Annotated in this window: 59 protein-coding genes and 1 pseudogene (1 of these 60 only partly in view); 32 read left to right on the top strand and 28 right to left on the bottom strand. The window is 63.4% G+C overall.

The window, feature by feature from the left end:
- Positions 1-19: 19 nt before the first annotated feature.
- From BN1188_RS10490 to BN1188_RS10475, 4 genes are all read right to left on the bottom strand, one after another.
- Positions 20-1,462, bottom strand: a complete 1,443-nt coding sequence (locus BN1188_RS10490; protein ID WP_040261333.1) for a cryptochrome/photolyase family protein — start codon at positions 1,460-1,462, stop codon at positions 20-22.
- A 7-nt stretch (positions 1,463-1,469) separates the two neighbouring features.
- Complete coding sequence (locus BN1188_RS10485) at positions 1,470-2,417, bottom strand: MerR family transcriptional regulator (RefSeq protein WP_040261332.1); 948 nt, start codon at positions 2,415-2,417, stop codon at positions 1,470-1,472.
- Between the two features lie 3 nt (positions 2,418-2,420).
- Positions 2,421-3,410 (bottom strand): YbgA family protein, encoded by a 990-nt coding sequence (locus BN1188_RS10480; protein ID WP_052469231.1) that lies wholly within the window; start codon positions 3,408-3,410, stop codon positions 2,421-2,423.
- Positions 3,411-3,526: 116 nt separating this feature from the next.
- Positions 3,527-4,513, bottom strand: coding sequence for an NAD(P)/FAD-dependent oxidoreductase (locus BN1188_RS10475; protein WP_040261331.1), 987 nt, complete (start codon positions 4,511-4,513; stop codon positions 3,527-3,529).
- Positions 4,514-4,713: 200 nt separating this feature from the next.
- Here BN1188_RS10475 and BN1188_RS10470 point away from each other — a divergent pair, with 200 nt between their 5' ends.
- Entirely contained in the window at positions 4,714-5,616 is a 903-nt protein-coding gene (locus tag BN1188_RS10470; RefSeq protein ID WP_040261330.1) for a TIGR01777 family oxidoreductase, read from the top strand.
- Positions 5,617-5,629: 13 nt separating this feature from the next.
- On the top strand, positions 5,630-6,652 hold the full coding sequence (hemH, locus tag BN1188_RS10465) for a ferrochelatase (protein ID WP_040261329.1): 1,023 nt from the start codon (positions 5,630-5,632) through the stop codon (positions 6,650-6,652).
- 77 nt (positions 6,653-6,729) lie between these two features.
- Here the strand turns inward: hemH and BN1188_RS10460 are convergent, their stop codons facing one another.
- Positions 6,730-7,977, bottom strand: coding sequence for a uracil-xanthine permease family protein (locus tag BN1188_RS10460; RefSeq protein WP_040261328.1), 1,248 nt, complete (start codon positions 7,975-7,977; stop codon positions 6,730-6,732).
- 2 nt (positions 7,978-7,979) lie between these two features.
- Entirely contained in the window at positions 7,980-8,618 is a 639-nt protein-coding gene (gene upp / locus BN1188_RS10455; RefSeq protein WP_040261327.1) for a uracil phosphoribosyltransferase, read from the bottom strand.
- Positions 8,619-8,769: 151 nt separating this feature from the next.
- On the opposite strand from upp, the gene BN1188_RS10450 reads away from it, so the two are divergent.
- The 3 genes from BN1188_RS10450 to BN1188_RS10440 all read left to right on the top strand — a co-directional run bounded on the left by BN1188_RS10450 (position 8,770) and on the right by BN1188_RS10440 (position 10,224).
- On the top strand, positions 8,770-9,327 hold the full coding sequence (locus BN1188_RS10450; RefSeq protein WP_040261326.1) for a hypoxanthine-guanine phosphoribosyltransferase: 558 nt from the start codon (positions 8,770-8,772) through the stop codon (positions 9,325-9,327).
- 69 nt (positions 9,328-9,396) lie between these two features.
- Positions 9,397-9,870: a hypothetical protein gene (locus BN1188_RS10445; RefSeq protein WP_040261325.1), complete on the top strand. Its 474-nt coding sequence runs from the start codon at positions 9,397-9,399 to the stop codon at positions 9,868-9,870.
- A gap of 60 nt (positions 9,871-9,930) precedes the next feature.
- The gene (locus tag BN1188_RS10440; protein ID WP_040261324.1) at positions 9,931-10,224 is read left to right on the top strand and encodes a PA4642 family protein; all 294 of its coding nucleotides are present in this window, start codon (positions 9,931-9,933) and stop codon (positions 10,222-10,224) included.
- 47 nt (positions 10,225-10,271) lie between these two features.
- Here BN1188_RS10440 and mqo read toward each other — a convergent pair whose 3' ends face one another.
- Positions 10,272-11,783, bottom strand: coding sequence for a malate dehydrogenase (quinone) (mqo, locus tag BN1188_RS10435; protein ID WP_040261323.1), 1,512 nt, complete (start codon positions 11,781-11,783; stop codon positions 10,272-10,274).
- 723 nt (positions 11,784-12,506) lie between these two features.
- On the opposite strand from mqo, the gene BN1188_RS10430 reads away from it, so the two are divergent.
- On the top strand, positions 12,507-13,091 hold the full coding sequence (locus BN1188_RS10430) for a YajG family lipoprotein (protein ID WP_040261322.1): 585 nt from the start codon (positions 12,507-12,509) through the stop codon (positions 13,089-13,091).
- A 137-nt stretch (positions 13,092-13,228) separates the two neighbouring features.
- Here the strand turns inward: BN1188_RS10430 and BN1188_RS10425 are convergent, their stop codons facing one another.
- Together BN1188_RS10425 and BN1188_RS10420 are read right to left on the bottom strand one after the other, a co-directional pair.
- Positions 13,229-13,435, bottom strand: coding sequence for a hypothetical protein (locus tag BN1188_RS10425; protein ID WP_040261321.1), 207 nt, complete (start codon positions 13,433-13,435; stop codon positions 13,229-13,231).
- 81 nt (positions 13,436-13,516) lie between these two features.
- Positions 13,517-14,686, bottom strand: coding sequence for a 1-acyl-sn-glycerol-3-phosphate acyltransferase (locus BN1188_RS10420; RefSeq protein ID WP_040261320.1), 1,170 nt, complete (start codon positions 14,684-14,686; stop codon positions 13,517-13,519).
- Positions 14,687-14,760: 74 nt separating this feature from the next.
- On the opposite strand from BN1188_RS10420, the gene BN1188_RS10415 reads away from it, so the two are divergent.
- The 4 genes from BN1188_RS10415 (at position 14,761) to BN1188_RS10400 (ending at position 16,735) form a co-directional block, all read left to right on the top strand.
- A complete protein-coding gene (locus tag BN1188_RS10415; protein WP_040261318.1) occupies positions 14,761-14,943 on the top strand; it encodes a CPXCG motif-containing cysteine-rich protein in 183 nt (60 codons plus the stop codon).
- Positions 14,943-15,203, top strand: coding sequence for a putative signal transducing protein (locus tag BN1188_RS10410; protein ID WP_040261474.1), 261 nt, complete (start codon positions 14,943-14,945; stop codon positions 15,201-15,203). Before BN1188_RS10415 ends, BN1188_RS10410 begins: the two co-directional genes overlap by 1 nt.
- A 16-nt stretch (positions 15,204-15,219) precedes the next feature.
- Complete coding sequence (locus BN1188_RS10405; protein WP_040261317.1) at positions 15,220-15,843, top strand: SOS response-associated peptidase; 624 nt, start codon at positions 15,220-15,222, stop codon at positions 15,841-15,843.
- A gap of 70 nt (positions 15,844-15,913) precedes the next feature.
- Positions 15,914-16,735, top strand: coding sequence for a M48 family metallopeptidase (locus BN1188_RS10400; RefSeq protein WP_040261316.1), 822 nt, complete (start codon positions 15,914-15,916; stop codon positions 16,733-16,735).
- Here the strand turns inward: BN1188_RS10400 and BN1188_RS10395 are convergent.
- The 3 genes from BN1188_RS10395 to BN1188_RS10385 all read right to left on the bottom strand — a co-directional run bounded on the left by BN1188_RS10395 (position 16,732) and on the right by BN1188_RS10385 (position 19,609).
- Positions 16,732-17,316, bottom strand: a complete 585-nt coding sequence (locus tag BN1188_RS10395; RefSeq protein WP_040261315.1) for a TMEM165/GDT1 family protein — start codon at positions 17,314-17,316, stop codon at positions 16,732-16,734. The two genes, BN1188_RS10400 and BN1188_RS10395, sit on opposite strands and share 4 nt — an antisense overlap.
- A gap of 285 nt (positions 17,317-17,601) precedes the next feature.
- The gene (locus tag BN1188_RS10390) at positions 17,602-18,600 is read right to left on the bottom strand and encodes a class I SAM-dependent methyltransferase (RefSeq protein ID WP_040261314.1); all 999 of its coding nucleotides are present in this window, start codon (positions 18,598-18,600) and stop codon (positions 17,602-17,604) included.
- A 43-nt stretch (positions 18,601-18,643) separates the two neighbouring features.
- Positions 18,644-19,609, bottom strand: a complete 966-nt coding sequence (locus tag BN1188_RS10385; protein ID WP_040261313.1) for a 2-hydroxyacid dehydrogenase — start codon at positions 19,607-19,609, stop codon at positions 18,644-18,646.
- A gap of 94 nt (positions 19,610-19,703) precedes the next feature.
- On the opposite strand from BN1188_RS10385, the gene BN1188_RS10380 reads away from it, so the two are divergent.
- The 7 genes from BN1188_RS10380 (at position 19,704) to pstB (ending at position 27,885) form a co-directional block, all read left to right on the top strand.
- Positions 19,704-20,333, top strand: a complete 630-nt coding sequence (locus tag BN1188_RS10380) for a LysE family translocator (RefSeq protein WP_040261312.1) — start codon at positions 19,704-19,706, stop codon at positions 20,331-20,333.
- A 362-nt stretch (positions 20,334-20,695) separates the two neighbouring features.
- Positions 20,696-22,627 (top strand): DUF1302 domain-containing protein, encoded by a 1,932-nt coding sequence (locus tag BN1188_RS10375; RefSeq protein ID WP_040261311.1) that lies wholly within the window; start codon positions 20,696-20,698, stop codon positions 22,625-22,627.
- A gap of 15 nt (positions 22,628-22,642) precedes the next feature.
- Positions 22,643-24,007, top strand: a complete 1,365-nt coding sequence (locus BN1188_RS10370) for a DUF1329 domain-containing protein (RefSeq protein ID WP_040261310.1) — start codon at positions 22,643-22,645, stop codon at positions 24,005-24,007.
- A gap of 154 nt (positions 24,008-24,161) precedes the next feature.
- Positions 24,162-25,175, top strand: coding sequence for a phosphate ABC transporter substrate-binding protein PstS (gene pstS, locus BN1188_RS10365; protein WP_040261309.1), 1,014 nt, complete (start codon positions 24,162-24,164; stop codon positions 25,173-25,175).
- 69 nt (positions 25,176-25,244) lie between these two features.
- On the top strand, positions 25,245-26,240 hold the full coding sequence (gene pstC / locus BN1188_RS10360; protein ID WP_052469230.1) for a phosphate ABC transporter permease subunit PstC: 996 nt from the start codon (positions 25,245-25,247) through the stop codon (positions 26,238-26,240).
- Positions 26,237-27,112 (top strand): phosphate ABC transporter permease PstA, encoded by an 876-nt coding sequence (gene pstA, locus BN1188_RS10355; RefSeq protein WP_040261308.1) that lies wholly within the window; start codon positions 26,237-26,239, stop codon positions 27,110-27,112. The genes pstC and pstA overlap by 4 nt, the downstream gene beginning before the upstream one ends.
- Complete coding sequence (gene pstB / locus BN1188_RS10350; protein ID WP_040261307.1) at positions 27,112-27,885, top strand: phosphate ABC transporter ATP-binding protein PstB; 774 nt, start codon at positions 27,112-27,114, stop codon at positions 27,883-27,885. The genes pstA and pstB overlap by 1 nt, the downstream gene beginning before the upstream one ends.
- A gap of 311 nt (positions 27,886-28,196) precedes the next feature.
- Here pstB and BN1188_RS10345 read toward each other — a convergent pair whose 3' ends face one another.
- The gene (locus BN1188_RS10345) at positions 28,197-28,853 is read right to left on the bottom strand and encodes a polysaccharide lyase family 7 protein (protein ID WP_040261305.1); all 657 of its coding nucleotides are present in this window, start codon (positions 28,851-28,853) and stop codon (positions 28,197-28,199) included.
- Between the two features lie 302 nt (positions 28,854-29,155).
- Between BN1188_RS10345 and BN1188_RS10340 the strand changes: the two genes are divergently transcribed.
- A complete protein-coding gene (locus BN1188_RS10340; protein ID WP_040261304.1) occupies positions 29,156-29,863 on the top strand; it encodes a YiaD family glycine zipper/OmpA-like lipoprotein in 708 nt (235 codons plus the stop codon).
- Positions 29,864-29,881: 18 nt separating this feature from the next.
- Here the strand turns inward: BN1188_RS10340 and pta are convergent, their stop codons facing one another.
- Entirely contained in the window at positions 29,882-31,975 is a 2,094-nt protein-coding gene (gene pta, locus BN1188_RS10335) for a phosphate acetyltransferase (protein ID WP_040261302.1), read from the bottom strand.
- A gap of 63 nt (positions 31,976-32,038) precedes the next feature.
- Positions 32,039-32,326: a DUF3565 domain-containing protein gene (locus BN1188_RS10330; RefSeq protein ID WP_084596197.1), complete on the bottom strand. Its 288-nt coding sequence runs from the start codon at positions 32,324-32,326 to the stop codon at positions 32,039-32,041.
- A gap of 12 nt (positions 32,327-32,338) precedes the next feature.
- Between BN1188_RS10330 and BN1188_RS10325 the strand changes: the two genes are divergently transcribed.
- The 3 genes from BN1188_RS10325 to BN1188_RS10315 all read left to right on the top strand — a co-directional run bounded on the left by BN1188_RS10325 (position 32,339) and on the right by BN1188_RS10315 (position 34,614).
- Positions 32,339-32,824: an FKBP-type peptidyl-prolyl cis-trans isomerase gene (locus tag BN1188_RS10325; protein WP_040261301.1), complete on the top strand. Its 486-nt coding sequence runs from the start codon at positions 32,339-32,341 to the stop codon at positions 32,822-32,824.
- A 51-nt stretch (positions 32,825-32,875) separates the two neighbouring features.
- Entirely contained in the window at positions 32,876-33,370 is a 495-nt protein-coding gene (locus BN1188_RS10320) for a glutathione peroxidase (protein WP_040261300.1), read from the top strand.
- A 125-nt stretch (positions 33,371-33,495) separates the two neighbouring features.
- A complete protein-coding gene (locus BN1188_RS10315) occupies positions 33,496-34,614 on the top strand; it encodes an NADH:flavin oxidoreductase (protein ID WP_040261299.1) in 1,119 nt (372 codons plus the stop codon).
- Positions 34,615-34,728: 114 nt separating this feature from the next.
- Here BN1188_RS10315 and cysZ read toward each other — a convergent pair whose 3' ends face one another.
- Positions 34,729-35,478, bottom strand: coding sequence for a sulfate transporter CysZ (gene cysZ, locus BN1188_RS10310; protein ID WP_040261298.1), 750 nt, complete (start codon positions 35,476-35,478; stop codon positions 34,729-34,731).
- A gap of 402 nt (positions 35,479-35,880) precedes the next feature.
- Between cysZ and trxB the strand changes: the two genes are divergently transcribed.
- Entirely contained in the window at positions 35,881-36,846 is a 966-nt protein-coding gene (gene trxB, locus BN1188_RS10305; protein WP_040261297.1) for a thioredoxin-disulfide reductase, read from the top strand.
- A gap of 184 nt (positions 36,847-37,030) precedes the next feature.
- On the opposite strand, the gene BN1188_RS10300 is transcribed toward trxB, so the two are convergent.
- The 5 genes from BN1188_RS10300 to BN1188_RS10280 form a co-directional block, all read right to left on the bottom strand.
- A complete protein-coding gene (locus tag BN1188_RS10300) occupies positions 37,031-37,381 on the bottom strand; it encodes a HopJ type III effector protein (protein ID WP_040261296.1) in 351 nt (116 codons plus the stop codon).
- The gene (locus BN1188_RS10295) at positions 37,374-37,670 is read right to left on the bottom strand and encodes a DUF1244 domain-containing protein (RefSeq protein ID WP_040261295.1); all 297 of its coding nucleotides are present in this window, start codon (positions 37,668-37,670) and stop codon (positions 37,374-37,376) included. Before BN1188_RS10295 ends, BN1188_RS10300 begins: the two co-directional genes overlap by 8 nt.
- Before the next feature lie 67 nt (positions 37,671-37,737).
- Entirely contained in the window at positions 37,738-38,109 is a 372-nt protein-coding gene (gene folX / locus BN1188_RS10290; RefSeq protein ID WP_040261294.1) for a dihydroneopterin triphosphate 2'-epimerase, read from the bottom strand.
- A 17-nt stretch (positions 38,110-38,126) separates the two neighbouring features.
- Positions 38,127-38,834, bottom strand: a complete 708-nt coding sequence (gene folM / locus BN1188_RS10285) for a dihydromonapterin reductase (protein ID WP_040261293.1) — start codon at positions 38,832-38,834, stop codon at positions 38,127-38,129.
- A gap of 87 nt (positions 38,835-38,921) precedes the next feature.
- Positions 38,922-39,503, bottom strand: a complete 582-nt coding sequence (locus tag BN1188_RS10280) for a putative antibiotic biosynthesis monooxygenase (RefSeq protein ID WP_040261292.1) — start codon at positions 39,501-39,503, stop codon at positions 38,922-38,924.
- Between the two features lie 240 nt (positions 39,504-39,743).
- Here BN1188_RS10280 and BN1188_RS10275 point away from each other — a divergent pair, with 240 nt between their 5' ends.
- Positions 39,744-40,694, top strand: a complete 951-nt coding sequence (locus BN1188_RS10275) for a MerR family transcriptional regulator (RefSeq protein WP_040261291.1) — start codon at positions 39,744-39,746, stop codon at positions 40,692-40,694.
- Here the strand turns inward: BN1188_RS10275 and BN1188_RS10270 are convergent, their stop codons facing one another.
- Both BN1188_RS10270 and BN1188_RS10265 read right to left on the bottom strand, forming a co-directional pair.
- On the bottom strand, positions 40,695-41,300 hold the full coding sequence (locus BN1188_RS10270) for a hypothetical protein (protein ID WP_040261290.1): 606 nt from the start codon (positions 41,298-41,300) through the stop codon (positions 40,695-40,697).
- Positions 41,301-41,340: 40 nt separating this feature from the next.
- Positions 41,341-41,808 (bottom strand): PAS domain-containing protein, encoded by a 468-nt coding sequence (locus BN1188_RS10265; RefSeq protein ID WP_040261289.1) that lies wholly within the window; start codon positions 41,806-41,808, stop codon positions 41,341-41,343.
- 96 nt (positions 41,809-41,904) lie between these two features.
- Here BN1188_RS10265 and BN1188_RS10260 point away from each other — a divergent pair, with 96 nt between their 5' ends.
- The gene (locus tag BN1188_RS10260; protein WP_040261288.1) at positions 41,905-42,372 is read left to right on the top strand and encodes a flavodoxin; all 468 of its coding nucleotides are present in this window, start codon (positions 41,905-41,907) and stop codon (positions 42,370-42,372) included.
- A 216-nt stretch (positions 42,373-42,588) separates the two neighbouring features.
- Here the strand turns inward: BN1188_RS10260 and BN1188_RS10255 are convergent, their stop codons facing one another.
- A complete protein-coding gene (locus tag BN1188_RS10255) occupies positions 42,589-43,374 on the bottom strand; it encodes an IclR family transcriptional regulator (protein WP_040261287.1) in 786 nt (261 codons plus the stop codon).
- Between the two features lie 130 nt (positions 43,375-43,504).
- On the opposite strand from BN1188_RS10255, the gene hmgA reads away from it, so the two are divergent.
- Genes hmgA through maiA form a run of 3 tightly spaced genes read left to right on the top strand, consistent with a single transcriptional unit; the run spans position 43,505 to position 46,724 of the window.
- Complete coding sequence (gene hmgA, locus BN1188_RS10250) at positions 43,505-44,797, top strand: homogentisate 1,2-dioxygenase (RefSeq protein ID WP_040261286.1); 1,293 nt, start codon at positions 43,505-43,507, stop codon at positions 44,795-44,797.
- Entirely contained in the window at positions 44,794-46,092 is a 1,299-nt protein-coding gene (gene fahA / locus BN1188_RS10245; protein WP_040261285.1) for a fumarylacetoacetase, read from the top strand. Before hmgA ends, fahA begins: the two co-directional genes overlap by 4 nt.
- A 2-nt stretch (positions 46,093-46,094) precedes the next feature.
- The gene (gene maiA, locus BN1188_RS10240) at positions 46,095-46,724 is read left to right on the top strand and encodes a maleylacetoacetate isomerase (RefSeq protein ID WP_040261284.1); all 630 of its coding nucleotides are present in this window, start codon (positions 46,095-46,097) and stop codon (positions 46,722-46,724) included.
- Positions 46,725-46,735: 11 nt separating this feature from the next.
- On the opposite strand, the gene BN1188_RS10235 is transcribed toward maiA, so the two are convergent.
- On the bottom strand, positions 46,736-47,542 hold the full coding sequence (locus tag BN1188_RS10235) for a SirB1 family protein (protein WP_040261283.1): 807 nt from the start codon (positions 47,540-47,542) through the stop codon (positions 46,736-46,738).
- A 164-nt stretch (positions 47,543-47,706) separates the two neighbouring features.
- Between BN1188_RS10235 and BN1188_RS10230 the strand changes: the two genes are divergently transcribed.
- Positions 47,707-48,726, top strand: coding sequence for a Glu/Leu/Phe/Val dehydrogenase family protein (locus tag BN1188_RS10230; protein WP_040261282.1), 1,020 nt, complete (start codon positions 47,707-47,709; stop codon positions 48,724-48,726).
- Here BN1188_RS10230 and BN1188_RS10225 read toward each other — a convergent pair.
- Positions 48,676-50,102 (bottom strand): annotated as a pseudogene (locus BN1188_RS10225) (aminotransferase-like domain-containing protein). The gene BN1188_RS10230 and the pseudogene BN1188_RS10225 sit on opposite strands and share 51 nt — an antisense overlap.
- Before the next feature lie 116 nt (positions 50,103-50,218).
- Here BN1188_RS10225 and BN1188_RS10220 point away from each other — a divergent pair.
- On the top strand, positions 50,219-51,394 hold the full coding sequence (locus BN1188_RS10220) for an MFS transporter (RefSeq protein WP_084596196.1): 1,176 nt from the start codon (positions 50,219-50,221) through the stop codon (positions 51,392-51,394).
- On the opposite strand, the gene BN1188_RS10215 is transcribed toward BN1188_RS10220, so the two are convergent.
- A complete protein-coding gene (locus BN1188_RS10215) occupies positions 51,387-51,632 on the bottom strand; it encodes a YebG family protein (RefSeq protein WP_040261281.1) in 246 nt (81 codons plus the stop codon). The genes BN1188_RS10220 and BN1188_RS10215 overlap by 8 nt on opposite strands.
- Before the next feature lie 152 nt (positions 51,633-51,784).
- Between BN1188_RS10215 and BN1188_RS10210 the strand changes: the two genes are divergently transcribed.
- Both BN1188_RS10210 and BN1188_RS10205 read left to right on the top strand, forming a co-directional pair.
- A complete protein-coding gene (locus BN1188_RS10210) occupies positions 51,785-52,282 on the top strand; it encodes a phosphate-starvation-inducible protein PsiE (protein WP_040261280.1) in 498 nt (165 codons plus the stop codon).
- A 75-nt stretch (positions 52,283-52,357) separates the two neighbouring features.
- Entirely contained in the window at positions 52,358-53,179 is an 822-nt protein-coding gene (locus tag BN1188_RS10205) for a DUF1206 domain-containing protein (protein ID WP_040261279.1), read from the top strand.
- A 62-nt stretch (positions 53,180-53,241) separates the two neighbouring features.
- Here the strand turns inward: BN1188_RS10205 and BN1188_RS10200 are convergent, their stop codons facing one another.
- Entirely contained in the window at positions 53,242-53,577 is a 336-nt protein-coding gene (locus tag BN1188_RS10200; protein ID WP_084596195.1) for a DUF3509 domain-containing protein, read from the bottom strand.
- 319 nt (positions 53,578-53,896) lie between these two features.
- Here BN1188_RS10200 and BN1188_RS10190 point away from each other — a divergent pair, with 319 nt between their 5' ends.
- Positions 53,897-53,915, top strand: partial view of a DUF3649 domain-containing protein gene (locus tag BN1188_RS10190; protein ID WP_040261276.1) — the 5' portion only. Its footprint extends 284 nt past the window's final position; the window shows 19 of its 303 coding nt (coding positions 1-19); it begins with the start codon at positions 53,897-53,899; its stop codon lies off the right edge, out of view.

Raw genomic sequence — 53,915 nt, 5'->3', positions numbered from 1 at the left:
TTTTTCGTTTTCAGGTCAGCTATCGAACGCGAGGCAGGTTCTTGAAAGCTGTCAGCGCGCGCGCCCGGCTCTCGCCCAGGTCTACCCGTGGCAACGGATAATCCCAGCCCGATGCAAGGCTTTGCCCGCGCGGAGGGAGATGAACCTCCTTCGGTGCCAGCGACTGCAATTCGGGCACCCAGTGCTTGATGAACACGCCCTGCGGGTCGAAGCGTGCCGACTGGCTGACGGGGTTGAACACGCGGAAATAGGGCACCGAATCGGTTCCAGTCGAAGCGCTCCACTGCCAACCACCGTTATTGGCTGCCAGTTCCCCATCGATCAGATGCCGCATGAAGTGGCGTTCCCCCAAGCGCCAGTCGATCAACAGGTTCTTGCTGAGAAACATTGCCGCAAGCATGCGCAATCGGTTGTGCATCCAGCCAATGGTCGCCATTTGCCGCATGGCGGCGTCGATGATGGGAATGCCGGTCCGGCCTTCGGCCCAGGCGGCGAAGTCCTCGGGTGCGTCTCGCCATGGCAGGGCTTCGGTATGGGGCTTGAAGGCTCGATGACGCGAGACCCGTGGGTATCCCACCAGGATATGTTTGTAAAATTCTCGCCAGATCAACTCGCCTACCCAGGTGGTCACCCCGACGCTGCCGCTATCCAGTTCTCCCTGATTGGCCCTCAGGGCCGCATGCAGGCATTGACGTACCGAGAGTACGCCCGCGTTCAGGTAGGCGGACAATTCGCTGGTGCCGGGGCGCGCGGGCAGGTCCCGAGCAACCTGGTAGTCGTCGATGATGCCGTCGACGAAGGCATCCAGGCGGCGCGAAGCTTCCTTGGCGCCCGCGGGCCAATGTTCGCGGATGACCTTCGATGCTGGAGCGAAGCCTTCGATCCACTCGGGTAACGGATCGCTGGGCAGATCGAGGGGCGCCTGTGCCCGGGGCTTGCCACCTATGCTGGGCAGCCCGTGGTAGAGCTGCTCCATGCAGGCACGGCGGAACTGTCCGAACACTTGGTAATAGCCGCCTGTGCGGGTGAGCACTGTACCGGGCCGAAACAGACTCTGGTCCAGGTGGCTGGAAAAACCGATACCCTGGGCTGTGAGCGCGGTTTGTACAGCCTGATCGCGGGCGCGCTCGTTGATCCCGTATTCTTCGTTGCAATGCACGGCAACTGCCCCGATTTTCTGGCAGAGGGTCGAGAGCAGGGCAGGGGCCTCTTTCCAGTAGTCAAGGGTCCGTACCAGCAAGGGAATGTTCAGCTTCGCCAACTGGGGCTGCAATGCGCGCAGGTTGCGCAGCCAGAAGTCGACCTTGCAGTCGGCGTCGTCGTGGGCCCGCCACTGGCCCGGGCTTATCACGAACAGGGCCACGGTGGGGCCCGTCTGGCAGGCGGCAAGCAAGGCGGGGTTATCTTCCAGTCGCAGGTCGGTACGCAGCCAAACCAGCTGGCGCGGGGAGGGATGGCTCATGAAATTCCTAGAACAGACTATGTTGCCGTAGCGTCAGATGCGCGGCCAAGGGGTCGCTGGCCTGGAGTAGCCCGCGCAGGTCAGCGCGTTCCTTGAGCGCCTGGCCATGAATGATCACGGCCGGCCCCGCCAGCATGACCGGGCAGGGGCAACCGGCCAAGACGCGAGCCAGGTTATCCAACTGCAGCGGGCGTGCTGAGTGAAGCACCAAGGCGCGGGCAGCCAGGCGGTCGATGGCCAGGGCTACTTCGCTTGCCGGCAAGGGCCAGTCGAGCACTTCGACCGGGCAATCGGCGCTACTGGCCAACCAGGCGGTCAGCCACAGCTCAGGGTCGAACGGGACCTCACTGTGCCTGATCAGCAGCAGTGGTGGCCCGCTCAGTTGACGGTTGTTGTGATAAAGCCGCGTACCTAGCTTACTGCGCAGCCAGCCGTGGAAAAACGCCTGCTCGAGCTGGGCGCCGTACTGGTGCTGCCAGCGCAGGTGCAAGTCGCTGAGCAGCGGCAGCATCAGGCGCTCGCACAAAGTAGCAGGTGGATAAAGGGCCATGGCCTGGTTGAACAGCTCGTCCAGCCGGCGTTCGGCGAGCTCGCCGATGGCACGTACGAGGTTTTCGCGCAGTGGCACCCAATCGCTGGGCGTGGGAGCCGCCAGGCGTTGTTCCGGGGTATCGAGCAAGGCCTTGATCTGGCTTACTGACACCCCTCGGTTCAACCACGTAAGCACCCTGTGAATGCGTTCAAGATGCCCTGGTGAATACAGCCGGTGCCCTTTGGGGGTACGATGCGGCACCACCAGCCCGTAGCGACGCTCCCAGGCGCGTAGCGTCACAGGGTTTACGCCGGTGCGCCTGGCTACTTCGCGTATCGGTAGCCAGCCCAGGGCCACGGCGTTGTCAGGCAGCGCAGTGTCAGCGCCAAGCGTATCGAAGTCGGGTTCCGGTAGTGCAGTCATAGGTCAGATCGCATTGCGCAGGCTCAAGGCCTCAGGGTGGGGTTGCAAGTACACCTGGTCGCGGATGTAGGGATGCGGATGCAAGCGGAACAGGTGCTTGAGCAAGGTCAGGGGCACTACCAGGGGTACCATGCCTTGCCGGTATTGACTGATCAGCTGCGCGACTTCCTGGCGGCCTGGGCTGTCCAGTGAGCTTCGCAGGTAACCTGCAATATGTTGAAGGACGTTGGCGTGTGTTCCCCGAGTGGCACAGCGACGCAAGGCAGCCATCAGCTGGCTGAAGTACCTGGGGGCGATCTCGTCGACCTCGGCCCGGCCCATCGAACCTAGCAGGCGGCCGAGCGCCTTGTACTGCTGAGGATGATTGGCCATGAGCTGGTATTTATAGCGAGCATGGAAAGCCAGCAGACGCCCCTTGGTCAAACCGGTAGCCAACAGTAGCTGCCATTGGGCGTAGGCATACACCCGTACCAGGAAATTCTCGCGCAGTACGGGGTCACACAGGCGACCGTCTTCTTCCACCGGCAGGTCAGGCCGCGCTGCGCAGAACGCCTGGGCGTACAGGCCGCGCCCGGTACCTGGCAGGGTGACGCCGTCTTCCCGGTAGACTTTCACCCGCTCAAGGCCACAGGAGGGTGATTTGTGCATGAAGATGTAGCCGCAGATATCTTCGAGCGAGCTGGCCATTTTCTCGCCATAACGGATCAGCGGCGCGGTGACATCCAGGCTCGCATGCACGCTGCCGCGGGCCTGGGGACGTTCAGGGTCGCCTACCAGGCGAATCGGCTCGCGTGGCACCCCCAGTCCCACTGCCACTTCGGGACAGACCGGCACGAAATCCATGTGTTCGCCCAGCACGCCCGTGCAAAACCTGGACACCTTGTGACCACCGTTGTAGCGCACTTCTTCGCCGACCAGGCAAGCGCTGATGGCCAACTTGGGGCGAAAACCCTCGGGCAAGGACGGCAGGTCCGCACTGGGACAATCACGCATGGCAACCTCGTGACAAGTTATACAAACTAATCTATTTGTACAGCAGCGCGATCATAGGTTCCATGCAATCCTTGTCAAGGCTCCGTTGGCAAGCCTCGGGCGATCCTGCCGGCTCGCTACTGCAGATGCTCGAGCAGGCGCCGGGCGGCCTCCTGGCCACTGAGCCAGGCGCCCTCCACCCGGCCGGACAAACACCAGTCGCCACAGGCATAGATGCCTAGGTCCGCATCCCCCAGCGCACCCCATTCATGATTGCCCGCAGGCCGCGCGTACAGCCAGCGATGAGCGAGGGCGAAGGAGGGCATCGGCACGGCGCAGCCGACCAGCTCGGCAAAAGCCCCATGCAGGTGCTCGATGACCGCTTCTCGGCTCAGGTCGATGTGTTCGCGGCTCCACTCGCTGGTGGCATGCAGTACCCAGGTATCGCCGGCACTGACGCGGCCCGGCTTGCTGCGATCGCGGGCCAGCCAGTCCAACGGACTGTCCTGCACGAAGCAGCCCTGCATGCGGGTGTCCAGCGGGGTGTCGAATCCCAGCGCCACCGCCCAGGTTGGGTCCATTTTCACGCCCGCCACCACTGCGGCCAGCTTGGGCGCGGCGGCCAGCAAAGGCGTAGCCTGCGGGGCGGGCACCGCGCATACGACCTGGCTGAAAGGCCCATGGCTGGCCCCCTCGCCATCGAGCAGGTGCCAGTAGTCCTTGCCTCGAAACACTTCCGTCACGCGACAGCCGTAGACGGCCGGAAAGTCACTGATCATGGCGCGAGTCAATGCGCCCATGCGCGGGGTGCCCACCCAGCGCGTCTGTTCGTCCGGCGAGGGACTGAGCTGTCCAGCCTTGGCGTTGAACAGCATCGGTGCCCATTCAGCGACGTGCCCTTCGGCTTGCCAGCTTTGCAGCTGGCTCACGAAGCGGCGGTCACGCGCGGTGAAGTATTGGGCGCCCAGGTCAAGCGAGCCGGCCTCGCTGCGCTTGCTTGACATGCGGCCGCCAGGGCCTCTGCTTTTATCAAAGATGTGTACGCGTTGGCCTGCCTTCACCAGTGCGCCGGCAGCGGACAACCCAGCGATGCCGGCGCCGATGATTGCGATTGGTACGGTCATAGTGCCCTCTTTACGAGTTCTCGAATGCCAGGCTTTTGCAATAAAACCTGTACAATCGGAAAAACTAGTATAAGCCTGGTTTCATTGTCTTCTGTCTGTCGGCCTATGGTTAATCTGAGATCGACCTTGGTAATTAGTGCCTCGCTCAAGCAAAAATAGACCAGCACCCATTGGTTTCAGGCGCAAGGAGAAAGACTGCTATGCACATCCTGCTGACCGGTGGCACCGGCTTGATCGGCACGCAGCTATGTCGGTACTGGGCAGGCTTGGGCCATCGCCTGACCCTGTGGAGCCGCCACCCGGAGCGAGTGGCCCAGCGCTGTGGCCACCAGGTACGCGCGGTAGGAGGGCTCGAAGAACTCCACAGCGAACCGGTGGATGCGGTGATCAACCTTGCCGGCGCGCCCATTGCCCAGCGCCCGTGGACACGGCACCGGCGCAATCTGCTATGGGCGAGCCGGGTGGCCCTTACCGAGCAATTGCTGGCGTGGCTCGATGTTCAGCCGCAGCGGCCACGACTACTGATTTCCGGCTCCGCCGTCGGCTGGTATGGGGATGGTGGTGAGCGGCAACTCGACGAGGACTCGCCGCCGGTCAGCGAAGACTTCGCCAGCCAGCTGTGCATCGCATGGGAAGAAACCGCCCAGCGTGCCCAAGCCCTCGGCATCCGGGTCGTGCTGCTGCGCACCGGGCTGGTGCTCAGCGCTGAAGGTGGAATGCTGCGCCAGCTGTTGCCCCCCTTCCGGCTCGGGCTCGGCGGGCCTTTGGGCAATGGTCGCCAGTGGATGCCCTGGGTGCACATCGCCGATCAAATCGCGTTGATTGATTTTTTGTTGAACGCCCCTGATGCCAGCGGTCCTTATAATGCCTGCGCGCCGCGACCGGTTCGTAACCGGGAGTTCGCCCGCCGCCTGGGCAAGGCGCTGCATCGGCCAGCGGTGATACCGATACCCGGCCTGGTGCTCAAGACGGGCTTGGGCGAGCTGTCCGGCTTGCTGCTCGGTGGGCAGCGGGTACGGCCCCGGCGTCTGGAAGAAGCCGGTTTCGAATTTGGATTTCCCGACCTGCAGCCAGCATTGGAAGACCTTTTGCACCGCTCATGAATTAGGACCCCGCATGACCACTCACGCTCTGTTGCTCGTCAACCTGGGCTCACCCGACGCCCCCGAGGTGGAGGCCGTACGGCGTTACCTCAATCAGTTCCTGATGGACCCTTACGTCATCGACCTGCCCTGGCCCCTGCGGCGCCTGCTGGTGTCCCTGATCCTCATACGGCGGCCGGAGCAATCGGCCCACGCCTACCACTCCATCTGGTGGGACCAGGGCTCGCCCCTGGTCGAGTTGACCCGTCGGTTGCAGGTCCAGATGCAGTCCCGCTGGGCCCATGGGCCGGTGGAGATCGCCATGCGCTACGGTGAACCCTCCATCGAGCGGGTGCTGGGCGAGCTGGCCAGCCGCGGCATCCAGACGGTGACCTTCGCGCCCCTTTATCCTCAGTTCGCTGACAGCACCGTGACCACCGCCGTGGAGCTTGCACGCCAGGTCATTCGGGAGCAGGGTTTGCCGCTCGTCCTGAAAATATTGCCGCCGTTCCATGATCAGCCAGCGTATCTCGACGCTCTTGCCGCCAGCGCGCAGCCCTGGCTGGAGCACGACTTCGACCATTTGCTGCTCAGTTTCCATGGCTTGCCGGAAAGCCATATCAAGAAGCTGCTTCCCAAGGGCAGCCGTCACTGTCTGACCGATGCGGACTGTTGCCGTGACGCGAACGCCGCAGAACGGGCCGTGTGCTATCGCGGCCAGTGTATCCAGACCGCCCGGGCATTCGCCGAACGCGTCGGCCTGCCGGAAGGCAAATGGTCCGTATCGTTCCAGTCGCGGCTGGGCAAGAACAAGTGGATCGAGCCTTATACCGAGGCCAGGCTGGATGCGCTGGCAGCCAAGGGTGTGAAGCGTCTGTTGGTGATGTGCCCAGCGTTCGTTGCCGACTGCATCGAAACCCTGGAGGAAATCGGCATCCGTGGCGCGGAGCAATTCAAGGAGGCCGGTGGCGAGGAACTGGTACTGGTGCCCTGCCTGAACGACAACAGCCAATGGGCCGATGCGCTGGCGTCCCTATGCGAGACCTTGCCTCGTTAGGCTGGTGAGGTCCCGGGCGCTATGAAAGCTGGCGAACGTGCATGGGCTATGCACGAATTCGCCAGCTCCCATTTCTGTCAGGCCGCGGGGCGGCGGTTCGGCAGCAGCAGGTTGAGGGCAATGGCCACCAGGGCGCACAGGGCGATGCCCTTGAGGCCAAAGTCGCTTGGGCCCGGACCGGTGCCGATCAGGACGCCGCCGATTCCAAAGACCAGGGTTACGGAAACGATCACCAGGTTGCGCGCTTCGCTCAGGTCAACCTGATGGCGAATCAGTGTGTTCATGCCTACCGCGGCAATGGAGCCGAACAGCAGGCAGAGAATCCCGCCCATTACCGGTACCGGGATGCTTTCGAGCAAGGCCCCGAATTTGCCGATGAACGCCAGGCTGATGGCGAAGATGGCCGCCCAGGTCATGATCTTCGGGTTGTAGTTCTTGGTCAGCATCACCGCGCCCGTGACCTCGGCGTAGGTGGTGTTGGGCGGGCCGCCGAACAGGCCGGCGGCGGTGGTGGCCAGTCCGTCTCCCAGAAGCGTGCGGTGCAGGCCTGGGGTGCGCAGGTAATCCTTGCCCGTCACGCTACCTACCGCGATCACGCCCCCGATGTGCTCGATGGCCGGCGCCAAGGCCACCGGGACAATGAACAGGATCGCCTGGAGATTGAACTCCGGGGCGGTGAAATGGGGCAGGCCGAACCAGGGCGCGGCGGCGATGCGCGCGGTATCGACCACGCCGAACCAGAACGCCAGGGCAAAGCCGACGATCACTCCGGCGAGAATGGGCACCAGGCGGAACAGGCCACGGCCGAACACGGCCACGATCAAGGTGGTCAGCAGGGCGGGCATCGAGATGAGCATGGCGGTTCGGTAGGGGATCAGCTCGCTGCCGTCGCCTGCCTTGCCCATGGCCATGTTGGCGGCGATCGGCGCCATGGCCAGGCCGATGGCGATGATCACCGGGCCGATTACCACCGGCGGCAATAGGCGATCGATGAAGCCTGTGCCCTTGATCTTCACGGCCAGGCCGAGGAAGGTGTACACAAAGCCGGCCGCCATTACGCCGCCCATGGTCGCGGCCAGGCCGAACTGCCCCTTGGCGAGGATGATAGGGGTGATGAAGGCAAAGCTGGAGGCCAGGAACACTGGCACCTGGCGGCCGGTGACCAGCTGGAACAGCAAGGTGCCGAGCCCGGCCGTGAAGAGCGCGACGTTCGGGTCCAGGCCGGTGATCAGCGGCATCAGCACCAGAGCGCCGAAGGCCACGAAAAGCATCTGGGCGCCGGAGATCACCTGTCGCCAGAGCGGATCTTTATACTCGTCCGACATGCTCAGGCGTCCTTCTGCTTGGTGCCGAAGATCTTGTCGCCCGCATCACCCAGGCCGGGGATGATATAGCCGTGTTCGTTGAGCTTCTGATCGATGGATGCCGTGTAGATCTGCACGTCCGGGTGAGCTTTTTCCACGGCCTCGATGCCTTCGGGCGCGGCCACCAGCACCATGGCGCGAATGTCCTTGCAGCCGGCTTTCTTGAGCAGGTCGATGGTGGCGACCATGGAGCCGCCGGTGGCCAGCATGGGATCGATGATCATCGCCAGGCGGGCCTCGATGCCGGTGGCCAGTTTTTCCAGGTAGGTGTGAGCCTGCAGGGTTTCTTCATTGCGGGCCACGCCGACGGCGCTTACCCGCGCGCCCGGGATCAGGCTGAGCACACCGTCGAGCATACCGATGCCGGCGCGCAGGATCGGCACCACGGTGATTTTCTTGCCGGCGATCTTCTCCGCCTGGACCGGGCCACACCAGCCGTCGATCTCATAGGTTTCCAGAGGCAGGTCCTTGGTGGCCTCGTACGTCAACAGAGCACCCACTTCCTGTGCAAGCTCGCGAAAATTCTTGGTGCTGATATCGGCACGGCGCATCAATCCCAGTTTATGACGGATCAGCGGGTGGCGGATTTCGCGAATGGGCATGGGAAAACATCTCCGAGGGGGGGCTGAAAAATGCGCGGTAGATTAATCTATCCACAGTCCAATGTCTGGACGTTAGTCCAGAAACCCTTGATTCGTTCGGCCCGGATGCGTACCTTTGCCGCCTTTTACCCGGACCCCCCTGGAGAGCGCCATGCCCGCAGATCTCGAGCACATTCGTCAAGTCATGCGCGAGGCTGACTGCCTGTACACCGAAGCCGAGGTGGAAGCGGCCATTTCCCGCGTGGGCCAGGAAATCTGCGCGCGCCTGGCTGACCGTAACCCGGTGGTGTTCTGCGTGATGAATGGCGGGCTGATCTTCGCCGGCAAACTGCTGACCCACCTGGACTTCCCTCTCGAGGCCAGCTACCTGCACGCCACTCGCTACCGCAACGAAACCCGTGGCGGCGACCTGTTCTGGAAAGCCAAGCCGGAAATCTCCTTCATCGATCGTGATGTGCTGATCATCGATGACATTCTGGATGAGGGGCATACCCTCAGCGCCATCATCGATTTCTGCCGTCACGCCGGGGCCAGCGCCGTGCATACAGCAGTGCTGATCGACAAGGCGCATGACCGCAAGGCCAGCCCGGACCTGAAGGCGGACTTCGTTGGCCTGCCGTGCGTAGACCGCTTCGTCTTCGGCTATGGCATGGACTACAAAGGCTACTGGCGCAACGCCGCCGGGATCTACGCGGTCCAGGGCCTGTAGGGCCGGCGCAGCCTATCCTTCGGCAGCGGTGATGGTGTTACAGTGGCAGGCCTCGCTTCGGAGCCTGCCATGCGCCTCGTTCTTCCCGCCTTGCTGATGCTTGCCTGTTCGATGCCCCTGGCGGCCGCGCCGCTGCATGAACAGTACCTGCCGCCGGACGACCAGGGGCTTCGCCAAGGCGAGCCGGAGCAGCAACAGTTGCTTCAGGTCACAGAGTTCAGCCTGGTGGCCGGCAACCAGCGCCTTTCCAACCAGCAGCCGATACCGGTCACTGCCCCCGTGGCCTTGCGACTCAAAGGCAAGCCGCTGAGCAAGGGCACTACCCTCAACCTGGTGATTGTCACCTTCGACGCCGAGAGCAAAAGCCTGAAGCGGCCGACGTTCGACGAACAAACCCGTGTACTGAGCCTGAGCTATCCACTGAACCAGTACCGCGTGCTCATGGACATGCTACGCAACGACCAGGTGTATGTGCAGTTTCTCACTTACCCCAACGGCCATGTCTGGGCCGACCTGCATACAGGGGCCGTCAAGGTCCGTTGAGCCTGGGGAGGGCCGGCGGTACACTGCCGCCCCTCGGGTTATCCACAAGGTGAACAGGCAATGCGTAAAGACAAGAAGCAACTCATCGGAGACGAGATCGGCGATGAGCAGATCAAGCTGTTCCTGGGCGTGGAACCCGCCGACGATACGCCGCCTTCGCTGCACAAGCTGGTGAAAGCTTATCGTGGGCTGCGGGTGGACGACTTCGAGCGCTTCGTGGGCTTTTTCGTTGAGGCCGGCTATGACCTCAACGCCAAGGATGCGCGGGGGCAGGACTTCATCGCGCAGATCCAGGACCAGCGCAATGCCGAGGAATACATCGAGATCGTTCGCAAGGCGGCGACTTCGGCATAAACCCGCCTGGCGCCGCTTCAGCCTGGACCGAAGCGGCGCGCCTGGGGTCAGGCGTAGCGCTCGCCGTCCGCCTGGCCGGCGGAGGCCAGGTCCAGCTTGGCGTTGTTGCGGTCGAACACCTCCCGGTATAGGGCGGCATCGGTCGCCAGCGCCTTCTCCCGCGCAGGGAAGATTTCCTTGAGCTTGTCGGTCCAGGCCTGGGAGCGGTACTGCTCGGGGAAGCAGCGCTCGATCAGCTCCAGCATGATCGACACCGTCACGGAGGCGCCAGGAGAGGCGCCGAGCAAGGCGGCCAGCGAGCCATCCCTGGCCGAGACCAGCTCGGTGCCGAACTGCAGCACACCGCCTTTCTTCGGATCCTTCTTGATGATCTGCACCCGCTGCCCGGCCACTTCCAGGCGCCAGTCCTCGGCCCTGGCTTCTGGATAGAAGCGCCGCAGGGACTCCAGGCGCTGTTCCATGGACTGCATCACTTCGCTCACCAGGTACTTGGTCAGGTCCATGTTGTCCCGCGCCACGGCCAGCATGGGGCCGATATTGCCCATGCGTACCGACAATGGCAGGTCCATCAGCGAGCCGTGCTTGAGGAACTTGGTAGTGAAACCGGCATAGGGCCCGAACAACAGCGACTTCTTGCCATCCACGACTCGGGTATCCAGGTGCGGTACCGACATGGGAGGCGAGCCTACCGCCGCCTGGCTGTAGACCTTGGCCTGGTGCCGGTTGACGATTTCCGGGTTATCGCAGCGAAGCCACTGGCCGCTGACGGGGAAGCCACCGAAGCCTTTGCTTTCCTCGATGCCCGACATCTGCAGCAACGGCAGCGCGGCGCCACCGGCGCCAAGGAAAACGAAGCGGGCATCGAGCTGGCGGGTGTTGCCGCTGTGCACGTCCTTGACGTCCAGGGTCCAGCCACCGTTGCGGCGGTGCAGGCCGACGACCTTCTTGGAATACTTGACCTGAGCGTCGCTGGTGCTTGCCAGATGGGCCAGCAGCAGGTTGGTCAAGGCACCGAAGTTGACGTCAGTACCCTTGGCCACACGGGTCGCCGCCAGTCGCTCGGTCGTGGGGCGGCCGTCCATCATCAGCGGCATCCATTCCACCAACCTGGCGTGGTCCTCGGTGTACTCCATCTCGGCGAACGCGTGGTGAGGCTTGAGGCTCTCGTAGCGCTTCTTGAGGTAGGCAATACCGCTTTCGGCCACGTAGCTCAGGTGCGGAACCGGGTTGATGAACGCCTTGGGCGAAGGGATGGCACCCTTGCCGGTGAGGTAGGCCCAGAACTGCTTGGAGACTTCGAACTGGGTATTGATCTGCACCGCTTTCTTGATATCGATGGAGCCGTCCGCGGCCTGCGGCGTGTAGTTCAGTTCGCAGAGGCCTGCATGCCCGGTACCGGCGTTGTTCCAGGGGTTGGAACTTTCCGCCGCGCCGGAATCCATTGCTTCGACCACTTCCAGCCGCAGCGTGGGGTCGAGCTCCTTGAGCAGCACCGCGAGGGTGGCGCTCATGATACCGGCCCCGACCAGGACCACGTCGACTGCTTCGTTCTGCGCCATTAACGCATCTCCAAAATCTTCTGCATCAAATAGACAGCCAAGGATCACGGTTGCTCCGCAGGCCCGCATCGAGGCGGGGAGGCAGGGAGGCTCCGGCGGCCATGGCCGATTCTTCTGCGCTCACGCTGCCCTGCGCCTCAGACCCCGGCAATGCGCCCATGTACGCATGGGCGAAGGCCGGGGGCAATAGACCAATGGTCCAAGGCGAGGGCGGCGGGAGTGGATCACCGGGAAGGCATACCCCGGCGTGATGACTGAAACGGGAACGTTAAGGCTTTGCTTGCTGACGCAATGTTGTTCATTTTTTGCTCGCCACACTCTCGTGAAGTTGTGAAAACCGTGTGTTTTCCACGCTCTTTTGGAGTCTTGAACCTCAAAGGGAGCACGGCCGCGAGGGCCAGGCTCCGAGGTCGTGTGGCGGATGCAGGCACACCGCGCCACCGACCCGTGGAGGCCTCTCTGTCGATGGCGCTGGAAAGCGACGATGAGTGTCGGCAAGGCAGCGGGGCCCGATCAGGAGACATCCTTATAATCGGGGCCAGATTATAGCGATCTACGGGGGAAAATAGCTGCTGGAACCGGTAAAAGTTCACCACTGTCTGAACAACAATCATCGAGCATCGGTCGGTGCCCTGGTTTTATCTGGCGCGCCGGCCTTTTGATGAGCAGTGACTGGCGTTTCGTTATACTGGCGCCTCGTGCCTATTTCTGGAGATCCTGCGCATGTTGCCACGTCTGTTGTTCGGTTTGATCGCTGCCTCCGCCCTGGCCCTGGCGGGCTGCGCCAATAGCCCTCAGCAACTCAACCCGCAGCCGCGAATCAGCGAGCAGCTCGCGCCCGTGGGTCACGGCCAACCGGTAGTGGTTCGGGTGGTCGATGGCCGACCTTCGCCGACTCTGGGCACTCGTGGCGGGCTGTATCCGGATACCAGCGCGGTCTCGGTCAATGGCGCCGATCTGCTGCCCAAGTTGCAGGCGCAGGCCGAAGCCGCAGTGCGCCTGCTGGGCTTCACGCCCAATGCCAGCGCCTATAACGCACCGCAGCTGACCATCACCCTGGCCGACCTGAAGTACCAATCGCCCAAGGACAAGATGTACGTGACCGAAGCCACCATTGGCGCCACCTTCCGCGCTGACGTGCAGAACGCCAGTGGTCGTTACACCGGGCGCTATTCGGCGTCGCTGGATCAACGCTTCGGCATGGCCCCGAACCAGGAAACCAACAACAAGCTGGTAGGTGATGTTCTGAGCGACGCACTGACTCGCCTGTTCAAGGATCCGACCATCGGCCAGAAACTGTCGCAGTAAGCGGGAGGGGGAACGGGCAGCTCAAGCAGCAGAGGCGGCGGCCTTCTCGATCTTCAATGCCTGTTCCTTGTGGCAGCTAGCGGCAGCTGGCGACTGGCAGTGAGCTGAACATTCGCCGGCTCCGCTGGCGCTCCTGGTCATGCCGCCTCGATGCGCCAGTCCAGCAAACTGATTCCGGTCTCGGCATCCACCTCAGGCCAGTGCCGATGCGCCCGGCCCCCCAGGGCGCAATAGACCAGCCAGCCGGAATCCTGCACATTGACCGCCAGGCCATCGATCAGCGCTTCCTGCTCCTCGCTGGGGGTAATGAGGTAGAGGCGATCCTGGTTGTGGGCGTGCAGCATGCCGGGGCTCCGTCGAACTGTGGTTCCAATGTGGTCGCACAGCCTGACGGGCTTCGATGACCGTTGTATGACGGCGGGCTGTCAGCTGTCCAACGGTAGGTCGGCCTTGACCCGGTACTGGTTGCGCACAGGGCAGGCATACTGGGCGACCAGCCAGGGGCGATGTTCCTCGGGGCAGGCTTGCAGCCGACGTTCCCACTCCGCCTGGGCCTTTTCCAGCTCATCCCGCCCGAACAGACGGTCCGCGGTCGGCACTGCCAGCGTCGGATCCGCGCCCTCCCACTGGGCATAGGCCAGGTAATGAACCGGGAACAGGCGGTAGCCGCCCAGCACGCAGCGGTCGATTTCCGCTGCCAGCAACCGCGCATCCTCGAATGCGGTGGTAATGGGAGCGGAGAAATTGATATGCACCCGCCCCTTGTAGCCGGTGATGCCCTGGGCGATGCTGATGTCGTCTTCCCCGGGCGCTTTCACGTAGCCGCCGGTAGTCGAGCGAATGTACAGCTCCCGAGCCTTGGCCAGGTCGCAGGGGTCGTATTCGTAGCTGATGGACACCGGTGTCAGGTTCAGGGAGCGAATCACCTCGGCGAAGGGTTCGTCCTTGCGGCTCATGTGGAACATCTTGAGGATCGCCGAATCGGTACGGTCGTCGCCGTCCTTCGCACGCCCCTCGGCCTGGGCGATCCATACCGACTGGCAGTCGGTGCGCAGGGAATGGTTGATGTAGGCCGACAGCAATTGATAGGACGCCAGTTTCTCCCGCCGTCCCGTGAGCGAGCGGTGCACGATGAAACTCTTGTTCAGACGCATGAGGTCGCTGACGAAGGGCTTTTGCAGCAAGTTGTCGCCGATGGCGATGCGCGGGGTCGGCAGGCCGGCGTGGTACACGGCATAGTTGACGAACGCCGGGTCCATCACGATATCGCGGTGGTTGGCCAACAACAGGTAGGCACTGCCGCGCTGCAACTGCTCCACGCCGGTATAGGTCACCCCATCGGTGGCGCGCTCGATGGTATGGTCCACATAGAGTTCGACCTTGTCCTGCAAGGCTGCCACGCTTTCGATGCCGGCGAACTCACGGCGCAGCTTGCGCGCGATCATCGGCCGCAGCGCCCAGCCCAGGGTATTGGCGAAGCGGGGAAAGCGAAAGCGGGTGAGGATGTCCAGAAAGGCCGGATCGCCCAGCAGGCGGCTCAGGACAGCTTTGACCTCGGAATCATCGTAGGGCCGGATGGCATCGAATTCGCCCATATGTTCTCTTGTAGGAAACGGCTAGGGTTATAAACAAGCTCACCATTATACGCATAACTTGCAGGGGTAGCCCGATGCTGGAAACCGAGCGGTACCAATGCCCATGCTGTGGCGAAATCGTGGAAGCGGTGCTGGACCTCTCCGCCGGAGAGCAGGCTTACATCGAAGATTGCCCGGTGTGCTGCCGGCCATTGGAATTCCACCTGGTCACCGATGGCGAGCGCTGGTCGCTGGACGTGCGCGGTGAGAACGAATGATGCGTCGTATCTACGAACCCGAGACCTTGCTGGAAGCCGAGATGCTGCTCAGCATGCTTGGCAATGAAGGTATCCAGGCCCACCTGAGCGGCCGCCATCTGGTGGGCGGGGTAGGGGAGTTGCCCGCGCTTGGCTTGCTGGGGCTACTGGTGGCCGACGAGCAGGCCGAGCGCGCGCGGTCGCTGATCGGTGCGTACAATGCCGCACTGGTGCTGCCTGCCGACGAGCCGGACAGTTACCCAGGTACCCTGTTGTGCTGAGCTGGAGTGCGTTTGCATGTGCGGTCGTTTTGCGTTGTTCCGATGGGCTCCGGCCTTCGCTGGCCTGCCAGGTTTCCCGGCAGGACACCAGGCCCATTGGAATATTTCCCCAGGCCAGCAGGTGCTTATCCTGCGGGCCGAGGCGGATGCGCGCACGCTGGCCCCGGCGCGTTGGGGGCTTACCCCGCCCTGGTTGACCGATATGTCACGGACCCCCGCTCATGCCAGGGCCGAAACCCTGGCCGAGCAGCCGATGTTTCGCGAAGCCTTTCGCGCCCGGCGCTGCCTGGTGCCGGCCAATGGCTTTTACGAATGGCGGGGGGCGGTGCGCAAGCGGCCTTACTGGCTCACTCCCGCCCAAGGCTCGTTTCTCTATTTCGCTGCCGTCTGGGAGGCTTTTCCTGTGCAGGAGCAGGTGTGGTTGAGCATGGCCATCGTCACCCAGGCCGCGGCCAGCCAGCGCCGCCCCATCATTCTGGACGAGGCGGGCCAGGCCGCCTGGCTGGACCCTGACATGCCCTTGCCCCGGCTGCATTCGTTGCTGGCCCAGCCGCCAGCGCCGCTGTTGGAGCGGCCGCTGGCCAACCTGGTCAACGATCCCAAGCTCAATGCCCCGGAGTGCCTGACGCCGGCAGTGTGAAAGCCGCACATTGTGTCCAGCCTGTTACCTTGCTGCTAGCATGGCGCTCTGTAGCCACAGGGAGCCTTCCATGCGCAAACCGTTCATCCTCTCCGTCCTGGCCAGCAGCCTGCTGCTCGTGGCCTGCCAGGCGGTCAATACCACCAGCGGCGACGCCGTAGGCGTGGAGCGCAAGCAATACATGTTCAGCATGCTCTCCACCGAGCAGGTGAACCAGATGTACGCCCAGTCCTATCAGCAGACCCTGTCCGAGGCTTCAGGCAAGGGTGTGCTGGACAAGGGCAGCAGTGAAGCCAAGCGGGTGCAGGCGGTGGCTGACCGCCTGATTGCCCAGGCCCCGAGACTGCGACCGGACGCGGCTCAGTGGAACTGGGAAGTGAATGTGATCAAGAGCGATGAGCTCAACGCCAACTGCGGGCCTGGCGGGAAAATCATCGTGTACACCGGCCTGATCGACACCCTCAAGCTCAGCGATGACGAACTGGCCGCAGTGATGGGGCATGAAATCGCCCACGCCTTGCGCGAGCATGGTCGGGAGGCCATGTCCAAGGCCTATGGCATCGAAATGGCCCGTACGGGCGCGGGGGCGTTGCTGGGATTGAGCCAGGACAGCCTGGCTCTGGCCGATACCGTGGTGCAATACAGTCTTACTCTGCCCAACAGCCGCGCCAATGAAAACGAAGCGGACCTGCTGGGCCTGGAACTGGCGGCCCGGGCAGGCTATGACCCCAATGCGGCCATCAGCCTGTGGAAAAAAATGACCGCGGCCGAGTCGGGCAGCGCACCGCCCGAATTCACCAGTACCCACCCTTCCAGCGCCAATCGCATCGCCGCGCTGGAAGCCGCCATTCCCAAGGTTCAGCCCCTGTACCAGGCGGCCCGCAAAAGTTAAACCCAGCCGCTGACCTTCATTGCTTCATAGACGGCGAACGCGGCCAGTACGAAGAAGGACAGGGCCGCCAGCCGGCGGATGAGGGTCAGCGGCAGCTTGTCGGCGGCAAAGTTGCCGGCGAGCACCACGGGCACGTTGGCGGCCAGCATGCCGAGGGTGGTACCGATGATGACCAGGATCAGATGCGGATATTGCGCCGCCAGCATTACCGTGGCGACCTGGGTCTTGTCACCGATCTCGGCCAGGAAGAAAGCGATCAAGGTGGTGACGAACGCGCCATGGGCCTTGCTGGTGCGGGTCTCATCGTCGTCGATCTTGTCAGGCACCAGAGTCCACAGGGCGGTGGCGGTGAAGCTGGCGGCCAGTATCCAGTGCAGGACGGTATCGGACAGGTAGCTGCTGACCAGGGCACCGACGGCGCCTGCCGCGGCATGGTTGGCCAGGGTAGCGGCGATGATCCCGGCGATGATCGGCCAGGGCTTGCGAAAACGCGCGGCCAGGATGAGCGCCAGCAGTTGGGTCTTGTCACCGATTTCGGCGAGCGCCACCACGCCGGTAGGGACAAGGAGCGATTCGAGCATCACGATTCCTACAGGGGCGGGTCAACACAGCTATGACACGTACAGCCTCCCCGCCCCGGGTAAGGTGAACGTGTCATAGGTCTTGTCAAACCGGCCGGTGCCACGGATGGGCACGGAGGTCGCAGCGCCATGGCCTGAGGGCCAAGTATGTTGACGCATGCCAGGATTCAGGCTGCCCTGCCGGCATTGAGCCGCGACTTGAGCTGCGCTACCTGAACCCCATGGAGACTACTCCCCTAGGACGGAGCGGATTCTGCCTAGCCGCCCCCCAAAGCGCAAGCGCTTTCAGCGCGCGGCCTGGTAGACACGGAAGCCATCGCCTTCGGCCAGCACCTTGCATTCGCGCAGATGGGCTTCAAGCAAGGGTTGGTAGCGCAGGAAACTGTTGGCCACGATGCGAACCTGGCCACCTGGCGCCAGGTGCTCCCTGGCGCGTTGCAACAGCGCCTCGCTGGCACGGTAGTCGGTGTGCACGCCAGTATGGAAGGGCGGATTGCTGACGATCGCGCTCAGCCCTTCGGGCGCCGCGGCGATGCCATCGCCGCAGGTCACCTGCGCGTCAAGGCCATTGGCGTCCAGGGTCAGGCGCGCGCTGGCCACGGCAAAGGCATCCACGTCCAGCAAGGTCACCCTCGCCTGTGGGTAGCGACGCTTGAGCACCGCGCCCACTACGCCGGCACCGCAGCCGAAATCGAGCATGTGGCCCATGGGCAGGGCGTCCAGTTGCCCCAGCAGCAAGCGGGTACCCCGGTCCAGTCGACCATGACTGAACACCCCGGGCAGGCTGACCACGTTCAGGCTGGCCGCCCCCTCCACTTCGAGGGTAAAGCGCTGGGCAAGGCTCTCCAGGTCCGGCGCGGCCGGTGCCTGCTCGATATCCACCTGCCACAGCTGACAATGACGGGCGCTGTCGAGCTTGCGGGCGCGGCCGAAGCTGTTCAACTGCCGCGCGGCCCCTTCGATGCCACCGCGCTTCTCGCCCACCAGAAACAGACTGCGCCCGGCCAGGCGGGCGGCGAGCGCCTGCAGCAGGTAGCTGGACAACTCCCGCGCCTTGGGGAGAAAAAGTACCGCAGCCGTGAAGTCCTGGTCAGGCGGCGTTACGCCAAAGCCTGTCCGCTGCGGGGAGCGCGCAGACAGGGCGGCGTGATCCGCTGCGTTCCAGCTCCAGCCAAGGGCCTGGGGTAGCTGGCCGAGCAAGCCATCGGCGGGTAGCCCGGCCAGCAGAACACGGCCTTCGAAAAGAGAGGCCTGGCGAAGCAGTACTTCACTGCGCGGGTCCATTGGCAAGTTCCTGGCAAAAAACGCCGAGTTTACCAGAGGCGCTTCAGGCCACCACGCGTAGCGGCTGTCCGGCGAAGAACGCCAAGGCGTTCTCGCTCATCTGACCGATGATGCGCTGGCGGGCCTCTCGACTACCCCAGGCACAATGCGGGGTGACGATCAATCGCGGCACCTCGCGGCTGAGCAAGGGGTTACCCTCGGCTGGGGGCTCCACGCTGAGCACGTCAGTGGCGGCTCCGCCCAGGTGTCCGTTGCACAATGCCTCGACCAGGGCGGATTCATCGACGATGCCGCCTCGGGCGGTATTGACCAGCAACGCACCAGGCTTGAGCATGGCCAGTTCGCGAGCGCCGATCAGGCCGCGGGTATGCTCGGTCAATGGGCAGTGCAAGGTAAGCGCGTCCACCCTGGGAAGCAGCTCGGCCAAGGGCAGGCGGCCTGGCCGGACGGGGCGCCCGGGCAGCTGTCCCAGCAGCACCTGCATGCCAAAGGCTTCGGCCAGGCGGGCCACCGCGCTTCCCAGCTCACCATGGCCAAGCAGGCCGAGGGTTTTCCCTTCCAGTTCCATGATGGGGTAGTCCAGCAGGCAGAACTGACTAGCGCGCTGCCATCGCCCCTCGGCCACGGCCTGCTGGTAGTCGGGCAGGCGAGTCGCCAGGGCCAGCAGCAGCATCAGGGTATGCTGGGCCACGGAAGGCGTACCATAGCCCTGGCAGTTGCACACCGTCACCCCCCGGCGTGCCGCCGCGGCCAGGTCTACGTTATTGACGCCTGTGGCGGACACCAGTATCAGCTTGAGCTCCGGGCATTGGGCCAGGGTCGCCTGGTCGATCATCACCTTGTTGCTGATGGCGACCTGCGCGCCGCGCAGCCGGGCGGCGACGTCCTCCGGCGCGGTGCGCTCGTGCAGGTCGAGGCTGTCGAAAGCCTGGCGCAAGGGGGAAGCATCCAGGTCACCCAGATCCAGAGTGCTGTAATCGAGGAAAACGGCGTGGTGGGTTGCGGTCATGGGGCCTCTTCGCATTGAACTGTATCTGTCAGGGGGGCCAGCGAAGGGTTAAGGTACCCGCTGGACGATTTTGTTACATCAGGAGAGTGCCTTTATGTATTGGAGTGAATTCTTGGCCGTAGCGGCCATCCATCTGCTGGCGGTAGCCAGCCCTGGGCCGGATTTTGCCGTCGTGGTGCGTGAGAGCGTGACCCATGGTCGGCGCGCGGGCACCTGGACGGCACTGGGTGTAGGGTCAGCGATCTTCCTCCATGTGGGGTACTCCTTGCTGGGCATTGGCCTGATCGTTTCCCAGTCCATCGTGCTGTTCAACGCATTGAAATGGCTGGCCGCGGCTTACCTGCTGTATATCGGCTTCAAGGCCTTGCGCGCCAAGCCCGGATCGCAACGTCCGGACCAGGCGGCAAGCCAGGCACCGCGCAGGTCTGCGAAGGACGCTTATGTCGCCGGTTTCATGACCAATGGGCTGAACCCCAAGGCGACCCTGTTCTTCCTGTCGCTGTTCACGGTGGTGATCAATCCGCATACACCTTTGTTCATCCAGGCTGGCTACGGGGTATACCTGGCAGTGGCCACCGCCGCCTGGTTCTGCATGGTGGCGCGCCTGTTCAGCCATGACCGCGTGCGTGCCGGGTTCGCGCGCATCGGTCATTGGTTCGACCGCACCATGGGTGCCGTGCTGATCGCCCTGGGCGTGAAGATCGCGCTCAGCGAAGTGCATTGATGCCGCGCATCGGCAATGCCGCCGGGGACGTTCGGGTTTCCACCCGCTTACACGCCGCGCCCTGACAGCGCCTGATCAGGTTCAGGACCCGTTATCCGCGCGGGCTGAACCTGGCCAGGCCGCGTGCTAGAGCGATCCATCCACGCCTTTGACTTGCCAAATCGATGATTTGGGCCATGCTTGCCTCTGTTCGTGGCGCTTGCCTCAAGCCCAATTGGCCATCACTGGTAAATATTGTGATACATCACTGCAAGAGCATTCGCGCTGGGCTGGCTATAGTCGAATCGGGGCTGCCTGACTGGTCTGCAAGCCCCCGGCGCCTGGCCGCTCCCAATAACAAGAATGAACATGGAGTAGTGTCGATGAAGTCCATCCGTACCCTCTGGCAGCGAGGACGCTTGCCCTTGGCTGTCAGCCTTGCATCTACCTTCGCAACGCCCGTCATGGCGGTCAGTTTCAACATTGGCGAAATCGAAGGCCAATTCGACTCTTCGCTGTCCATCGGCGCCAGCTGGTCCACCGCCAGCCCCAACAAGAACCTGATCGGTGTCAACAACGGTGGGCGCGGCCTCTCGCAAACTTCCGATGACGGTCACTTGAACTTCAAGCGTGGCGAAACCTTCTCCAAGATCTTCAAGGGCATCCACGACCTGGAGCTCAAGTACAAGGACACCGGGGTGTTCCTGCGCGGCAAGTACTGGTACGACTTCGAACTCAAGGACGAGAGCCGTCAGTTCAGGGACATCAGCGATTCGGGACGCAAGGAGGGCGCGAAATCCTCCGGGGCCGAACTGCTCGATGCCTTCGTCTACCACAACTACAGCATCGGCGACCTGCCCGGCACGGTACGCCTGGGCAAGCAGGTGGTGAGTTGGGGCGAAAGCACCTTCATCGGTAACTCCATCAACAGCATCAACCCGGTGGACGTTTCCGCGTTCCGCCGACCCGGCGCGGAAATCAAGGAAGGACTGATTCCGGTCAACATGTTCTATCTGTCGCAGAACCTGACCGACAATCTCTCGGCCGAAGGCTTCTACCAGCTGGAGTGGGACCAGACCGTGGTGGACAACTGCGGCACCTTCTTTTCCCAGGGCGATGTCATCGCTGACGGTTGCAACGACAACCTGGCGGTATTGCGTACCGGTACCGCTCTGAGCAGTGCTCTGGCATCCGCGGGCTTGCCCAGCGCGGCGCGCTCGGCGGTGCTCACCAGCCTCGGCAGGCAGGGGGTGAACTTCAGCAATGAAGGCGTGGTGGTGGCCCGCGGGCCGGACCGCGACGCACGGGACAGTGGCCAGTTTGGCCTGGCCATGCGCTACAACTTCGAGCCGCTGGATACCGAATTCGGCGCCTACTACATGAACTACCATAGCCGGCTGCCCATCTTCAGCGGCCGGGGTGGCTCCGCCAGTGCCTATAGCGCGGCCAACCTGGTGAGCTCACTGGCCAGTTCGGGTATCCCGGCGGCCACCGCGCGCGCGCTGGCATCCACCTTGCTGCCCGTGGTGGTGGCGGGCAACGGCAGTTACTACGTTGAGTACCCCGAGGACATCCATCTCTACGGGTTGAGCTTCTCCACCACCCTGCCCACCGGCACGGCCTGGAGCGGCGAGATCAGCTACCGGCCCAATGCGCCGGTACAGATCAACACCACGGATATCCTTTATTCAGGCCTGTCGCCGCTCAACTCCAACGTGTCGCAACTGCAGGGCTCGCCCGGCACAGACCAGCCCGGCTACCGGCGCAAGGAAATCACCCAGCTGCAAACCACCTTCACCCATTTCTTCGACCAGGTGATGGGCGCCGACCGCCTTACGCTGGTAGGTGAAGTGGGCTGGACCCACGTGGGAGGTTTAGAGAGCTCATCCAAGCTGCGCTACGGGCGAGACCCGAGCTACGGCCCTGGCCCATTGCCCAATGGTCAATGCCAGGCCCTCAATGCCGGCACCCTGGCTGGCGGCCCGCAGAACAACCTGAGCCGGTACTGCGAGAATGACGGCTTCACCACCACCGATTCCTGGGGCTATCGCATGCGTGCCATCTGGGATTTCAACAATGCCATTGCAGGGGTCAACCTCAAGCCCAGCATCGCCTGGTCCCACGACGTCGACGGTTACTCGCCCAGCCCTGGCGGCAACTTCGAAGAGGGGCGCAAGGCGGTGAGCCTCGGGCTGGATGCCGATTACCTCAATACCTACACCGCGAGCCTGTACTACACCAATTTCTTCGACGGCAAGTACAGCACCGTGGATGACCGCGACTTCGTAGCCATGAGCTTTGGCGTGAATTTCTAAAAGGGTGAGCACAGGATGAACACCATAAAAACAGTGGCATGGGTGTCGGTATTGGGCTGGGCACTGGCGGCGGCCAATACCTGGGCAGCGGTGTCGGCGGCTGAGGCCGCCAAGCTTGGCGGCAGCCTCACGCCCATGGGCGCCGAAAAAGCGGGTAATGCGGACGGCTCCATTCCGGCCTGGGCGCCCATGCCCAAGACGGCCGGCGCCGTGGATGCCAAGGGTTTCCTGGCCGATCCCTACGCCAGTGAAAAGCCGTTGTTCGTGATCGATAGCAAGAACGTGGACAAATACGCCGGCAAGCTCGCTCCCGGCCAGGTGGCGATGATCAAGCGCTACCCCGATACCTACCGGCTGCCGGTATACCCCGGTCATCGCGGCGCCACCGTGCCCGATGCAGTGTTCGCCGCCATCAAGGAGAACGCCACCCAGACCAGGCTGGTAGGGGAGGGCAATGGCCTGGAGAACTTCAAGACGGCCATTCCCTTTCCCATTCCGCAAAGCGGCCTGGAAGTCATCTGGAACCACATTACCCGTTATCGAGGCGGCGCGGTCAGCCGCACCGTGACCCAGGCCACGCCCCAGCAGAATGGCGACTACAGCCTGGTGTACTTCAACGATTCCTTTGTGTTCCGGGATCGCATGAAAGATCACGACCCCAACAACCCTGGCAACATCCTGTTCTATTTCAAGCAGGCAGTCACTGCCCCGGCGCGCCTGGCAGGTACCGTGCTGCTGGTGCACGAGCCCATCGACCAGGTCAAGGAACCCCGCGAAGCCTGGATCTACAACGCCGGCCAGCGTCGGGTACGCAAGGCGCCGCAGGTGGCCTACGACGGCCCGGGCACCGCGGCGGATGGCATGCGCACCTCGGACAACCTGGACATGTACAACGGCGCGCCGGACCGCTACGACTGGAAGCTGGTCGGCAAGCAGGAGATGTACATCCCCGCCAACAGCTACAAGCTGGATTCCCCCAGCCTCAAGTACGCTGACATCATCAAGCCCGGCCATATCAACCAGGACCTGACCCGCTACGAACTGCGCCGAGTATGGCACGTGGTTGCCACGCTCAAGTCCGGGCAGCGCCATATCTACGCCAAGCGAGACATGTATTTCGACGAGGACACCTGGCAGGCCGCGGTCATCGACCACTACGACGGGCGCGGCGCCCTGTGGCGGGTCGCCGAGGCCCACGCGCAGAATTACTACAACTACCAGGTACCCTGGACCACCCTGGAAACCCTTTATGACCTGCAGAGCGGTCGCTACCTGGCCCTGGGCATGAAGAACGAGGAAAAACGCGCTTACAACTTCGAGTTCACCGCCAATTCATCCGAATACAACCCCAATGCCCTGCGCCAGGACGGCATTCGCTGACCTGCCTCACGAACTGGCCGCCGAAGCGGCGGCCAGGCAATGTCCTAATGCCATGTTTTAAAGAGACTGTCATCAAAAGGTCACATTCAAGGCTTTAAATCAGCACGGCCAACTCCCGTGGAATGACTCCACCGGAACCAACAGAGGTGTTGCCGTGAAACTGCTGACCAAAAATCGCCTATCGATTTTGCTGGCTTCGCTGTGCCTTTCTGGTGTTGCCCATGCGGCCACCGTCACCGGCGCGGGCTCGAGCTTCGTATACCCCGTTCTGTCCAAGTGGAGCGCGGCATACTCCGAGAACAGCGAAAACCGCATCAACTACCAGTCGATCGGTTCCGGTGGCGGCATTGCGCAGATCAAGGCGGCAACCGTTGATTTCGGTGCTTCCGACGCCCCGCTGAGCGCTGACGACCTCAAGGCCGCCGGCCTGGGCCAGTTCCCTGTGGTCATCGGTGGCATAGTACCCGTGATCAACGTCGAAGGCGTTCAGCCTGGCCAGCTCAAGCTGGACGGCGAAACCCTGGCCAAGATTTTCCAGGGCACCATCACCACCTGGAACGACCCAGCCATCGCCGCCTTGAACAGCGGCGTCAAGCTGCCAGGCGACAAGATCACCGTGGTTCACCGTTCGGACGGTTCCGGCACCTCCTTCAACTTCACCAACTACCTGCAGAAAGCCAGCGGCGAATGGAAAGCCGGCGCCGGCAGTACCGTGCAGTGGCCGGTGGGCGTGGGTGGCAAGGGTAACGAAGGTGTCGCCGCGTACGTGAAGCAGATCAAAGGCTCCATCGGCTACGTCGAATACGCCTACGCCAAGACCAACAACATGGCCTTCACCCAGATGAAGAACGCCGCCGGCAAGTTCGTGTCCCCGGACATGAAGACCTTCCAGGCTGCCGCCGACACCGCCGACTGGGCCAACGCCAAGGACTTCAACCTGCTGATGGTCAACGCTCCGGGCGACAACGCCTGGCCGATCGCTGCCACCACCTGGGTGATCATGTACAAGCAGCCGAAGAACGCCGAGCAGAGCAAGGCCGCCTTCGACTTCTTCAAGTGGAGCCTGGAAAAAGGCCAGGAACAAGCCGCCGCGCTGGACTACGTCGCCCTGCCGGACAGCTTGGTTAAACGCATCGAAGGCTACTGGCAGTCCGAGTTCGCCAAGTAACCGCAACCCGAAGCCATCCCTCAGTCGGCCTCGCGCTGGCTGGGGGATTTGCCATGAGTGGCCCTACCGATGACCGACAATTCTCAAGTGCTGACCACGATGACCGCCGAGCGCCAGAGTGTAAGTGAAGCCCGCGCGGCCAAGGATCAACGCCACGACCTATGGTTCCGCCGCACCGTGCGCGGCGCGGCCATGCTGGTGCTGATCCTGTTGGCCAGCATCGCCGGTTCGACCCTGTGGGGCGGCAGTGAAGCCTTCCGAACCTTTGGCCTGGATTTTCTGACCAGTACCGACTGGGACGCCGTCGCCGGCAAGTTCGGCGCCGTGGTACCTGTATACGGCACCCTGGTGACCTCTCTTCTCGCGCTGCTGATCGCCGTACCGGTGAGCTTCGGCATCGCGATCTTTCTGACCGAAGTCGCGCCGCCTTGGCTGCGCATGCCGATCGCCTCCGCCATCGAGCTGTTGGCAGGGATCCCTTCGATCATCTACGGCATGTGGGGGCTGTTCGTGTTCGCCCCCTTCATGGCCGAGCACCTGGCACCCTGGATCAATGACCATCTCGGCGCCATTCCCGGCGTGGGCGCGCTTTTCCAGGGCCCGCCGCTGGGTATCGGTACCCTGACCGCGGGCATCGTGCTGGCGATCATGATCATTCCGTTCATTACCTCGGTGATGAATGAAGTGTTCCGCACGGTGCCCGTGGCGCTGAAGGAATCGGCCTATGCCCTGGGTGGCACCACCTGGGAGGTGGTCTGGGACATCGTGTTGCCCTATACCCGCACCGCGGTGGTCGGCGGGGTATTCCTGGGCCTGGGCCGTGCCCTGGGTGAAACCATGGCGGTGACCTTCGTGCTGGGCAACGCCCACCAGCTGTCGGCGTCGCTGCTGATGCCAAGCAGTTCCATCGCTTCGGTCATCGCCAACGAATTCAGCGAAGCCTATACGGACCTGCATCGCTCGTCCCTGATCGGCCTGGGCTTCCTGCTGTTCGTCGTCACTTTCATCGTGCTGGCCTGTGCCCGCCTGATGCTGATGCGCCTGTCGCGCAAGGAGGGCCTGTGAGTTCGCCTAACGAAAACCTGTATCGCCTGCGGGCGTTCAAGAACAAACTAGCGCTGGTGCTCAGCTGCGGTGCCACCCTGTTCGGCCTGCTGTGGCTGGTGTGGATCCTCATCACCACCTTCACCAACGGCTTCCAGGCCTTGGGTACCGCACTGTTCACCGAGATGACCCCGCCGCCGGGCAGTCCGGGCGGCCTGGCGAACGCCTTCTTCGGCAGCGCCCTGATGTCGCTGATTGCGCTGGTGGTGGGCACCCCCATCGGCCTGATGGCCGGCGTATGGCTGGCCGAGTTCGCCCGCCACACCAAGCTGGGCATGGCGGTGCGCTTCATCAACGATATCCTGCTGTCGGCGCCATCCATCGTGCTGGGCCTGTTCATCTACACCGCGTTCATCCTGCCGGTCAGCGCGATGACCGATCACCGGGTAGGCTTCTCTGCCCTGGCCGGTGCCCTGACCCTGGCCTTGCTGGTGATTCCGGTGGTGGTGCGCACCACGGATGAAATGCTTCAGCTGCAACCGACCACCATGCGTGAAGCCGCGCTGGCGCTGGGTGTGCCCCAGTGGAAGCTGACCCTGCAGATCGTGTTGCGCGCTGCCCGCGCTGGTGTCATCACCGGTGTGCTGCTGGCCCTGGCGCGCATCACGGGTGAAACCGCGCCCCTGCTGTTCACCGCGTTCGGCAACCAGTTCTGGAGCGCCGACGTGCTCAAGCCCATGGCCAGCGTGCCGGTGGTGATCTTCCAGTACGCCATGAGCCCCTTCGAGGACTGGCACGCGCTGGCCTGGGCCGGTGCCCTGGTGCTCACCATGTTCGTGCTGATGCTCAGCCTGCTTTCCCGCCTCATTCTTTTGCGCGATAGGTCCCACTAATGAATACCCTCGCCCCGAAACGAACCAAGATCCAGGTGCGCGACCTCGAGTTCTTCTATGGTGCCCATCGGTCGCTGAAGTCGATCAACATGGACATCCCGGAAAAGCACGTGACGGCCATCATCGGCCCGTCCGGCTGCGGCAAGTCCACGCTGCTGCGGGTGTTCAACCGTATCTATTCGATGTACCCCAAGCAGGAAGCCAAGGGCGAAGTATTGCTCAACGGCGAGAACATCCTGGCCCCTGGCTACTCCATGAACCGCCTGCGCAGCCATGTGGGCATGGTGTTCCAGAAGCCGGTGCCATTCCCCATGTCGATCTTCGACAACATCGCCTACGCGGTGCGCCACCATGAGCGGCTCAACCGTCGCGAGATGGAAGAGCGCGTCGAGCAGGCCTTGCGTGGCGCTGCCCTCTGGGATGAAGTCAAGGACAAGCTCAAGCAGAGCGCGCAGAGCCTGTCCGGTGGTCAACAGCAGCGGCTGTGCATCGCCCGCACCATCGCCCTGCGCCCGCAAGTGCTGCTGCTCGACGAGCCTACCTCCGCCCTGGACCCGATCTCCACCGGCCGGATCGAGCAGCTCATCACTGAGCTCAAGGAACAGTTCACGGTCATCATCGTGACCCACAACATGCAGCAGGCCGCCCGCTGCTCGGACTACACCGCCTTCATGTTCATGGGGGAGCTGATCGAGCACGGGGATACCGACACCATCTTCACCAAGCCCAACAAGACCCAGACCGAAGACTACATCACAGGCCGGTTCGGCTGATCTTGCCCACCCCTGGTCGCGGCCAAGGCCGGCTGCTACGGCGAGATACCGGGCTGTCTGCCGTAGCAGCACGCCTTGGCGGCCACCGGGCGTGGCGCGTTGCCGACCCCGCCCGCGAGATAACGGCAAGGGCGGTCCCTACGCCCGAAGTTACCGGCTGATCTTGCCCACCCCTGGTCGCGGCCAAGGCCGGCTGCTACGGCGAGATACCGTGCTGCTCGCCGTAGCAGCACGCCTTGGCGGCGACCGGGCGTGGCGCGTTGCCGACCCTGCCCGCGAGATAACGGCAAGGACGGTCTCTACGCCCGGAGTTACAGGTGGCTTACGTCCAACCGGGTGTAGGTCACTTTCCCGCCTTCGGTCACCGGGCCGGTGTTATCCAGGGTGTAGACCCCCGCCTTGAAGTAGAAGGCATACCCATGCCAGGACGGCGCCAGCGAGATCTGCGGGCCGGTGTTGTTGATCAGCACGGTCAGCTTGCCTTGCTTGTTCATCTGGATGGCATAGGCGAACGCCTTGTTCAGCGGTACGTTGGGTACCGTGTAGGCCACCGGGCTCTTCGCATCCGCTGGGTTGACGCGATATTCCAGGTCGATGTTGCCCGTACCGTTGGCGTAGCGGTACACCACCTTGAGCAAGGGTGCGGCAGCATTCTTGGCGTGGATCTGCGCCACCACTACCCGGCCGTTGGACGGGACCTGGTTCACTGACAAGGTGCCCTTGAGCGTATTCAGGCCGCTGTTGTAAAGCCAATTGCGGGCCTTGCCGTCGGCCAAGGTTTCACGCAGTTCCGAGCGAGGGAAATCACTCGTGCCGGAGGCGGAGCCGGTGACCGGTGCCCAGAAAACGATCTTGTCGCCAGTATTGGTGAAATAGGAGGTCTGCAGCGTCGGCATGGCCGCGGTCGCGACGGTGAGCGTCGGCGCTGGGACGGGAAGGGTAAGGTTCCAGGTAGTCAGGTCGATCATGGTAATGTCTCGGCGTGGCTGAGCCTCGCCTGGAGGCGGACAGCCGTATGCAATAGCGGAATATCGCCGTCCATGGCGCTACTGCGTGGGTTAACGGCGATCCGCGGGCATCCTTGATGGCATTCTGACAAGCGGTGCGGTGGCGCAGCGTCTGGGGCCGTGGCCGCAGCCTGGTCGAGAAACCGGTTGAGAAAGCCGGTGAAACAATTGTCACTGGAAGAAGGGCATGGGCGCGGGTTCAAATCGCCAAGCGCAGCCTTGCCCGGTTGCACGCCTCATACATGTCCACCCAGGAGTTTTTCATGCTGACGCCAAGCCGCCTGATGATCACTGCCACCGTCGTCGCCCTGTTGTCCGGCTGCGCCGGACAGAACCCCTATGCCAACCAGGATCAGGGGCAAGCTGGCCAGGGTGTGAGCAACACCGCCAAGTACGGCGGTCTCGGTGCCCTGGCCGGTGCGGTGGCAGGCGCCGCCATCGATCACAACAACCGAGGCAAGGGTGCGCTGATCGGTGCCGCGGTAGTAGGCGCCGCTTCGGCGGGTTACGGCTACTATGCCGACAGGCAGGAAAAAGCCCTGCGTGAAAGCATGGCCGATACCGGGGTGCAAGTGCAGCGCCAGGGGGACCAGATCAAGCTCATCATGCCGGGCAATATCACCTTCGCCACGGACTCATCCGCCATCGCCCCTGGTTTCTATGCGCCCTTGAACAACCTGGCCACGTCGTTCAAGCAGTTCAACGAGAACACCATCGAGATCGTTGGCTACACCGACAGCACCGGTAGCCGCCAGCACAACATGGACCTGTCCCTGCAGCGGGCCCAGGCCGTGAGTACCTACCTCAGCTCCCAGGGCGTGGATGCGTCGCGGCTGTCGGTGCGCGGCGCCGGGCCGGACCAGCCTATCGCCAGCAACGCCGACGCCAATGGCCGCGCCCAGAATCGCCGCGTCGAGGTCAACCTCAAGCCGATCCCAGGCCAGCAATACCAGCAGCCCGCTCAGCAATGACAGAGGCGCGTATCGGGGTCAGCGCCTCGGGCGGCTGGCCTGGATGGCTGTAAGCGCGATGGTATAGACGATGTCGTCCACCTGGGCGCCTCGGGGCAGATCGTTGACCGGCTTGCGCAGCCCTTGCAGCATTGGCCCCAGGCTGACGCAGCCCGCGCTGCGCTGTACGGCCTTGTGGGTGGTGTTGCCGCTGTTGAGGTCCGGGAACACGAATACCGTGGCCCGGCCGGCGACCTCGCTACGGGGAGCCCATTGCCTGGCCACCGTCTCGTTGGCGGCGGCGTCGTACTGTAGCGGGCCGTCGATCAACAACCCTGGTTGCGCCTCCCGGGCCAGGCGAGTGGCTTCCCGAACTTTCTCCACATCTTCGCCGGTAGCCGTCTGCCCGCTGGAGTAGCTGAGCATCGCCACGCGCGGGGCGATCCCCAAGGCCTGGGCGGAGTCGGCGCTCTGCAGGGCGATCTCGGCCAACTCCGTCGCGTCGGGATGCGGGTTCATCACGCAGTCTGCGTACATCACCACCTGGTCGGGGAACAGCATGAAATACACAGAAGACACCAGGTTCCAGCCAGGTGCGGTCTTGATCAGCTGCAAGGCTGGGCGAATGGTATTGGCGGTGGGGTGAACCAGCCCGGACACCAGGCCGTCCACCTCATCCAGTGCCAGCATCATGGTGCCGACCACCACCGGATCTTCCAGCTGTTGTTCAGCCATGGGCGCGTTCAGGTTCTTGCTATTGCGCAGCCGCACCATGGGTTCTACATAGCGGGCACGGATGGCATCCGGGTCGAGTATCTCCAGCCCAGGGGGTAGATCCAGGCCCTGGGCGCGCGCCACCGCCTCTACGTCTGCGGGCTTGGCCAACAGCACGCAGCGAGCGATGCCCCGCGCCTGGCAAATGGCGGCGGCCTGTACGGTCAGCGGCTCGCTGCCCTCGGGCAGCACGATGCGTTTGCCGCAGGCCTGAGCCTGCTGGATCAGTTGATAACGGAACACCGCCGGGGACAGCCGCAACTCTCGAGGTGAGCCGCAACGCTGATGCAACCAGTCCGCGTCCAGGTGGCTGGCGACGAAGTCGGTCACGTGCTCGGCGCGCTCCCGGTCGTCTACGGGTATCTCGTTGTTGAGCTGGTTGAGCCGGGTAGCGGTATCGTAGGAACCGGTACTCACCGACAGCACGGGCAGCCCGGCCTGGAGCGCGCCACGGCAGAGGTCCAGTACACGCGGGTCGGGCCGGGTGTCGCTGGTCAGCAGGACGCCGGCCAGGGGAACGCCGTTGAGCGAAGCCAGGGCCGCGGCCAGAAGGATGTCGTCGCGATCCCCAGGGGTGACCACCAGCACGCCGGGCTTGAGCAATTCCAGGGTGTTGAGCACTGTACGGGCGCAAATGATGATCCGGGACATCCGTCGCTGTTCGTAATCGCCGGCATTGAGTACCTGGGCGCCCAGCAGTTCGGCGACGTCTCGGGTACGTGGCGCGTTGAGCTCAGGCTGGTAAGGGATGCAGCCCAGCAGGCGGAAGTCACCTGCGCGCAACAGGGGTGAGTGCTCGCGCAGGCGCAGCGCGAACTGTTCGATACTTTCTTCAGTACGCACCTTGTTCAGGATCACGCCGATCAGCTTGGGGTCACTGGCGCCGCCGAACAGTCGGGCCTGCAGGTCCACCCGCCCGGACAGCTCGGCCAGCGCCTCGCTCTCCGGCGCCGACACCAGGATGACATCGGCGTCCATGCTCTTGGCCATGTGCTGGTTGACGCGCGCGGCATAGCTGGCCTGGCGCGTCGGCACCATGCCTTCGACCACCAGCACGTCCTTGCCGATGCCGGCCCGCTGGTGGCGAGTGATGATTTCCTCGAGCAACTCGTCCAGCTGGCCGTCTCCCAGCATGCGCTCTACCTGGCCCAGGGGAAGCGGGGCGGGCGGCTTGAGGCCATGGGTACGCGCCACCAGCTCCGTGGAGCGTTCGGGCCCGGTATCGCCGGGGTGCGGTTGGGCGACCGGCTTGAAAAAGCCTACCTTCAGCCCGGCCCTTTCCAGCGTGCGGATCAGCCCAAGGCTGATGGAGGTCAGGCCTACGCCGAAGTCAGTGGGCGCGATGAAAAAGGTTTGCATGGGTTCTCTCGGTCAGCATGGCGGGCCATGGTGCTACACAGTGCATGCCCGGGTCAGCGAGGGTCAGGAGGAACCAAGGTTAACGCCAAAACCGCGTTGCGCGCACCAGCCGCAGGCGAAAGGCTGGCCGATGCGCCGCGCCCGTGCGTGGGGATCCAGCACCCAGGGGCGCGACTGCCAGGGTGGCGCGTGACGCAGGTGCTGGGTATGCCCGCAGCACAAGCGCACGAACCAGTCCCCATGCCCGTCCTGGTCAAAGCCGGTTACGCATCGGCTGTCGCCAGAGCCGCGCTCACATTCGCAATCGGCCCCATGCTTGTTTACACTGAGGTCTTCCAATCTCTTGTGCAAAGGTCTTACCCCATGCTCATTGCCGCCAACAAGGCTGTGTCCATCGACTATACCCTCACCAACGATGCTGGTGAGGTCATCGACAGCTCGGCCGGCGGTGCCCCGCTGGTATACCTGCACGGCGCCGGCAACATCATCCCTGGCCTGGAAAAGGCCCTGGAAGGCAAGCAGCCCCAGGACGAAGTCGATGTCACCATCGAGCCGGAAGACGCCTATGGCGAATATTCCGCCGAAATGGTCAGCACCCTGAACCGCAGCATGTTCGAAGGCGTGGACGAACTGGAAGTCGGCATGCAGTTCCATGCCTCGGCGCCGGATGGCCAGATGCAAATCGTCACCATCCGTGACCTGGACGGCGATGACGTGACCGTGGACGGCAACCATCCCCTGGCCGGCCAGCGCCTGACCTTCAAGGTCAAGGTTGTCAACGTCCGTGATGCCAGCGAAGAAGAAATCGCCCATGGCCACGTCCATGGCGAAGGTGGCCACCACCACTGACAGGTCTTCCCTTCGGTTGAGCTGTGCATGTTTGCCGCGCAAGGAGGCTGCATGAGCGAGTTTTACGATCTTCGACTCTCCGCTCTGGACGGAAGCGAGCTTCCGTTGAACCGTTTTGCGGGGCAGGTGGTGTTGGTGGTCAATGTGGCATCTCAGTGCGGCCTTACACCGCAGTACGAAGGCCTCGAAGCGCTGCAACAGCGTTTCGGGCCTGAAGGTTTCAGCGTGCTGGGGTTGCCCTGCAACCAATTCGCCGGGCAGGAGCCCGGCACTGCCGTGGATATCCAGGGCTTTTGCAGCGCCCGGTACGGCGTGACCTTCCCCTTGGCCGCCAAGGCCGATGTGAACGGGGCAGAGCGTCAGCCACTGTACCGTCTGCTGGCCGGGGAGGGGGCGACCTTTCCTGGCGACATCACCTGGAATTTCGAGAAATTCCTCATCGGCAGGGATGGCCGAGTACTTGCCCGCTTTTCGCCTCGTACCTTGCCGCAGGCCCCGGAGGTCATCTCCGCCATCGAGGCGGCGCTCGCTGAAGGCCCGGGCTAGGTTCGCGCGACGCCGGGCCTCGGATCACTTTGTGTGCAGCCTGGCGATAACCCTGGTCAATAATGCTGGGCCCTCCACTTCCGTGGCTTTAAGCTTTGGCACTGAACTCCCCAGAGGCGGCGCCGATGTCTGTGCATAACCTGTTCGACCCCTTCGTATATGGTCCCTTGACGCTGGCTTCCCGCGTGGTGATGGCACCCATGACCCGCTCCTTCTCTCCCGGCGGCGTTCCCACTGAGCAGGTGGTGGAATATTACCGTCGCCGTGCCGCTGGCGGAGTGGGGCTGATCATTACCGAGGGCACCACTGTCGATCACCCGGCCGCCAATGGCTACCCGAACGTACCACGGTTCCATGGTGAGGACGCCCTGGCCGGCTGGCGTCGCGTGGTAGAGGCGGTACATGCCGAGGGTGGCAAGATCGCCCCCCAGCTGTGGCATGTGGGCAATGTGCGCCGCCTCGGTACAGAGCCTGATGGCACCGTTCCCGGCTATGGGCCGGTGGAGAAGCATAAAGGCGACCAGGTTGTGGTCCATGGCATGACCGAGGGCGATATCCTGGATGTCATCCAGGCCTTTGCCGAGGCTGCCGCGGCCGCCAAGGCCATCGGCATGGATGCGGTGGAAATCCACGGCGCCCATGGCTACCTGATCGACCAGTTCTTCTGGGCAGACAGCAATACCCGCACGGACCGTTATGGTGGCTCGCCCGAAGGGCGTTCGCGCTTCGCTATCGAGCTGGTGCAAGCGGTCAGGGCGGCGGTGGGGCCGGACTTTCCGATCATTTTCCGCTTCTCTCAATGGAAGCAGCAAGACTACAACGCTCGCCTGGCCACCACGCCTGAGGCGCTGGCAGCCTTCCTTCAGCCCTTGGTCGAGGCCGGTGTGGATATCTTCCATTGCTCGACGCGGCGGTTCTGGGAACCGGAATTCCCGCAAATATCGGGCGACGGCGCGGATCTGAACCTGGCGGGCTGGACGCGCCGCCTAACCGGCAAGCCCGTGATTACGGTCGGGAGCGTGGGCCTGGACGGGGAATTCCTGAAGTTCATGGGCAAAACAGACGAAGTGGCGCAGCCCGCTCGCCTGGATGACCTGCTGTCCCGTCTCGAAAGCGGAGAGTTCGATCTGGTGGCCGTAGGCCGAGCCTTGCTGGTGGACCCGGACTGGGCACTGAAAGTGAAAGAGGGCAGGGAGCAAGAGATTCGTCCGTTCAGCCGGGAAGCGTTGGGCCACCTGAGCTGAATGGCAGGTTTGGCCTCTTCCGGGCCCTATCGCTGAGAGCAGTCCCGATGGCGTTACCGATGCCCATTATCGGCAGCGCCATTCAGGCCGGCATGACGAGCGCGTCGGCGTAGGCTAAGGCACGGTAGTCGGCAGGCCTTCGCTTTCCCGCACCCAGAACAGCGTCGCGCCCGCTACCGCCGCAGGCATCATCAGGATATTGAGCAAGGGCACCAGCAGGGCCAGGTACACGATGCCGCCGAAGCTCAAGCTCGCCCAGCGCTTGCGCCGCAGCCATTCGAGCATGGCCTGCCAGCTCATCTTGTGGTTGTCCGCCGGGTAGTCGATGTACTGGATCGCCATCATCCAGACCCCAAACAACAGCCACAGCGGCGCGGCCAGTACGTTGATCCCTGGTATCAGCGAAACCACCAGCAAGGCTGCGGCGCGAGGCAGGTAGTAGGCGAGCTTGCGCATTTCCCGGCCCAGAGTACGAGGCATCATGGCCAGCAGTTCGCCCCAGTGGAAGGGGGGGAAGTCGTCTCGGCCGCGTATCACCACCTCTACCTTTTCAGCGAGGAAACCGTTGAAGGGCGCGGCGATGATATTGGCGACCATGGTGAAGGTGAAGAACACCATCAGCACCACCAGCACGATGAACAGCGGCCAGAGCAGGTAGTTCAGGAAGCCCAGCCAATCGGGCAGGGTAGGCATGAGCTGGCGCACCCAGGCGCCGAATTCATGGCCGGCAAAGTAGATCAGGCCGAGGAACAGGATCAGGTTGATCGAAAGCGGCAGCAGCACGAACAACCGTAGGCCCGGGCTGAGGACCAGCTTGAGGCCCTCACGCAGGTAACCAGGGCCAGACAGTACAGACGGTGGCATGGGAAAAACGCTCTCAGCACAAGGACGAAGCCGCACGGTACCGGCTTTGCGTCTGCCAGAAAAGCGCTCGGGGCTCCTTGAAACAAAGTGTCACTTTGTGGGCACTGCTATCAGCCGAGCATCCATATAGGGCCGCCCTATGGCAAGAATTGCCAAAGGGTATTTCCCATCCTGGGCGCGTCTCGTTAAGCTTCACCCACTAGCGTACCCTGGCACGTCCCTGGCTTCGCCCGAGCTTGCACAGGCCTGATCCGTCATTCCGGCCGATGTACGACTCGGAAGGATCAGGGCGGCCAATGCAGGCTTCAACCAGCAGCCTTGCGCCAATATTTCTTTTCATCTCAAGCCGGCCCGCCGGCACCACGAACGGCGGATGAGCGAGCCGTTCGACAGGAGTTTGTCATGTCCGACCTTCGTCATTCCCGCGTTATCATCCTGGGCTCTGGCCCTGCCGGCTATAGCGCTGCCGTGTATGCGGCGCGGGCCAACCTCAAGCCCTTGCTTATCACTGGCCTGCAGGCTGGCGGACAGCTGACCACCACTACCGAGGTGGATAACTGGCCTGGCGACCCCCACGGCCTGACCGGCCCGGCGCTGATGCAGCGCATGCAGGAGCATGCCGAGCGCTTCGAGACGGAAATCGTCTTCGACCATATCAACGCCGTGGACCTGGCCGCCAGGCCCTTCACCCTCAAGGGCGACAACGGGACCTACACCTGCGACGCGCTGATCATCGCCACCGGCGCCAGCGCGCGCTACCTGGGATTGCCATCGGAAGAAGCCTTCATGGGCAAGGGTGTCTCGGCCTGCGCCACCTGCGACGGGTTCTTCTACCGCAATCGGGACGTCGCCGTGGTCGGCGGCGGCAATACCGCCGTGGAAGAAGCCTTGTACCTGGCCAATATCGCGCGCAAGGTGACCCTGGTTCACCGCCGTGAAACCTTCCGCGCCGAGAAGATCCTCATCGACAAGCTGCATGCCCGGGTCGCCGAGGGCAAGATCGAGCTCAAGCTCAACGCCGTGCTCGACGAAGTGCTCGGTGACGACATGGGCGTGACCGGGGCCCGTCTCAAGAACAACGATGGCAGCACGTCGGAGCTGAAGGTAGACGGCGTATTCATCGCCATCGGCCACACTCCGAACACCTCGCTGTTCGAAGGTCAATTGCAGCTCAAGGATGGTTACCTGGTGGTCAAGGGCGGCCGCGAGGGCAACGCCACCGCCACGAACATCGAAGGCGTATTCGCCGCGGGTGACGTGGCCGACCACGTCTATCGCCAGGCTATCACCTCGGCGGGCGCCGGCTGCATGGCCGCCTTGGACGTGGAGCGTTACCTCGACGGCCTGCAGAACGCGACCTTCGAGTAAGCGAGTCAGCAAGACGCGATACCGTTTGCCGGCGTGCATGCCCTGCCGATCTTTCAGTCGGCGCCAGCGGCCGCTGGCGAAGGGCATGTGAGCTGGGCATTCGCCGGCGCTGCTGGCTCATATCAGCGTCAATGGTTTCCCCTTCGCCGAAACGACGGGGGTCGCTGCAAAGGCCAAGTCGTGCTCAGGCCCGCGGCACCTTCGGCGTCAAAGCAGGCGCCTCGAAGCGCACCCCCGCCAGCCCGTGGGCTATCAGCGCACGGATATTCGCGTGGTCGCTGCCCTCAGGGGTAGCCTGCACGGCGCGGTAATGTTCACCGAACGCCAGTAGCGCTTCTTCATCGCTCAGACCCTCGAGCAGAGCCAGTGCCAGGGTTTTGCACGAGCCTTCGTTCTGGCCGGCAGCGTTGCTGACGTCGCCATTGGTGAAGGCCTGCGGGGCATAATCGTAATGGTCGGCGACGAAGGCGAGGGTTTCGGCGAACAGATGCTCACCGGTTTCCAGGCTGGCACGGAAGGCATTGATGTCAGTCATGAGGTTTCCCTTGGGCGAAGGCCGCGGCCTGGGCCGGGCTGGCTTCTGTTTGATAAAGACGTTTCCATTCGCCGTAGGGCATACCGTACACCGCCTCGCGAGCTTCGTCCTGCTCCAGCGGGATGCCTTGTTCGTCGGCGGCGGCCTTGTACCATTTGGACAGGCAGTTGCGGCAGAAACCGGCCAGGTTCATCAGGTCGATGTTCTGTACGTCGGTGCGCTCACGCAGATGACTCACCAGGCGGCGGAAGGCCGCGGCCTCGAGCTCCAGGCGCTGTTGATCGTTCAATGTGCAGGCTCCTGCGGTTCGTGGGGGCGGCGATGATAAAAGCGTCTTCGGCGCCGGGCAATGGGCCTCAGCGCTGCTGGGCCAGGGTAATGGACACTGATTCGGCGAAGCGCAAGGCATGGGGTTTGTCCACTTCCGTCTCGCAGTAGGCAACCGCTTCGTAGGTCATGACCAGGTCCAGGATTTCCTGGGTCAGGCGTTCAAGCAAGGCGAAGCGGTTGCCCTCTACCAGCGCGATCACCGCCTTGGTGATGGTGCGGTAATTCAGGGCATGGTCGATGTCGTTGTCGCGCACCGCGTCGCTGGCGCGATACAGGATGGTCAGGTTGATCAACACATCCTGCTTGTTGAGGATCTCGTCCTCATTGATGCCGATGTAGGTCCGTAGGCGAAGGTCTTTGACCCGGATTCGGGCCATTCCTGGCTCCAGATGCGGCATGGTTCAAGCTCCCAGATTCATTTCAGATGCCGACCGCCATTGACGGTCAGGGTCGTACCCGTAACGTAGCAGTTATCCAGCAGGTAGCGCAGGCTCTGGTAGATCACCTCTGCGCCAGGCTCGATGCCCAGCGCGGACTTGGCCAGCGCCTTGCGCCGGTAGGCGTCGTCGTCCTGTTCGTTGAAGGCGATCAGCGCCGGCGCGATGCCGTTTACCTTGATCGCCGGAGCGTAGCGAGCGGCGAAGGACAACACCAGACTGTCGAGCCCGGCCTTTGTTGCGCAGTAGGCGCTGTGCCTGGCGCTGCCCTTGCGCGTGACATCATCGGTGATGTGGATGATGTCAGCCTTCGGGCTTGCCCTGAGCAACGGCTCGCTGGCCAGGTTGATCAAGTAGGGCGCGAGCATGTGCACATTGAACATGGCCTGGAAGGGCGCGGCGCTGTGCTCGCTGCCATCAGGCTGCCAAGTGGAGGCGTTGTGGACAATGGCGCGCAGGCCCACGGTTCGGGCGCCGAGTTCATCTATGAAACGACGAATGCCGGCTTCATCGCTGAAGTCGGCATACAAGGCGGTGCCGCCGGCTGCCTTGAGCGTGTCCAGGCCGGGACGCTCAGTCTTGTAGGTACCGATCACTGCGTAGCCGTCCGCCAGCAGGCGCAGGGCGCAGTGCAGGCCGAGGCGCTGGCTGGCACCGGTGATCAGGATGGGGAAAGTGTCTGGCATGGGCTGCTCGCTGACGCCGCCGCGCCGGGCGGCGAAACCAGGGGAGCCTATCGCACCCCGTTGCCCTTCGCCAACCCGCGCCGCACCTCAGCGAACGCCCAGGCCATTCTTTTCGGCTGCCTCACGGCCTGGAGCGTTGAGCCACGGTGCCAACAATCGCGTAGACAACGGAATGAAGATAAACACCATCAGCGGTGTAAGCGCCAGGGTACTGACCAGGATGCGTGGCGCCAGGGTCAACTCATTCAGCCAGGGGCCAAACACAATATTGAACAGCAGCGATACCGGGAAAAAGGCCAACCAGATCGCCACGGCCTGCTTCCAGCGCGGCGGGCGGGGCGCATCCGTGGTGCTGGCGACATTGGCGAACCAATTGTCCATGCCCTGCACCCGTCGCTCCGATGGCTCGGCGAACAGGCCATTGCCGCGCTTGAGCCAGGCCTGACGGGACGCGGAAAACTCCCAGGCATGCAAGGTGGCGGCATCGGCAAAACGGAAAATCATCTGGTACTCGTCACCACCCACAGGCGGGGCCAGGATGCCGGAGCCCAGGTAGCCCGGGAAATCGGTGGCCAGGTGCTCGCCTTCCTGAAGCCAGGCGATCAATTCGTTATAGCGGCCATTGGCGGCACGGCGCGCGACCAGCATCGTCACGGGTGGGGTAGACATTGTGTATCTCCGGCTACGGGCATTCAGCCCCGGGTAGGGGCGACGCGTCCGGACCTTGGGGTAACAAGGCTCGGCACTTGATGATAGACCTTTCCAGAGCAAGGATCATTCCGGATCTGATGCTGCAGGGGTGCCTGCATAGCGATATGCGCCCGATGTTCCAAATAGACGTACATGCAGGCGAAGTTTACGATCAAAGGGTTACAATACGCCTACCGCTTGTAACGCCTGGTTCTTTCAATGAGCGACAACAATTACTTCCTGAGCGCTGACCGTGCCGATAGCCAACAGGAGCTTTTTCCAATACGTGAGGTAGCACGCCTGACAGGCGTCAATCCTGTGACGTTGCGGGCATGGGAGCGCCGATATGGGCTTATCCAGCCAACTCGCACAGAAAGTGGGCATCGTTTGTATTCCCCAGCGGACATCGCCGAGGTCAGGGCCATCCTCGGCTGGCTCGAGCGGGGCGTGGCCGTGAGCAAGGTCGGCAAGCTCCTGGCACGCAGTCAGGCGACGAACATGCCTCAACCCCCGGAGCCTCGCCATGGCTTGAGCGAGTACGCTCAATGGCGCGACCGCTTGACCACGGCCATCCAGGCTTTTGACGAGCTGGCGCTGATACGCCTGTATGGTCAGGTGTTCGCCACCTATCCATTGGGCGTCGCCTTCGAAGAAGTCTTCATGCCTGTCTGGGAGGAAGTCCGGTTACGCCAGGAAGGTTTCGGCGCGGTCAGTGAATGGACCTTCCTGGACCACTTCCTGCGTGGACAGGTCTTGAGGCGTCTGCAGTTTTCGTCCACGGAAGGAAGCGACAGTCCGGTGTTGCTCTGCGCGATCCCCGGACAGTGCTTCGAGCTGGAGTTGCTGGTGGCGGCGCTCATGCTGAGCAATGCGCATGCCTGGGTAAGGCCGTTGGGCCTTGGTCAGCCACTGGAAGAATTGGGGCTGGTCTGCGAGCGGGTACAGCCCAGCGCAGTAGTATTGTTTTCGAACCATGCGCCAGCGGCGGATACGGCCAAGCGCTTGCTCAAGCTGAGCCTGCAACTGGAGTGCCCCCTGCTGTTGGCGGGGGAGTTCAGCGAGCTGATCCAGGATCAGCTGGTCAACACCAGCATTGGCTGCCTGGGCAACCACGGGCCGCTGATGCAGCGGCGCCTGGCCCAATATGCGGCAGGCCATCTGGATACCTGATCAGCTATGCAGGTGAGGGTGAGCCAAGCGGTGCTGCTCGAGAATGTAGTCACGCAGCCGCTCGGTTTCCTGCGGATCGTGGGGCACCAGCCGGTAGGCCAACAGGCCGTCGGCGGTCTGTCGCTCCAGGCTGCCGCGCAAGGCAATGGGCGTGTAGCCGTGGGGGGCGAACCAGAGCGAGAACACCTCGGGCGCCGCGCCGCCGTCGCGTACTTGAAGTACGAGGCCATTGACCGAGATTTCCACTACCCACAATGAACTGGCATCGCCGTTGCGGTCCTGCAAGGGAATCGCCTCGGCCAGCGCCAGGCGCCACGGCCTGACCATGGGGCCGTCCTCATAGATGGTCGGCGCGCCCAGTCTGATGCGCTGGGCATGGAATTCATCCTCGGCAACGCGCAGGGGAAAGCTCAATTGCTGGTTCTGGAACTGGGCCTGGATGGTCACGCAGCCCCGCGCCACCAGGCGCAGCAGCAAGTCCTGCAAGCGACCGGCGCCCTCGACCGCCAGGCCGGCTCCGGTATCGGCCAGCTCGCCTTGCGGACTGTTGTGCAGGCTGCGGATAAAATCCAGCTCATCCTGGCTTAGCAGGGAATCAGGTTGCATATCCGGCTCGTTGAACCTCGATGAATAAGGGCCCGCCGCGTCATGGACGGTCGTCCGGGCTGGAAGCAGGGGCCAGCCCCGCCAGTTCGGTCAGCCTGGCCAACTCGGCTTCGAGCTGCAGGATTCGTTCCCGCGCCGCAACCTGTTCGCTGACGTCCTTTTGAATGCCGATGTAATAGTGGCGACCATCCGCTTCGTTGAACACCGGCGTAATGGAAAGCTCGTTCCAGAACGGCGCGCCGTCCTTGCGATAGTTCAGAATGACCTGGCGACAGGCCTGACCCTTGTCGAGGGCCTCGCGCAGGGCCTGGCGCGCTTCAGGGGCCGCCTGGCCATTCTGCAGGAAGCGGCAGTCGCGGTAGAGGATGTCCTCCCGGGCGTAGCCCGTGAGCCGCTCGAAAGCCGGATTCACGTAGATCAGGATGTTGTCCCGGCCTTCCTGTTCGGCGATCACGATGCCGTCGCTGGAGGCATCCACCATGCGCTGCAACAGATTGGAATTGATCATGGCCTCTCCGGGCTCCCTTGGCGGACCATTCTAACGTAGCTGCTGGCCGGTTGCCTGGCCTGATAGACTGCTCGGTCAACCCCCAGGAGGCCCGGCATGAATGTCGCTCTGTTTTCCGGCACCGTCTATGGTACCGCCGAAGAAGTCGCCCACCACGCGGTCAAACGGTTGCAAGCAGCCGGTCACCACTGCCATTACCAGCCAAGGAGCACGCTCGCCGAGCTGTTGGCCTTCAAGCCCGATGCCTTGCTGGGCATCACTTCCACGACCGGCATGGGCGAACTGCCCGACGACCTGATGCCGCTCTACAGTCAGTTGCGCGATTCGCTCCCGGCCACGCTACGCGGGCTTCCCGGTGGCGTCATTGCCTTGGGCGATTCGAGCTACAGCGACAGCTTCTGCGGTGGGGGCGAGTCGCTTGCCGAGCTGTTCGACGAGCTTGGAGTGATCCAGGTCCAGCCCATGCTGCGCCTGGATGCCAGTGAAAGCGTAACGCCGGAAACCGATGCCGAGCCTTGGCTGAATGCTTTCGTCACTGCTTTGGAGGCCGGACGCGGGGCATAAAAAAGGCCGCTGCGCACACAGCGGCCAAGCAAGACGTTGGTCAGGAGCTACCAAACAACGTCGGGGGTCACGTTGAACATCAGGAGAGGGAACCTTGACTCAAAGACTTTAAGCCAACATTAAGCTGAACGATGTTCGACCCCCGGAAGAATACGTGCACGAGGCAGTTCGAAAAATCGGATTGTTTGACAATCACCGTTGCGCTTGCGGTAACAATCAGTCCTGCCGCAGTCCGTGGCCCATGCGCCAACTGACACCAGCTGCAGCGTCCCGCAGGGCCTGGGCCGCCGGCCCGTCGGCCTCGGCATGGAACATCGAGCTGGGCCCCACCACCGTCATCACCGCAACGATACGGCCCAGGGCGTCGAACACAGGAGCGGAGAGCGCGTCGACGCCTGGCAGTAGCAAGCCATGGACATGATGCATGCCCGCGGCGCGTACCTGGGCCAGGAGCCTGGGCAGCGCCTGTTGCTCCCGCGCGGGCAAGGCCGAGTACTCCGCGTCCCGTAGCGCCTGTGTTTCGCGTTCGGGCAAGAAGGCGCAGAACACCAGGCCGGTGGATGAATGCAGCAATGGCAGTACCGAGCCGACTTGCGTGACCACCGTCACCTCCCGCACCGCCGGTTCGATGCTGACCACCGTCGGCCCCTGGTTGCCCCACACAGCCAGGAAGCAGCTTTCATTGAGCGCGTCGCGCAGCTGCGAAAGCGGCAGTGCCGCTTGCTTGAGCACGTCCATGGACCCCAACGCCGCCAACCCTACTCGCAGCGCCTCCCGACCCAGCGCGTAATGGTTGGTGGCTGGATTCTGCTCGGCGAAACCGCTGGCGATCAATGCTTGCAGGTAGCGATGCACCTTGCTGGCCGGCATGCCCAGGTGCTCGGCCAGGCGCGAAAGGGAAGTGGCCGGCGTCAGGCTGGCCAGGGCCTTGAGGATATCCGTAGCCACCTCTGCGGAACGTACCTTTTGCTTGGTGTTGGGCGTGTCGGTGGCGTCGCTCATGGCATTGGGTCCAAGGGGAAGGGTCGCCTTTATAGCTTGACCACTATGGTGGAGCAAATTACGTTATGCGTAATCCGTTTACGGTATCCGGCATTCACAAGAATAACAGGCGGCTACGCCAGGAGACGTAATGACCGACGCTTATCCCATGCTCAGCGGGTTCGGCAACCATTTCAGCAGCGAGGCCATCAAGGGCGCGCTTCCACTCGGTCGCAACTCACCGCAACGGCCACCCCTGGGACTTTACGCGGAGCAACTGTCCGGCACCGCGTTCACTGTTTCCCGGGCTGAAGCGCGACGCACCTGGTTGTACCGTATCCGTCCCTCCGCCCTGCACCCTCGCTTTGAGCGCCAGGGGCGCCAGCTGGTGGAGCAGGACGCCGGGCCGGTGAACCCCAACCGCCTGCGCTGGGACCCGCTGCCCATGCCTACCGAGCCCACAGATTTTCTCGACGGCCTTCGGCCCATGGCGGCTACTGCCGCGCCAGACGCGGCCAGCGGTGTGAGCCTGTACAACTGGTGCGCCAATCGCTCCATGGAGCGTGTGTTTTTCGATGCCGATGGCGAGCTGTTGCTGGTGCCACAGGCCGGGCGTGTGCGGTTGTGCACTGAACTGGGCCCGCTGGACGTAGCGCCGGGCATGATCGCCGTGGTCCCCCGCGGCATGAAGTTCCGGGTCGAGCTGCTCGACGCGCAATCCAGGGGCTACCTGGCCGAGAACCATGGCGCGCCGCTGCGCCTGCCGGAGCTGGGCCCCATTGGCAGCAACGGTCTGGCCAACCCGAGAGACTTCCAGGCTCCCATGGCGAGCTACGAAGACAGCGCCACGCCCACGGTGCTGGTGCAGAAATTCCTGGGCGAGCTGTGGGGCTGCCAGCTCACGCATTGCCCTCTGGACGTAGTGGCCTGGCATGGAAACAACGTGCCTTATCGCTACGATCTGCGCCTGTTCAACACGATCGGTACTGTCAGCTACGATCACCCGGACCCTTCCATCTTTACCGTGCTCACATCGCCCGGTATCCAGGGCCAGGCGAACCTGGATTTCGTCATCTTCCCGCCGCGCTGGATGGTAGCGGAAAACACCTTCCGCCCGCCGTGGTTCCACCGCAACGTGATGAACGAGTTCATGGGGCTGATCGAAGGCACCTACGACGCCAAGGCCACCGGTTTCCAGCCCGGAGGTACCTCGCTGCACCCCTGCATGAGCGCCCACGGCCCTGACGCGACCACTTGCGCCCAAGCCATGGCGGCCACCCTGGCCCCGGTCAGGCTGGATGGCACCCTGGCTTTTATGTTCGAAACCAGCCAGGTGCTGCGTCCCACCCGTTTCGCCCTGGAATGTCCACAACTGCAGGCTGACTACGACCAATGCTGGGCCAGCCTGCCTGGTCACTTCTCCCCGCATCAGGAGCGCACATGAATCCTTCGTCCATGTCGCGTAGCTGGTGGACGTCCGCGAACGGCCATGCCGATTTCCCTTTGCACAACCTGCCGTTGGGCATCTTTACCCAGGTAGACGGCGAGCCGCCGAGGCCAGGCGTGGCCCTGGGCGATAGCATTCTCGATCTGCGAGCGCTCGATGGCACCGGACTGTTGAGCGGGGCTGCACAACAGGCGGTACACGCCTGCGCGGACGGCACGCTCAACGGGTTGTTTGCCTTGGGCTCAGGGCCTCGCCGCGCCTTGCGCGAACGGCTGCTCGCCTTGCTGACCGAACATGCCCCAGAGCAGGCCCAGGTAGCGCCCTGCCTGCTGGACCGCCATGCCTGCTCGCTTCACCTGCCTGCGCGGGTCGGCGATTACACTGACTTCTACGTAGGCATCGAGCATGCCCGTAACGTGGGCCGTTTGTTCCGACCGGACAACCCGCTGTTGCCCAACTACAAATACGTGCCTATCGGTTACCACGGCCGCGCCTCCACGGTGCGCCCGTCAGGGCACCCAGTGCTTCGCCCCTGGGGGCAAACCCTGCCGGCGGGCGCCAGCGAGCCACGCCTGGGGCCCAGCGCCCGCCTGGATTTCGAACTGGAGCTTGGCATCTGGCTGGGCCCCGGCAACGCCCTGGGCGAAGTGGTACCCATTGGCGAGGCGGCCGAGCAGGTCGCCGGCTTCTGCCTGCTCAACGACTGGTCCGCCCGCGACTTGCAGGCCTGGGAATATCAGCCCCTGGGCCCGTTCCTGTCCAAAAGCTTCATCACCACGGTCTCGCCCTGGGTGGTTACGCCTGAGGCATTGATGCCCTATCGCTGTGCCCAGGCACCGCGGCCGGAGGGTGACCCCGCGCCCTTGCCCTATCTGCTGGACCCTGAGGACCAGGCCCGCGGTGCCCTGGACATCCAGCTGGAGGTGCTACTGCTTACCCCCGCCTTGCGTGAAGCCGGCATGCCCGCCGAACGCATCGCCTTGAGCAACACCCAGGCCATGTACTGGACAGTGGCGCAGCTGGTGGCCCATCACAGCGTCAATGGCTGCCAGTTGCAGGCGGGCGACCTGTTCGGCAGCGGAACCCTCTCTGGGGCCCTGCCGGGCCAGCACGGCAGCCTGCTGGAAATCACTGAGGGCGGCAAGCAGCCGCTGCGCCTGAGCAACGGGGAAACCCGCTGCTTCCTGGAAGATGGCGACGAGGTGATCCTGCGCGCGCGTTGCCACCGGGAGGGCCTCGGCGGATTGGGCTTCGGTGAATGCCGGGGGCGTGTTCTGCCCGCCAGGGGTTGACCATGATCCTGTACGGCTATTACCGCTCCACAGCCACGTACCGGGTACGCATAGCACTGGGCTTGAAGGGGCTGTCCTGGGTCAACGCGCCTGTGAACCTGCTCGAGGGAGAGCAGAGCGCCGAAACCTTCCGCCAGCTCAACCCCCAGGGCCGGGTACCCGTGCTGCTGCTCGAACATGGCGAGCCATTGATGCAGTCCGGCGCGATCCTCGAATACCTGAACGCTCGCTACCCCTGGCCCCCGCTCTTGCCCGAGGGAGCTGTCGAGCAGGCACGGGCTCGTGGCGTGGCCGCGCTCATCGGCTGTGATATCCATCCGTTGCATAACGCAGCCGTGCTCAAGGCGCTGCGCCATCTCGGCCTGGATGAGGGCGCGGTCAATGCCTGGATCGCCCGGTGGGTAGGAGAGGGGCTGGCGGCCGTTGAAAGCCTGATCGATTCCAGCGAAGGCTATTGCTTCGGCCCGGCGCCAGGGCTTGCGGACCTTTACCTGATCCCGCAGCTGTATGCGGCGCAGCGGTTCGAGGTCGCGCTGGACCCTTACCCGAAGATCCGCGCCGTCGCCGCCCGGGCTGCGTCCCATCCGGCCTTCATCGCCGCACATCCGTCATGCCAGGCGGACGCCCCCTGATCGATCCCTGCTCAGTGAAGATGCCGCGGTTCCGTACGCAGGGCTTTCAAGCGCTCGGCCAGCCGTAGCCGTTGCGCCGGATCCTCGGTCAGCAGTAGCGCCCGCTCTACATCGAAGCGCTCTGCCTGCGTGCATTGCAGGCGTTGGTAGAGATCGGCCCGTGCCAGGTAGTCGGCCACGGTGCCGGAGCCAAGTTCAAGCACGCGTTCGGCGTCCTTGAGCGCGGCCATGTACTGGTCGTGGCTGGCATGCAAGTAGCGCAGGTTGCGTGAAAGCCGCTGGATGATCTGCACCGGGCTGGCAGTGGCCAGGTGGTCGGCGCGTAGCGCCTGGCCTGGCCCGTATTGCCGCGCCAGCAGCTCCCGGCAATCAGCGGGGTAGAGCCGTCGCCCGCCGCAAGGGTCCAGGCAGTGGTCCGCACCTGGCACCTGCAGGAGGAAATGGCCGGGGAAGTTCACCCCGAGCAATGGAATGTCCAGGCGCCCGGCCAGCTCCAGGGCGATCAATCCCAGCGCCAGGGGCTGGCCTCGCTTACGCGCCAGTACTTGGTGCAGCAACGCGGCCTCGGGGCGCAGCGGGTGCCGCTCATCCTGAGCGAAGCCCTGGGCATTGAGCGACCGCAACAAGGGTTGGGCCAGTTCACGCGCCGGAAGGCTGGGCAGAGTGGCGTTTACGGCCAGTTGCAGGTGGTGCAGGCTTGCCATGACCGTGCCCACCTCGAGCGCCGGGTCGTGCTCGGCCGCGACCCAGAGGGCAGCCTCGAAGGGAGCGCCAGGGGAGCGGGCCAGGCAGTCCAGGCAGGCTTGGCGTGGGTTCATTCTGATAGCTCCGTGGTGCGGGCTTCGCTGGCTACCGGCGGTCTATCACCGTTGTAACCCTGCCCGGACGCTGCCGTCCAGTAAGATTCGCCCGCCGCGCAGGATGCGGCAGGCCACCTATACTGCTCAGGATAATCTTCGCCTACCTTATCGGAGCTGCCGACATGCTCGCGCTGATGCAACGCACCCGCGTGGAAAAGGTACACCTGATGGTAGACCCGCCAACCGGCTTGCGAGCGATCATTGCCATTCATGGCGGGCGCGCCTTGCCCGCGCTCGGTGGTTGTCGCTACCTGGCCTACCCGGACGACGACAGTGCCGTGGCGGACGCGATTCGCCTGTCTGAGGTCATGACCTTCAAGGCCGCCCTGGCGGGGCTGCCGTTCAGTGGCGGCAAGGCAGTGATCCTGCGTGGGCCGCATGTCGAGGACCGCGCCAGGCTGTTCGAAGCCTTCGGCCGTTTCGTGGACAGCCTGCAGGGGGGCTACATCACCGCGGTGGACAGTGGCACCAGCACTACCGACATGGACTGTGTGGCTCAGGCCACCCGCTATGTCACCAGTACCACGGCTGCTGGCGACCCCTCGGCGCACACAGCCCTTGGGGTATTCGCCGGTATCCGCAGCACCGCCATGGCGCGTTTGGGCAGCGACAACCTCGAAGGGTTGCGAGTAGCCATCCAGGGGCTCGGCCACGTGGGCTACGGCCTGGCAGAACATCTGCATGCCGCGGGTGCCGAACTGCTGGTGTGCGATACCGATCCGGGCCGTGTGCAGTTGGCGGTAGAACAGTTGACGGCCCGTCCAGTGGCCGCCGACGCGCTGCCGACCACTCCGTGCGATATCTTCGCGCCCTGTGCCCAAGGTGGGGTGCTCAGTGCCAAGACCGTCGCCCAGTTGCGCTGCGCGGCCGTGGCCGGTTCGGCCAACGCGCAGTTGGCCAGCCTCGAGGTGGCGGATCAGCTGGAGGCTCGGGGAATTCTCTACGCGCCCGACTATGTGATCAACGCCGGTGGGCTGATTCAGGTCGCCTTGCAATACGGCCATGCCGAGCCGGTCGCCATCACCCAGCAGCTCAGCCAGATCGGCCAACGCTTGACCGGCATCTTCGCCCAGGCGCAGGCGACTCACCGTTCACCCGCCCGGGTGGCCCAGGCCATGGCGGAGCGACTGGTGTATGGCTGAGCCCGGGCCCATGGCAACCTCCCGCAGAAAGTGCCGGGCGCGGGCGTCGTTGATATAGGCCACGTTCAAGCGCAGCCAGTCGGTCGGCTGGCCGTCGGGCTGGAAACCCGCGCCTGGCGTCAAGCCAATCCCATGTGCAGCGGCTGTCGCCTGATAGTAAGCGAAGGTAGCCCCAGGCAACCGGGCCCAGATGAACATGCCGCCCTGGGGCTCGGCGAAAACTTCCCAGCCGTGCGCAACCAGCAAGCGCAGGGCATCGGCCATATGACTAGCCAGCCGCTGACGCAGCCGCCCAATGGAGCGCAGCCAGGCGCCACTACCTAGAAGGTCCGCCACTACCTGCTCTGCGAAAGGCTGGCTGCCCAGCCCAGTGCACATGGCGATATCGGCCAGGCGCTGTATCAAGGGCGCCGGCCCGGCCAGGTAGCCTACCCGCAGTGAACTGCTCAGGGTTTTGGAAAAGCTCGCTAGGTAAATTACGCGCCTAAGCCCGTCCAGCGCCGCCAACCGGGTACTGGGGCCGTTCTGGAAGTCAGCGTAGATGTCGTCTTCCACCAGCAGAAAATCGTAGGCTTCGGCCAGGCTGAGCAACTGGTGGGCGACGCTGGGCGAAAGGCTGGTGCCGGTAGGGTTCTGGTACAGACTGTTGATGAACATCAGCTTCGGGCGATGCCTGCCAAGCAAGGCGGCCACGGCTTGTGGGTCCGGCCCGTCGATTAGGCGAGGCACCGGCAGTATTCGTATCCCGTGCAGCCTCAGCAGATTGAACAGGTTGTAATAACCCGGCGCTTCGACGATGACGCAGTCTCCAGACTGAAGCAGGCCCCGTACGATCAAGTCCAAGGCATGGCTGGCGCCCTGGGTGGTGAGTAGCTGTTCCATACCGCAGTGCACCTGCACGGTGGCCAGGCGTCGTAGCAGGAGTTCACGTAGGGCAGGCAGGCCCAGCGGGCTGTTGTAGCTGAACAGGCTGGCGGGGACTTGGCGAGTCACCCGGCGTATCGCATGTCCCATGGCGTCGATATCTCGCCAGTCTTCGGGCAGCCAGCCGCAACCCAGGCCCAACTGCCCAGCCGGGGGCTCGAACAGCCCCCACCGGTGCGCGGGAGCTGGCTCCGGCCGCGCATGGGCGAAGACAAAGGCTTTGCTGACGAAATAGCCGCTACCTTGGCGAGCTTCCAATAATCCCCGAGCCACTAGCCGTGCATAGGCCTCGACCACGCTGCTGGGACTGACATCGTTGGCCTGGCCAGACGGCGTATTGAGGGCAGGCGGGTTCCCGGCCGGGCCTTGCGGCTGCTTAGCCAGCCCTCGATGCCTTGTACCAACTGTTCTACCAAGGGGATAGGAACCTGGCGATCGAGGCTCAATTCCATGGCTTGCCCTCTGTTCGGTCATTTCGACCGTACAGTTAAACACGAACCTGGCCCACTGTACCTTGTTTCGCGGCATGCCCTAGGTAGGGTGCGAGCTTCCTCGGTTGGAGCTCACCATGAATACGATGCCTGCCAGGTCACTGGCCTTTGCCCTGTGCCTGATTACTTGCGCGGTGAACCTCCCGGCACCCCTATATCCGGCCTATGCGCAGTTGTCCGGCGTAGGTAATGGGGCCACCGCGCTGGCCTTTGCCAGCTACGTCATCGGAGTGATTCCGGTGCTGTTATTGCTTGGGGGGCTCGCTGATCGGCTAGGTCGCAAGCGATTGATCGCTACCGCCCTGATATTGGTGGCTGGCGCCACGACGCTCCTGATGGTTGCCCCAGGCATGACCAGCCTGGCCACGGCGCGCTGCCTACTGGGCCTGGGTACCGGACTGGCCTCGGCCACAGGGCTTGCCTACATGCAAGAACTGATGCCCCAGGCTCCGGGCCAGGCAGCCGCCTGGGTGGCCTCTAGTACTTCTGTGGGGTTTGGGTTGGGCGCCGCGCTCACCAGCCTATGCCTATTCGCCAGGCCAAGCCTGGCGCCGCCCAGCTACTGGTTGGAGTTAGGGCTGGTGGGCGTGGCGCTGGCTCTTCTATGGCGCTTGCCGGGCCGAGCTCCAGGGCGCGATGCGCCCATGCTGAAACTGCCTGGCTATCCGGTAGGAACCGTGCTCCCCGGGCTTGCGATCCTTTTGGCCTGGGCCACGGTTGGGGTAGTGATCGCCTTGTTGCCTTCAGTATTGAACCTTCATGGCCTGGCGCTCTGGTCCGGGTTTTCCACCTTTACCGTGATCAGCTGTGGGCTGCTGTTCCAGCCGTTGGCCAGGCGCATGTTGCCGACGCATTCGGTTGCGCTGGGGCTGGCCATTCTACCGCCGAGCTATGGCTTGATCGCCTGGGGCGCCCTGCAAGGACAGCTCGCATGGGTGCTGGTGGGGACAGTGCTGGCCAGCAGTGCCTGTTACGGGTTCATCTACCTGGGCGGCCTGGCCACTGTGGCTGAACGCGCGGGCGCGGAGAAAACCCGAGCCAGCGCCGGGTTCTTCCTGCTGGCCTACCTAGGCTTCAGCGTGCCCGTGGTGCTGACTGGCGCCCTAGCGGACCGCTTCGGCTCTTCAGTGGCCCTCGGCAGCTTCGGGCTTTCGCTAGCGGCCTGCGCCGTGCTGCTACTCGCCTGCCTGCTGCGCCAGAAGCAGCGCCTCAGCGTTGAAACGAGGCAGGCGCGGCAGGAGAGGGCTACTTGAGCTCGGCCAAAGCTTCGACGTTGCTCTTGAAAGCGGCGGCGAAGATGGACCGATGCCTGGCCAGGAAGATGCCGATTTCCTCGGCCTGGTTTTCATTCAGGCCAGGGATGTTCTTTTCCAGCACCTGGCCGACCACTTCGGCCAGCTCAAGCATTTGGTCGTGAGCGTCTGCGAGTTTCCTATCCAAGAAAATGGTCTCCAGGTCACGAGTACTTCGATACAGGACTTCAACAGCCATGAGGGCCTCTCAAGCGCGAGCGTTTGCGTATGCTGGTTATTTATACAGTGTCATGAGCGCGCAGGCAAGCCTGTGGCCTTGATTCTGCATGTGCGTTCTGCTGTAACACACTCTGGGCAAGCTGCCCGGCTAATGGCAGAAGGATAGACACCGTGAAGAACAATTGGGCCGATGCGTTGCGCGAACGGTTGCACGCTTGCGCCGAGTCCCTGGGCAATCTCCTCGTGGAGGCTTTTCATTACCTGGCGCTGTTCGCCATCGGCGGGGTGACCGCCTGGGCGGCGGTGCTTGCGTTCATGGGCATGCTGGAGAAGGGCGTCATCAGCGTCGATGACATCCTGCTGCTCTTTATCTATCTGGAGCTGGGCGCCATGGTAGGTATCTACTTCAAGACCAACCACATGCCGGTCCGATTCCTGATCTATGTGGCGATCACGGCGCTCACACGCCTATTGATCTCCGATGTGTCTCACCATGAGCCGGCCGGGTTGGGTGTAGTGTACCTTTCCGGCGCCATACTGCTGTTGGCCTTCGCTATCCTGGTGGTGCGCTATGCCTCGTCGCGCTTCCCTTCCATCAAGATCGAGGGCCCCAGGCGCAAGGGCCCCGGCAAGGTTGAGGTAGTGGAACTGGAAAAGGGGGAAACCTGAAGCGCGACAGCGCGTTCGAACCCAGGCCGCGAGCTTCGGTCTTCTCTTGTAACCTTTTTTCCAGAAGAGAAGTCCATGTCCCCGCATCGATCGCTGGTCATCCTGGCCAGAAGCGGTTATGCCGCTCGCGGCGTCATTTACCTGATCATCGGCCTGTTCGCCCTCTTCGCCGCAAGAGATTCGACCGAGCCCAAGGACAGCCGTGGTAGCCTCGAGGTACTGCTGAGCCAGCCACTGGGGCACACCCTGGTAGGGGTGGTGATCGTCGGTCTGCTGGCCTTCGCCGGTTGGCGAGTGCTACAGGCCACCCGCGATGTGGACCATCATGGCACCCAGCCCAAGGGGTTGGTCATTCGTGCAGGGCTCTTGGCCGGCGGCATCATCAACGGCGTGCTGGCCGCGTTTGCCCTGGGGCTGCTGGTTAGCGGCCTGCGCAGTTCGGGAGGTGGGGGCGGGCAGCAAACCAAGGACCTGCTCGCTCATCTGCTGTCCTGGGAACATTCCAATTGGCTGGTGTACCTGGCGGCCCTGGTTCCTTTCGGAGTAGGCATCGCGCACCTGATCAAGGGGTGGAAGGCCTCGTTCGAGAAATACTTCGAGGCGGACGAGCGCGTAATGCGTTACGTGCGGCCGGTATCCCGCTTCGGCCTCATGGCCCGTGGGGTTGCCTTCATCGAAATGGCCGTTTTGCTCGGCTTGAGCGGGTCAGCCTACAAGGCCATGGACCCACCTGGCATCAAGGATGCGCTCAACGCGTTGCAGGACATGCCTGCCGGCGGGTTGATACTGGGCGTCATGGGGCTCGGGTTGATTGCCTTTTCGGTCTACAGCTTCGCCGAGGCAATATGGCGCCGGATCAACATGGATGTACCCGGTGTGCCCGGTGGTGGTAGGTAGGGCAGGGCAGCCGTTTTCCAAGCGTGGCTTTCAGCGCTTGAAGCCTTCATGGCGCGCTACTTTCAGAACCGGGCGGTCGCTGCCTGGGCAGGCACCTGGGCGGCAACCTGTGAAGGAACATGGGTAACGATTGCAGCGCGGTTTGCGGCGGTCATGGCCGCCAGCATCTCCATGGGGCGCTCGCCACGCTCTATGGCGATGCCGAACTTGATGCTCTGGATCAGGCGCTGCAGCCGCTTGGGGTCGTTGCGCTGCGCCGGGCTGATCATTCGCTTGGCGACCATTCCTGCATCGTTGGACAGCGTCAACATGATGGTGCCATCGAGCCCCTGAATGCTCAGATTCACTCGGTAATCGGGCTGGAACGCATCGCTGATGATTTGAAAGGGGTTGTCCATATGTCACCTGCCTAACGAGACTGCCTTATTGACTGAGACGGCCTGTGATAGTTCTGGGCGTACTGACCATCGGCACCCCCGCCAGAGGCCGTGCTCAGGCCCGGCTTCTGGTCACGTGCAAGGCCCATGCCGCTGACACCCTGTCCGTCTTGGCCCCTAAGATAAGTGACGCGCCCGGCCTCTGTACCCCGGCCTGGTTCCAGGCGGAGCATCCAGGGCAGGATCGCACTGGGAAAGGGCATCCACATCGCTGCCTTTGCGTATGAGAATATTTATCAATAGAATCGGCAGCCATTCTTCGCCCCCTACTGGCTGCCCCATGAAAAAGCCTGTGTCCG

Source organism: Pseudomonas massiliensis (genome assembly GCF_000826105.1).
In the GTDB taxonomy this organism is placed as follows: Bacteria; Pseudomonadota; Gammaproteobacteria; order Pseudomonadales; family Pseudomonadaceae; genus Aquipseudomonas; species Aquipseudomonas massiliensis.
The sequence above is the reverse complement of the archived record's forward strand: the minus strand, read 5'-3'. Positions and strand labels throughout refer to the sequence as shown.

Excerpts from the sequence above, each read along its gene's own strand:
- BN1188_RS10490 (WP_040261333.1), bottom strand. The coding sequence starts at position 1,462 with ATGAGCCATCCCTCCCCGCGCCAGCTGGTTTGGCTGCGTACCGACCTG.
- BN1188_RS10485 (WP_040261332.1), bottom strand. The coding sequence starts at position 2,417 with ATGACTGCACTACCGGAACCCGACTTCGATACGCTTGGCGCTGACACT.
- BN1188_RS10480 (WP_052469231.1), bottom strand. The coding sequence starts at position 3,410 with ATGCGTGATTGTCCCAGTGCGGACCTGCCGTCCTTGCCCGAGGGTTTT.
- BN1188_RS10475 (WP_040261331.1), bottom strand. The coding sequence starts at position 4,513 with ATGACCGTACCAATCGCAATCATCGGCGCCGGCATCGCTGGGTTGTCC.
- BN1188_RS10470 (WP_040261330.1), top strand. The coding sequence starts at position 4,714 with ATGCACATCCTGCTGACCGGTGGCACCGGCTTGATCGGCACGCAGCTA.
- hemH (WP_040261329.1), top strand. The coding sequence starts at position 5,630 with ATGACCACTCACGCTCTGTTGCTCGTCAACCTGGGCTCACCCGACGCC.
- BN1188_RS10460 (WP_040261328.1), bottom strand. The coding sequence starts at position 7,977 with ATGTCGGACGAGTATAAAGATCCGCTCTGGCGACAGGTGATCTCCGGC.
- upp (WP_040261327.1), bottom strand. The coding sequence starts at position 8,618 with ATGCCCATTCGCGAAATCCGCCACCCGCTGATCCGTCATAAACTGGGA.
- BN1188_RS10450 (WP_040261326.1), top strand. The coding sequence starts at position 8,770 with ATGCCCGCAGATCTCGAGCACATTCGTCAAGTCATGCGCGAGGCTGAC.
- BN1188_RS10445 (WP_040261325.1), top strand. The coding sequence starts at position 9,397 with ATGCGCCTCGTTCTTCCCGCCTTGCTGATGCTTGCCTGTTCGATGCCC.
- BN1188_RS10440 (WP_040261324.1), top strand. The coding sequence starts at position 9,931 with ATGCGTAAAGACAAGAAGCAACTCATCGGAGACGAGATCGGCGATGAG.
- mqo (WP_040261323.1), bottom strand. The coding sequence starts at position 11,783 with ATGGCGCAGAACGAAGCAGTCGACGTGGTCCTGGTCGGGGCCGGTATC.
- BN1188_RS10430 (WP_040261322.1), top strand. The coding sequence starts at position 12,507 with ATGTTGCCACGTCTGTTGTTCGGTTTGATCGCTGCCTCCGCCCTGGCC.
- BN1188_RS10425 (WP_040261321.1), bottom strand. The coding sequence starts at position 13,435 with ATGCTGCACGCCCACAACCAGGATCGCCTCTACCTCATTACCCCCAGC.
- BN1188_RS10420 (WP_040261320.1), bottom strand. The coding sequence starts at position 14,686 with ATGGGCGAATTCGATGCCATCCGGCCCTACGATGATTCCGAGGTCAAA.
- BN1188_RS10415 (WP_040261318.1), top strand. The coding sequence starts at position 14,761 with ATGCTGGAAACCGAGCGGTACCAATGCCCATGCTGTGGCGAAATCGTG.
- BN1188_RS10410 (WP_040261474.1), top strand. The coding sequence starts at position 14,943 with ATGCGTCGTATCTACGAACCCGAGACCTTGCTGGAAGCCGAGATGCTG.
- BN1188_RS10405 (WP_040261317.1), top strand. The coding sequence starts at position 15,220 with ATGTGCGGTCGTTTTGCGTTGTTCCGATGGGCTCCGGCCTTCGCTGGC.
- BN1188_RS10400 (WP_040261316.1), top strand. The coding sequence starts at position 15,914 with ATGCGCAAACCGTTCATCCTCTCCGTCCTGGCCAGCAGCCTGCTGCTC.
- BN1188_RS10395 (WP_040261315.1), bottom strand. The coding sequence starts at position 17,316 with ATGCTCGAATCGCTCCTTGTCCCTACCGGCGTGGTGGCGCTCGCCGAA.
- BN1188_RS10390 (WP_040261314.1), bottom strand. The coding sequence starts at position 18,600 with ATGGACCCGCGCAGTGAAGTACTGCTTCGCCAGGCCTCTCTTTTCGAA.
- BN1188_RS10385 (WP_040261313.1), bottom strand. The coding sequence starts at position 19,609 with ATGACCGCAACCCACCACGCCGTTTTCCTCGATTACAGCACTCTGGAT.
- BN1188_RS10380 (WP_040261312.1), top strand. The coding sequence starts at position 19,704 with ATGTATTGGAGTGAATTCTTGGCCGTAGCGGCCATCCATCTGCTGGCG.
- BN1188_RS10375 (WP_040261311.1), top strand. The coding sequence starts at position 20,696 with ATGAAGTCCATCCGTACCCTCTGGCAGCGAGGACGCTTGCCCTTGGCT.
- BN1188_RS10370 (WP_040261310.1), top strand. The coding sequence starts at position 22,643 with ATGAACACCATAAAAACAGTGGCATGGGTGTCGGTATTGGGCTGGGCA.
- pstC (WP_052469230.1), top strand. The coding sequence starts at position 25,245 with ATGACCGACAATTCTCAAGTGCTGACCACGATGACCGCCGAGCGCCAG.
- pstB (WP_040261307.1), top strand. The coding sequence starts at position 27,112 with ATGAATACCCTCGCCCCGAAACGAACCAAGATCCAGGTGCGCGACCTC.
- BN1188_RS10345 (WP_040261305.1), bottom strand. The coding sequence starts at position 28,853 with ATGATCGACCTGACTACCTGGAACCTTACCCTTCCCGTCCCAGCGCCG.
- BN1188_RS10340 (WP_040261304.1), top strand. The coding sequence starts at position 29,156 with ATGCTGACGCCAAGCCGCCTGATGATCACTGCCACCGTCGTCGCCCTG.
- pta (WP_040261302.1), bottom strand. The coding sequence starts at position 31,975 with ATGCAAACCTTTTTCATCGCGCCCACTGACTTCGGCGTAGGCCTGACC.
- BN1188_RS10325 (WP_040261301.1), top strand. The coding sequence starts at position 32,339 with ATGCTCATTGCCGCCAACAAGGCTGTGTCCATCGACTATACCCTCACC.
- BN1188_RS10320 (WP_040261300.1), top strand. The coding sequence starts at position 32,876 with ATGAGCGAGTTTTACGATCTTCGACTCTCCGCTCTGGACGGAAGCGAG.
- BN1188_RS10315 (WP_040261299.1), top strand. The coding sequence starts at position 33,496 with ATGTCTGTGCATAACCTGTTCGACCCCTTCGTATATGGTCCCTTGACG.
- cysZ (WP_040261298.1), bottom strand. The coding sequence starts at position 35,478 with ATGCCACCGTCTGTACTGTCTGGCCCTGGTTACCTGCGTGAGGGCCTC.
- trxB (WP_040261297.1), top strand. The coding sequence starts at position 35,881 with ATGTCCGACCTTCGTCATTCCCGCGTTATCATCCTGGGCTCTGGCCCT.
- BN1188_RS10300 (WP_040261296.1), bottom strand. The coding sequence starts at position 37,381 with ATGACTGACATCAATGCCTTCCGTGCCAGCCTGGAAACCGGTGAGCAT.
- folX (WP_040261294.1), bottom strand. The coding sequence starts at position 38,109 with ATGCCGCATCTGGAGCCAGGAATGGCCCGAATCCGGGTCAAAGACCTT.
- folM (WP_040261293.1), bottom strand. The coding sequence starts at position 38,834 with ATGCCAGACACTTTCCCCATCCTGATCACCGGTGCCAGCCAGCGCCTC.
- BN1188_RS10280 (WP_040261292.1), bottom strand. The coding sequence starts at position 39,503 with ATGTCTACCCCACCCGTGACGATGCTGGTCGCGCGCCGTGCCGCCAAT.
- BN1188_RS10275 (WP_040261291.1), top strand. The coding sequence starts at position 39,744 with ATGAGCGACAACAATTACTTCCTGAGCGCTGACCGTGCCGATAGCCAA.
- BN1188_RS10270 (WP_040261290.1), bottom strand. The coding sequence starts at position 41,300 with ATGCAACCTGATTCCCTGCTAAGCCAGGATGAGCTGGATTTTATCCGC.
- BN1188_RS10265 (WP_040261289.1), bottom strand. The coding sequence starts at position 41,808 with ATGATCAATTCCAATCTGTTGCAGCGCATGGTGGATGCCTCCAGCGAC.
- BN1188_RS10260 (WP_040261288.1), top strand. The coding sequence starts at position 41,905 with ATGAATGTCGCTCTGTTTTCCGGCACCGTCTATGGTACCGCCGAAGAA.
- BN1188_RS10255 (WP_040261287.1), bottom strand. The coding sequence starts at position 43,374 with ATGAGCGACGCCACCGACACGCCCAACACCAAGCAAAAGGTACGTTCC.
- hmgA (WP_040261286.1), top strand. The coding sequence starts at position 43,505 with ATGACCGACGCTTATCCCATGCTCAGCGGGTTCGGCAACCATTTCAGC.
- fahA (WP_040261285.1), top strand. The coding sequence starts at position 44,794 with ATGAATCCTTCGTCCATGTCGCGTAGCTGGTGGACGTCCGCGAACGGC.
- maiA (WP_040261284.1), top strand. The coding sequence starts at position 46,095 with ATGATCCTGTACGGCTATTACCGCTCCACAGCCACGTACCGGGTACGC.
- BN1188_RS10235 (WP_040261283.1), bottom strand. The coding sequence starts at position 47,542 with ATGAACCCACGCCAAGCCTGCCTGGACTGCCTGGCCCGCTCCCCTGGC.
- BN1188_RS10230 (WP_040261282.1), top strand. The coding sequence starts at position 47,707 with ATGCTCGCGCTGATGCAACGCACCCGCGTGGAAAAGGTACACCTGATG.
- BN1188_RS10220 (WP_084596196.1), top strand. The coding sequence starts at position 50,219 with ATGAATACGATGCCTGCCAGGTCACTGGCCTTTGCCCTGTGCCTGATT.
- BN1188_RS10215 (WP_040261281.1), bottom strand. The coding sequence starts at position 51,632 with ATGGCTGTTGAAGTCCTGTATCGAAGTACTCGTGACCTGGAGACCATT.
- BN1188_RS10205 (WP_040261279.1), top strand. The coding sequence starts at position 52,358 with ATGTCCCCGCATCGATCGCTGGTCATCCTGGCCAGAAGCGGTTATGCC.
- BN1188_RS10200 (WP_084596195.1), bottom strand. The coding sequence starts at position 53,577 with ATGGACAACCCCTTTCAAATCATCAGCGATGCGTTCCAGCCCGATTAC.